Source organism: Methylophilus sp. UBA6697, from assembly GCF_002454655.1.
GTDB lineage: Bacteria > Pseudomonadota > Gammaproteobacteria > Burkholderiales > Methylophilaceae > Methylophilus.
Genome location: NZ_DKJH01000041.1, coordinates 1 through 57,671, shown reverse-complemented (window position 1 = coordinate 57,671; position 57,671 = coordinate 1). Strand labels below are relative to the sequence as shown.

Genomic DNA, 57,671 nt, shown 5'->3' with positions numbered 1-57,671 from the left:
TCTTTCTGCCAACTTTGCCAAGTTGGGCCAGGAAATCGAAAACGTGATCAAATCCGGCACTGATATCGTGCACTTTGACGTGATGGATAACCATTACGTGCCTAACCTGACTATTGGCCCTCTGGTATGTGATGCCATTCGTGAGTTGTCTCACAACGCTGGCGCGCTGATCGACGTGCACCTGATGGTAAAACCTGTCGACCGCATCATCCCTGACTTTGCCAAAGCGGGTGCTGATATCATCACTTTTCACCCGGAAGCGTCTGACCACATCGACCGCAGCCTGGCATTGATTCGTGACAGCGGCTGTAAAGCTGGCCTGGTATTCAACCCAGCGACGCCATTGCATTACCTGGACTACGTGATGGACAAAGTCGACATGATTCTGTTGATGTCTGTGAACCCGGGTTTTGGTGGCCAGAAATTCATTCCAGCCACTTTGGACAAACTGAAACAGGCACGTGCACGTATTGACGCTTACACTGAAAAAACCGGCCGTCAAATTTGGCTGGAAGTGGACGGTGGCGTGAACGCGAACAACATCGCTGACATTGCTAAAGCCGGTGCCGATACATTTGTAGCGGGTAGCGCTGTGTTTGGTGCAGGTAAAGACACTGACCCTAACCGTTATGACACGATTGTTAGTCAGTTACGCGCTGCGTTGGCAACGGTCTAAATTTAAAGCGTTGCAAGGGTAATTCATATGCGGTTCCAAGTCAGGGTGGTGATGTTCGATCTGGACGGCACCCTGCTTGATACCGCACCGCAAATTGCCGAAGCCGCCAACCGTATGCTGGTGGCTTTAGGCAAGCCCATGTTACCCCAGGCACAAATTACTACCTATATTGGTGAGGGCGTGCAAAACCTGATCAAGCGTTGCTTGACCAGTAGCATGCATGGCGAGCCTGGCGAGCAAGAGTTTGCCAGTGCGCAAGTGCTTTATCATGGCTTTTATGATGCCAACGCCACTGACAGCCAGGCTTTTGCGGGGGTGTTACCGGCACTGCAACAGTTAAAAAAACAAGGTTATCGCCTGGCGTGTGTGACCAACAAGCCGGAAAAATTCACCCTGCCCTTGTTGCAACATGCCGGATTGGCTGACTTTTTTGAAATTGTGGTATCTGGCGATACCTTATCCAAGAAGAAGCCGGATCCGTTACCACTGTTGCATATTTGCCAAAAACTAGACACCTTGCCAGCTGAAGCGATGCTGGTCGGTGACTCTGAAACCGATATTCAAGCCGCGCATGCAGCCGGGTGCTTTGTCGTGACCGTGCCTTATGGGTATAATCAGGGTCGCGCGATTGATGCCAACACTGTGGATGCCACGGTGCAGCAACTCACCGAAGTGGTGAATTTGCTGGAGTTACCTGCTCTCTTAAGCGGGCATAACAAAAAATTTACCCATATATCATGATGTTTTGTGCTCATCATTCTTCCAGTTGGCCAGTATTAAGCTGGCGTCGTTCGTGGCGAGGCTAGCCCTGCCCCACGCGCAGGTGTACGCCATTTGCACCACGCTGTCGTGACGTTTGCGCGCGACACATTCAACGAATCAAACTGGAAAAAAGCATCATGTTAAGCACTTTGAGCAAGACCGAATTTGACGCGCTGGCGGCGCAAGGCTATAACCGTATTCCGCTAGTGATGGAAACCTTTGCCGATATGGATACGCCTTTGTCGCTGTATCTGAAACTGGCGAATCAACCCTACTCTTACCTGCTCGAAAGCGTACAAGGCGGCGAACGCTTTGGTCGTTATTCGATTATTGGCCTGCCAGCCACCACGCGCATTGTCGTGCGTGATGAGGTCCTGCAAGTCATTCAAGGCGATCAAGTCATTGAATCGCACACCGATCAAAACCCGCTCGATTTTATCAAGTCTTACCAGGCCCGTTTTAAAACACCGCCATACGATGGCTTGCCACGTTTCACCGGCGGCCTGGCGGGCTATTTTGGCTACGAGACCATTCAATACATTGAAAAGCGTTTGGGCAAAAAGAAAAAGCCGGATGCGATTGGTGTGCCTGATATCTTGCTGATGGTGTCAGAAGAAATTGCGGTGGTGGATAACTTATCTGCCAAATTGTATTTTATTGTCTACGCTGACCCGGCTAAAGCCAATGCCTACGAAACCGCCTGCGCACGCATGCATGCCTTGCTGGAGAAGTTGCGTACACAAGTCGAGATTCCCGCAGCCTTGCCAACCAGCAAAACCCCGGCCGTGTCAGAGTTTGGTGAAGAAAACTTCAAAGCGGCGGTTAAAAAGGGCCAGCAATATATCCTCGAAGGCGACATTATGCAGGTGGTGCTCAGCCAGCGCATGGTGCAAGACTTTGATGCATCGCCACTGAGCCTGTATCGTGCCCTGCGCAGCCTCAATCCATCACCTTATATGTTCTATTACGACATGGACGACCACCATGTCGTCGGGGCGTCACCAGAAATCCTGGTGCGTCTGGAAGACACCACGGTGACTTCGCGCCCGATTGCCGGTACGCGCCCACGTGGCAGAAATCGCGATCATGACCTGGCGCTGGAAGCCGAGTTGCTGGCTGACCCCAAAGAACGTGCCGAGCACGTGCAACTGATGGATTTGGGCCGCAATGATGTCGGCCGTGTCGCGCTGACGGGGACGGTGAAAGTCACTGACAATATGACCATTGAGCGTTACTCGCATGTGATGCATATCGTCAGCAATGTCGAAGGCCAGCTCAAGCCAGGCATGGATGCAATTGATGTCCTTAAAGCGACATTTACTGCAGGCACGGTGTCCGGCGCGCCCAAAGTACGCGCCATGGAAATCATTGAAGAGCTGGAGCCTTCCAAGCGTGGTATTTACGCTGGCGCAGTAGGATATTTAGGCTTTAACGGCGATATGGATGTGGCGATTGCCATCCGTACGGCGGTGATTAAAGACAACAAGCTTTATGTGCAGGCGGGTGCTGGTATTGTGGCCGACTCGGTGCCGCAATCTGAGTGGGACGAAACCCAAAATAAAGCCAAAGCAGTGATTCGTGCCGCCGAACTGGTGCAGGCCGGCCTGGATAACCAAGCCGCCAATATTCAAACCCATGCAGGAAAGGGAGCCTGATATGTTGTTGATGATTGATAACTACGACTCTTTTACCTACAACCTCGTGCAATATTTCGGCGAGCTGGGTCAAGATGTACATGTACACCGCAATGATGAGATCACGCTGGAACAGATTAAAGCAATGCAGCCGGAGAAAATCGTGATTTCCCCTGGTCCTTGTACGCCGAATGAAGCAGGTATTTCTGTGCCACTGATTCATGAGTTTGCTGGCAAGATTCCGCTGCTGGGCGTGTGCCTGGGCCACCAGAGCATCGGCCAGGCCTTTGGCGGCAAAATCATCAAGGCCAAAACCCTGATGCATGGTAAAACCTCATTGATCCACCATACTAATACCGGTGTCTTCAGGAACCTGCCTAACCCTTATACCGCGACGCGCTACCACTCGCTGGTGATCGAGCGTGAAACCATCCCGGATTGCCTGGAGATCACTGCCTGGACTGAAGATGGCGAGATCATGGGCGTCAAGCATAAAACACTGGCCGTGGAAGGTGTGCAATTCCACCCCGAATCTATCTTGACCGAGTACGGACATGAGTTGCTGGATAACTTCCTGAAGGGCTATTAATGGTGAGTATGACGCCTAAAATCGCCTTGCAGCGACTGATTGACCATACCGATTTCACGCATGAAGAAATGCTGCAAATCATGCAGCAGATCATGAGTGGTGAGTTTACCCAGATCCAGATTGCGGGCTTTTTGTCTGCTTTGCGCGTCAAAGGCGAAACTGTCACTGAAATTGCCGCTGCCGCGCAGGTGATGCGTGAGCTTTCCAGCAAAGTGGATATCAGCGATACGCGTCATTTGATTGACACTTGTGGCACGGGTGGTGCGCCTAACAAGGTATTTAATGTTTCAACGGCATCAGCCTTTGTTGCCGCCGGCGCGGGTGCAAAAATAGCCAAACATGGTGGCCGTGCAGCGTCTTCAAAAAGCGGCTCTGCCGATGTGCTGGAAGCGCTGGGCGTGAATATCGCGTTGACGCCAGAGCAAGTGGTGCGTTGCGTCAATGAAGCAGGCATTGGTTTTATGTTTGCACCAAATCATCACGCCGCCATGAAGTATGCCGCGCCCGTGCGTCGTGAACTTGGGGTGCGTACCATGTTCAACTTGTTAGGCCCAATGACCAACCCGGCCGGTGCCAAGCGTCAGGTCATGGGTGTATTTCATCGCGATCTTGTGCCCTTGCTGGCTCAGACTTTGCAAAAGCTGGGTAGCGAGCATGTGATGGTGGTACATAGTGCGGATGAAATGGACGAAATCTCTTTCTCTGCCGACACTTATGTGGCAGAACTCAAAGACGGACAAGTCAGTGAATACACTTTGAACCCGGCTCAGTTTGGCATGCCATTACATGACATCAACAGCATCCGGGTGGAAAGTGCACAGCATTCCAGCGAGATTATTCTGGGCTTGCTGTCTGGTGAAAAAGGCCCGGCGCGCGATATTGTATTGCTGAATGCCGGTGCTGCCATTTATGTGTCTGGCCTGGCAAATGATTTGTCATCGGGCATGACGCAAGCGGCGCAATCCATTGACTCAGGCGCGGCCTTGAATAAACTGCAACAACTGAAAGCCTTGAGCCAGGCGGCATGAAACGCTACGCCTTGATTGCACAATTCTGTGCGCTGGTCTGTTTGCTGGCTGCATGTCAGCAATCGTCGCAACAGGGCGCAAGCGGCTATGGTACAAACAATCAGCCGCAGTCAGCCGTTGAAGTTAAATCACCGGCTCAAACGCTTAACCTGCAATCACTGTCTTCTGGCCTGACCGCGGAAGACAATGCAGCCGTTAAGCAGGCCTTTGCCCAAAAGAAAAGCCATGTCTGGCTGGAGGGGAGTGGTGTGGTGAAAAAACTGCTGCCTGACGATAACAAAGGTGCCCGGCACCAGCGTTTTTTGGTCAGTATCTCGCCTGAACAAACCTTGTTATTTGCGCATAATATTGACCTGGCACCACGGGTGGAAGCATTGAGCGTAGGTGATGTGGTGACTTTTAAAGGCGAGTATATTTACAACCCCAAAGGTGGCATCATGCACTGGACGCATCATGATCCGCAGGGTCGCCAAGATGGCTGGATTAAACATCAGGGTCACACTTACGAATAAGCCTTGTCAGCGCTATAGCGCTGACAGTTAAACGATAAAACATGCGAGTACATTATGTCTGATATCTTAAATAAAATTTTAGCGACCAAACGCGAAGAAATCGCTAAGGCACAAGCGATCAAGCCGCTGAATGCGATGCGTGATGAAGCGCTGGATCAGCCTGATTGCCGTGATTTTATCGGCAATATTGTTGATAAGGTCGATGCAGATAAACCGGCGGTGATTGCTGAAATTAAAAAAGCCAGTCCATCCAAAGGCATTATTCGCGCGGATTTCAATCCGGCCGAAATCGCCAAAAGCTATGAAAAAGGCGGCGCCGCTTGTTTGTCCGTACTGACAGATGAACAATATTTTCAAGGCTCCGCAGCTTATTTAAAACAAGCTCGCGCCGCTTGTAAGCTGCCGGTACTGCGCAAAGACTTCATGATCGACCCTTATCAGGTGTATGAAGCGCGCGCCATGGGCGCTGACTGCATTTTGCTGATTGTTGCCGCGCTGGAGTTGGCACAAATGCGTGAGCTGGAGCTCACTGCCCACAACCTCGGCATGGCGGTGCTGGTAGAAGTGCATGATGCTGATGAACTGGAATTGGCCCTGCAACTGGAAACGCCTTTGTTGGGTATCAATAACCGTAACCTGCGCACTTTTGATGTCAGCTTGCAAACCACGCTCGATTTGCTCGAAAACACCCCTGAGGACCGCTTTGTGGTCACAGAATCTGGCATTTTTACGCCTGAAGATGTCGCATTGATGCGTAGTCATGACGTGAATGGTTTTCTGGTGGGTGAAGCGTTTATGCGTCAGGACGATCCCGGCGCTGAACTGGCCAGGGTATTTGGATAAAGAAAAGGACGCTCATGAGTAATCAATTTCTCGCTATCCGCCCACGCCGTATGCGTAAAGATGATTTCTCGCGCCGTTTAATGCGCGAGAATGTCCTCACGGTGAATGACCTGATTTATCCGGTATTTGTGCTGGAGGGCGAAGGTAAGATTGAAGAAGTAAAATCCATGCCTGGCGTACAACGTCAAAGCATCGATGTGTTACTTAAAACGGCTGAAGAATGCGTCAAACTGGGTATTCCGGCGCTGGCCTTGTTCCCGGTGGTGCCACAGCAATACAAAAGCCTGGATGCCAAAGAAGCCTACAACCCGGATGGCTTGGTGCCGCGTACGGTCAAAGCCCTAAAGCAAGCCTTCCCTGAACTGGGCGTGATTACTGACGTCGCCCTGGATCCTTACACGACGCATGGCCAGGATGGCCTGATTGATGACACGGGTTATGTGCTCAATGATGAAACTGTTGAGGTCCTGGTCAAACAAGCCTTATGCCACGCAGAAGCAGGCGCCGATGTGGTCGCACCTTCTGACATGATGGATGGCCGTATCGGTGCCATCCGCGATGCGCTGGAAGAGCACGGGTATATCTATACCCGCATACTGGCCTACTCCGCCAAATATGCCTCTGCTTTCTACGGCCCGTTCCGTGACGCGGTTGGCTCCGCTGGCAACCTCGGTAAAAGCAACAAATACAATTACCAGATGGACCCGGCCAACTCTGACGAAGCGCTGAAAGAAGTTGCGCTGGACCTGGAAGAAGGCGCTGATATGGTGATGGTGAAACCAGGTATGCCGTATCTGGATATTGTACGCCGTGTCAAAGACGAGTTTGGTGTGCCAACCTATGCTTATCATGTCAGTGGTGAATACGCCATGCTCAAGGCCGCCGCACAGAATGGCTGGCTGGATGAGAAGGCGTGTGTGCTTGAAGCAATGCTTGGGTTTAAGCGCGCCGGGGCGGATGGCGTGTTGACTTATTATGCGATGGATATTGCGCGATGGTTGAAGGATTAGTTGTTTAACCCGCTCTTTTCGTCGGTGGTCACGTTATTTTAAAGTAAATTTTTGACCGATTTTTTTCGCCTCTAGGCGACCTTCTTTCTTATGCTTGTCCATAAGAAAGAAGGCAAAGAACANNTGACTCGCCGAGAGGCGAAACAAATAGTCACATAAAATCTAAATCAGTACAGTTAGCTGTAGCCGTGTTTTTAACACATGAAAGAAGCAAGCTTATTTCGGCGCAAACGTAAACGCATCACTATAAAACTCTTCCTCCGGCAGTCCTTGCTCCACAAACGTCTGCTTGGCAATATCCACCATACCAGGTGCGCCACACACATACACTTCAAACCCGCTCAAATCCGCATGATCATCCAGCACTGCCTGATGCACCAGCCCGCGACGACCATCCCAATCATCCCCATGATTGCCGTCTGAAATCACCGGGATATATTGAATATTCGGCATAAACTGCGCCCAGCGCTGGCAAAGCTCGTCCATATACAAGTCGCTGACCTGGCGCGCACCACGGTAGAGATACACAGGACGCTGGATTTGATTAAAAATCATGTGCTCTATCATGCCTTTAACCGGCGCAAACCCAGTGCCGCCCGCGACCATGATGATAGGCTTGTCATTTTGTTCGCGCAGGAAAAAGCTGCCTAGTGGGGCTTCTATACGCAGAATGGTTTTCACCGGCATTTCATTAAACACTTGCTCGGTGAAATGCCCACCGGCAATTTTGCGGATATGCAGTTCGATAAAGCCTTGTTCATGCGGCGCATTGGCGATGGAGAAGGCGCGACGGCGGCCGTCTTTGAGCAGGAATTCGACATATTGCCCGGCCATAAAGGTGAGTTGTTCGGTGCCTGGTAACTGTAAATGCAGCACCATGACGTCCTCACCCAGTTGTTCTTTGTGTTGTACACGCACCGGTAAAATGCATGGCTTGATCCCTTGTACCGCGTCGATCTGGCGGCATTCTATGACCAGGTCTTCTAGTGGGCGCGCACAGCAAAATAATGCCAGGCCTGCGGCTAGTTCTGCATAGGTCAGCGCATTGCCTTGAAAGTCGTCATGCATGACTTTGCCGGTCAACACTTTGCCTTTGCAGGCGCCGCAGGCGCCATTGCGGCAGCCGTATGGCAGGTTGATGCCTGCTTCAATGGCGGCTTCGAGCACGGTTTGGCTGGGGCGTACGTCAAAAGTATGACCACTGTTTTCAATCAAGACACGATTCATAAGGCGTTGTTTTCTGTCGGGTTAATCTTTGCGAGGTAAGTGCACCACGTTGTCTGCTGGCTTGCTGTCATCTACTTCGGTAAATTCGCCTTCAATCACTTCGTCGTTGGCGCTGGCACGATACTGCGCGCTGTTTTGATTGCCTGTTGCGCCTACGCCCGCATTGTTGCCGGGAATCAGCAGCAATATGACGGCGAGCACATCGCTGATGACGCCAGGGATCAATAGCAGTACACCGGCAAACATATTCCTGGCCGTTGAAAACATGGCGGCTACCGGATTGCTACCGGCCCCCATTTGCTGGAACATGCGTGCCGCAATCTGGTCTTTTTCATTGCGTATCAATTTCAAGCCCAGGTAACCGATAATGACTAGGTAGACCAATACCCACCAGCCATAGCGTTGGCTGAGTTCAATCAGGACGGCTATCTCCAGGAACGGAAAAGCCAGTAGAATAGCAAAGATGATAAAACGCATGTCAGAATCCTGTCTGTGAGTCAGCGCCCGTGACGCCAAAAGAGGAAATTATAATCGTGTTTACGCATGTGCCGAACAGGGCATGTGCTGAGCATATCGCGCAGACGCTGGTTACAGAGAAGTTGGCGGCATGCGTCAATATTTCAAGTCCTGTCACCTCGATCTATCATTGGCAAGGGCAGGTCGAGCAAGCGGAAGAGATTGGATTGACCATCAAAACGACTTGTCAGGGCTATGCTGCTTGTGCGACTAAGTTAAGGATGCTGCATCCTTATGAACTTCCGGAGATTGTAGGCATCCATGTGAACGAGGGTTTGCCAGAATATCTGGCATGGGTGGCGGCAGAAACAAGGGTGCAGGAGTAAATCGTTGATGACAATGTGGTTAAGAAGCTGGATCGTGCTGGTGGCGCTATTGCTCGTCATGCCACCCGTGCATGCGGCGTCGCAGTTTTCAAAACTGTTTACTGAAGATAGCAGCGAAGATTTCTTGCCCGTCGATGAGGCGTTTAAAGTCGAGGCCGGCTTGGTAGATGCCAGCCATGCACAGCTCAAGTTCACCGTGGCACCGGGACATTATTTATACCGTGAGCGTATTCAATTGGTGTTGCCTGCCGGAGACACTGCCAAAATCACATTGCCTGCGGGCGAAACTAAAAATGACCCTAATTTTGGTGAGCAGCAGGTATTTCACCATGACAGCTTAGCCGAGGTCACGTTTACGGGCGCCGCGCCTGACACATTGCAGGTGCGCTATCAGGGCTGTAGTGAAAAAGGCTTGTGCTATCCACCGCAAACCAAATCACTACCTTTGTCCAAGTCAGCCTCCTTTGGATCTGCGGTTTCTTCTGGCAGCACCACATCTGTTGCGTCAGGCGTTGCGCCTGTTGAAGAGGAGTTCTCCGGAAAACTATTATCTTCTGGCCGCTGGTGGCAGATTGTTGCGGGCTTTTTCGGGGCGGGCTTGTTGTTGGCATTGACGCCTTGTGTGTTCCCCATGATTCCAATTCTGTCCGGCATTATTGTTGGTAAAAATGCGCATGTTTCGCGCGGTAAAGCCTTCACGCTGTCATTGGCTTATACCTTGGGCATGTGCCTGACTTATACGCTGGCAGGGGTTGCGGCAGGTTTGTCGGGGCAGTTATTGAGCAACGCTTTGCAAACGCCCGCTGCTCTGATCACGGGCGCGTTGATTTTTGTGGTGCTGTCCTTTTCGATGTTTGGCTTTTATGAGTTGAAGTTGCCAAGCGCGGTTGAGAATTACTTTTTTAACTGGAGCCACCGCTTTAAAGGCGGTCATTTGCTTAGCGACTTTCTGATGGGCGCTATTTCTGCACTGATTATTAGCCCGTGCGTGGCCGCGCCGTTGGCGGGTGCCCTGCTTTATATCAGCCAAACCCATGATGTCACGCTGGGCGCAGTGGCTTTGTTTTCACTTTCTTTAGGTATGGGCGTGCCATTGTTGTTGATCGGCGCCTCTGCGGGCACATTATTGCCCAAAGCCGGTGAGTGGATGAATACGATTCGACGTTTGTTTGGTGTGCTAATGCTCGGTGTGGCGATCTGGGTCATCAGCCCGATTTTGCCGGTGGCAGCACAATTGGTGTTATGGGCGGCACTTTGCATTGTGCCTGCGATTTATTTGCGGGCAATTGATCCATTACCTGCCACGGCGGGCACGGTACAGCGCTTATTTAAAGGGTTTGCGGTCATCTTGCTGCTATATGGCATCGCCTTGCTCGTTGGTGCCTGGTCAGGGGCGCGCTCGCCGCTACAACCATTACAAGCCCTGATGGCAAGCTCGCCTGCCAGTGTGCAGCCATTGGCGTTTGAGCGCGTGCATAGCGTGCAAGCACTTGAGCAACGCTTGAAGGCTGCCCATGGCCAGCCGGTGATGCTGGATTTTTATGCTGACTGGTGTGTGTCCTGCAAGGAGTACGAGCAGTTTGTCTTCAGCGACCCCACCGTGCGGGCCGAATTGCAAGGCGTATTACTGTTGCAGGCCGATGTCACAGACAATCGTGCCGAAGATGCGGCGTTATTGAAACAGTTTGCCTTATTCGGGCCGCCCGGCATCGTGTTTTTCAATGCCCAGGGTCAGGCCGTGCAGCCGGTCATTAAAGGCTATCAGGATGCTGAGCGCTTTGTGCGTACCGTCCGCGCGCTAAAGTTAAAGCCAGTGGAGGCGTCACCACATGCGTAATGTTGCCCGCGTGGTCATGACGGTTTTATTGATGGTGGTGCTTGGCAGCGGTTTTCGCTGGTTATATCTTAACCGCCACCAGTTTATGGCAACAGAATCCGCATTGCCGAGCGCGGCTGACATTGCGCCAGTATGGGCCATCACCCTGTTCGATCATGGCGGTAAAGCATATCCACTGGCGCAATATAAAGGCAAGCCGCTTATTTTGAACTTCTGGGCGACCTGGTGTGAGCCTTGCCGCGAAGAAATGCCGGAGATTTCTGCTTTGGCCAGTGCACATCCTCAGATTGCTGTATTGGGCCTGGCGATTGATGAAGCGGCCGCCGTGCATGAGTTTATAGAAAGCACGCCCGTGAGCTATCCCCTGCTGATAGCCGAGAATGAAGGCATGCCATTGGCTGAAACATTGGGTAACCATAAAGGTGTGTTGCCTTATACGGTGGTGATCTCCGCGCAAGGCGAAGTGACGCAGATTTTCTTTGGCCGCGTCAATCGCCAAATGCTGCAAAATGCACTCAAGTTGTAGCGTTTTTCTTGCTTTTTTCTAGTGCGAACAGGCGGTCAAATACCGCCTGTTCGCTGCAAAACTCCTTCAATTGTCGGCTAAATTGGCGACTTTCAATTTTCTCTAAACTGCGAATTTCTCTGGACAAAATGCAATAACTTCGGCAAACTTCGACGCCATGAAGGTTGTACTTTTCTCCATGAGAGGCGTGTGAAATGGGCACCAAATCCATCCTGGTGATTCACGGACCCAATTTAAATATGCTGGGCACCCGTGAGCCGCAGCATTATGGCAGTCAAACACTGGCAGACATTAATCAGCGTTTGCAAGATTTGGCGCGCGCTGATCAGGTGCGTCTGGATACTTTTCAAAGTAATTCTGAAACCGAGATCATTGAGAAAATACACGCACTTTCCGTGAACCGCGTTGATTATGTCATTATCAATCCAGCGGCATTCACACATACCTCCGTTGCCATTCGTGATGCCCTTTCTGCGGTCAATGTGCCGTTTATTGAAGTGCATTTGTCGAATGTGCATGCACGCGAGTCATTCCGTCATCATTCTTATTTCAGCGATATCGCAACCGCAGTGATTTGCGGTTTGGGCGCAGAGGGATACTTCGCCGCATATCGTTACATCCAACAACTCTAATAACATTAAAACATTTACATTCGAGGCTTTTATGGATTTACGCAAACTCAAAAAACTGATTGATCTGGTAGAGGAATCGGGGATTTCCGAACTGGAACTGACCGAGGGTGAGGAAAAAGTACGTATTAGTCGCGCCATGGCGCCTGGCGTTGCGCCGGTCGCACAATATGTGGCTGCCCCGGCCCCGGTTGCGGCACCTGCCGCCGCGCCAGCTGCTGCGCTTGCCGCTGCCCCGGCTGAAGTGCTGGATGGCAAAGTGGTTAAATCACCGATGGTCGGTACTTTTTACCGCGCTTCATCCCCTGATGCCAAATCCTTTGTTGATGTTGGCAGCAGTGTAAGCACTGGCGATACTTTGTGCATTATTGAGGCGATGAAGCTGCTCAATGAAATTGAGAGCGAGTTCTCCGGCACGATTAAAAAGATTTTTGTTGAAAACGGCCAGCCAGTGGAATACGGCGAACCATTGTTCCTGATTGGTTAATCCGCTATGTTTGAAAAAAATCTGATTGCCAATCGTGGTGACCAGCTGCCTGCAGGCAGCGCAACAACGAAGTTAAATTGCGTTGTGGCTGCAAGCCACGCGGCTATTGAGACGCGGAGTTAATAATGTTTGAGAAGATACTGATTGCCAACCGCGGCGAAATAGCCTTGCGTGTGCAACGCGCCTGCCGTGAGCTGGGGATTAAAACGGTGGCGGTGCACTCTGAGGCCGACCGCGATGCTAAATATGTCAAATTGGCCGATGAGTCTGTGTGTATTGGCCCTGCGCCGTCAGCTAAAAGTTACCTGAATATCCCTGCGGTGATCAGTGCTGCAGAAGTGACTGATGCGCAAGCGATTCACCCTGGTTATGGCTTCCTGTCTGAAAACGCAGACTTTGCCGAGCGTGTTGAACAAAGTGGTTTTGTGTTTATCGGCCCGCGTGCCGAAACCATCCGTTTGATGGGGGACAAGGTTTCCGCTAAAGATGCCATGAAAAAAGCGGGCGTGCCTTGTGTGCCAGGCTCTGATGGCGCCTTGAACGACGATCCGGCCGAAATCATGAAAACGGCCAAACGCATTGGCTATCCTGTCATTATTAAAGCCGCTGGTGGCGGTGGCGGTCGTGGCATGCGCGTGGTGCATACCGAAGCGGCGTTGCTGAATGCGGTGAATATGACTAAAGCCGAAGCACAAACGGCTTTTGGTAACCCCATGGTTTACATGGAAAAATTCCTCGAGAATCCGCGCCATATTGAAATCCAGATATTGGCTGACCAGCATGGTAACGCGGTGTACCTGGGTGACCGTGACTGCTCCATGCAGCGCCGCCACCAGAAAATCATCGAAGAAGCGCCTTCGCCACTGTTAACGGAAAGAATCCGTGACAAGATTGGTGAGCGTTGTGCAGAGGCGTGCCGCAAGATTAAATACCGTGGTGCAGGCACGTTTGAGTTCCTATACGAAAATGGTGAGTTCTATTTCATTGAAATGAACACACGTTTGCAGGTGGAGCATACCGTGACCGAAATGATCACGGGTATCGATCTGGTGCAACAACAGATATTTATTGCTGCGGGCGAAAAATTACCGTTCCGTCAGCGCGATATCGTCTTGAATGGTCACGCCATTGAGTGCCGTATTAACGCTGAAGACCCGTACACTTTTGTGCCTTCCCCAGGCTTTATCAACCGCTTCCATATGCCTGGCGGCCCTGGCGTACGCATGGATACCCATGTCTATGGCGGTTATACCGTGCCACCACATTATGACTCCATGATCGGCAAGCTGATCACGCATGGTGCGACCCGCGAACAGGCGATTGCCAGAATGCGCGTGGCTTTGTCTGAGATGTATGTTGAAGGCATCAAAACCAATACTGCGCTGCATTCTGACCTGATGGCCGATTTGGCCTTCCAGCAAGGCGGTACCAGCATTCACTATCTGGAGCAGAAGCTGGGTATCAGCTCGAAATAATGTTGCATTGGCTGTTACTTAAAATTCAATCGACCGAGCCGCAGGCCGAGTCGCTCAGTGACGTGCTCATGGAGCATGGTGCATTGTCTGTCAGCATAGAAGATGCGCACGCCGACACGATGGCCGAGCAGGCCATTTTCGGCGAACCTGGCGATCCGCCGCCCGGTATCTGGGAACAGAATATCGTCACTGCCATGCTGGATGCCGAGGCAGATGTGCAGGCGCTACTGGCGAATGTGCAGTCTGACTTGCAACTGGATGGCTTGAAGTACCAGGTGGAACAGATTGAAGAGCAGGACTGGGTGCGTGCGACACAGGCCCAGTTTGATCCGATCCGCGTGACCGATCAGTTGTGGATTGTGCCTTCATGGCATCAGGCGCCAAATGCCGATGCCATCAATATCGTGCTGGATCCAGGCCTGGCCTTTGGTACCGGTAGTCATCCAACCACGCATTTATGCCTGAGCTGGCTGGCGCAATTGCCCAAGTCTTTATTGGCCAAGGCCAATGTGCTGGATTACGGCTGTGGCTCTGGGATTTTGGCCATTGCAGCTAAAAAGTTAGGTGCGCAGAGTGCCATCGGTGTTGATATTGACGGGCAAGCCGTGATTGCCAGCCGCGATAATGCGGCTAATAATCAGGTGGATGCCGTATTTTATGATTCTGCAGACTACCTGCATGAGCCATTTGATATTGTGGTGGCCAATATTCTCTCCAGTGCGCTGATGGTATTGGCGCCAGTGATTGCCAAATCTTGCAAAAGTGGCGGCAAAGTTGCATTATCCGGCATATTGGATAGCCAGCAAGACATCTTGCTGGCACGTTACTCAGAGTGGTTTGAAATGGATGCCCCCGTCCAGCAAGATGGATGGGTCTTGCTGACGGGAAGCAGAAAATGTCCTTGATTACGGCCTGCCCGGCCTGCCAAACACAATTCGAAGTCACTGACGAACAATTGCAAGCCTATGCAGGCAAGGTGCGCTGTGGCGAATGCGACCATGTGTTTGATGCTGGCTCGCATTTGCTATCGTCAATTACGCCACCCTTGCCGGCCGCCGATACGACTGAAGTGGCCAGCGATGCCGCCGTGTATTTTAAAGTGAGTGCCGAAGCGGCACAAAGCGACAATACCTCCGTAGTGCCAGATTTTTCGCTGCGACCAGACCTGCCATTAGACGATGTTTTTTCCACGCCATTGCATGCAGAAGGCGCGGATTCAGAACCTGTTATCCCGGCATTTTTACGTGATATCTCCCTTGCCGATGAGCGGCCAGTGCCCGTGGAAAGCGCTGCCAGCCAACGTGTGTTTATCGCGCTAGTAGGCGCCCTGCTGTTACTGCTTGGCTTGCAATTAACTTATTTCTCGCGCACCAGTCTGGCGGCCACTTACCCGCAAACCAAATCGCTCTTGCTGGCATTGTGCAAGCCGCTGCATTGTGACATCGGTGTGCCGCGCGAGATTGCCCAGTTGACCATTGATGACGCTGATATTCAGGAGCATAAAGAGCGTCAGGGCGTGCTCATTTTTTCCAGTGTGCTGATGAATCATGGCAGCGTTGCGCAGGCTTACCCTACAGTAGAACTGACGCTGACCAATACCGCTGATGAGCCGGTGCTGCGTAAAACTCTCGCACCATCGGAGTATTTGCCTGCCGCGGTCAAGGTTGCCGATGGACTGGCCCCGCAGCAAGAGCAAGCAGTGAAAACCTTGCTCGGCGTCGATGAAAAACTGGTCACCGGTTTCCGCGTCGCCATCGCTTACTAAGTACTCCCGTATTTAGCGGCGAGCAAGTTACGCCTGCGTTGCACCCACTTCCATCATTACTTTTCCCAGCACCTCAATAGCGGCGGTGCGTACAAAGCTTTTACGCCAGGCCAAGGCAATGCGTCGGCTAGGCGCCGGTTTGCTAAACGGGATGACCCGGATCAGCGGATTTTGATAGCGTGATACGGTTGCCATGGCCGGTAATACCGTGATGCCCAGGTTGGAAGCCACCATATTACGTATCGTCTCCAGTGAATTCCCTTGTAATACCTCCCCTTTACGGCTCAACTCCGGGCAGGCCTGCGTCACCTGGTTACTAAAACAATGACCAGTATTCAACAACAACACTTTCTCGTTACTTAACTCATCGGCGTGAATGGTCTTGCGCGCCGCCCATGGGTGGCTCACCGGCACGACGACATTAAAATCTTCATCGTAAAGCGGGATGGTTTCAATGCCAGGCACATCAAACGGCAAAGCAATGACGGCGGCATCAATGACACCATTTTTGAGTTGCTGCTCCAGGGTCGCGGTAATGTTTTCTTCCACCTCCAGCGGCATATGCGGTGCCGTTTTTATCAATGGCGGAATGATTTCCGGCAGCAAGTAAGGCCCTACCGAGTGAATCATGCCCAGTTTAAACAGGCCGTTGAGCGGGTCATTGCCATGTTTGGCCATGTCTTTGATTTTGGCCGCCTGCTCCAGCACGATATTCGCCTGCGCAATAATCTGCTCGCCGATCACGGTGGGTGTGACCTCATTGCGGTTGCGTTCAAACAATGACACGCCTAGTTCTTCTTCCAGCTTTTTAATACCCAGGCTCAGCGCGGGTTGGGTGACAAAACATTTTTCGGCTGCGCGGCGAAAATTACGTTCTTGTGCCACGGCTAACACAAACTTCAATTCAATCAGGGTCATGGCGGTGCTCTAATAAGGTGATGGCTGCTAGTGTAATTCTATTAATTTTATTAATCAATAATATCAAAACATACAATTATACAAATTAATATCGGTTGCCTAGAATGCAAGTCATGTACTCACTCGTACTTCATTCATAAGGAGAAAACATGTTGGCCTGGCTGTATACCGAACCGCCTGATTTGCAGGAAACATTGGCGGCTTACGCTGCCTGCTTTTAATCAGCAACAAGATTGCTTTGATCAATTGGACGATGAACTATTATCGCAATAATGAAGAAGTAGTATATTGATCATCTGGTCATCTCTGGAGCCTGGGTGATCATAATCAAAAAAGGAGCTTAAAAATGGAGAATAAACAACACGCGACCGGCAAGTGTCCTTTTAGCCATGGGGCAATTACCGCCAGCGGCCAATCCAATACCAATTGGTGGCCCAATGCTTTAAATCTGGATATCCTGCATCAGCAAGATCGCAAGACTAATCCGCTGGGGGAGGCTTTTGATTATCGCCAGGCTGTCGCTACCCTCGATGTGGCGGCCGTGAAAAAAGACCTGCATGCTTTAATGACCGACAGCCAGGCATGGTGGCCAGCTGATTGGGGGCATTATGGCGGCTTAATGATTCGCCTGACCTGGCATGCGGCCGGGACTTATCGTGTAGCGGATGGCCGTGGCGGCGCTGGTACCGGTAACCAGCGTTTTGCGCCACTCAATAGCTGGCCGGATAACGTGAACCTCGACAAGGCGCGTCGCCTGCTGTGGCCAGTGAAGAAGAAATATGGCAATAAACTGTCCTGGGCGGATTTGATTGCGCTGGCAGGCACTATTGCTTATGAGTCCATGGGCCTGAAAACGTTTGGTTTCGCTTTTGGCCGTGCCGATATCTGGCATCCGGAAAAAGATATTTACTGGGGTAACGAAAAAGAGTGGCTGGCCAAAACCGGTAGCGAAGGTAATCGTTATTCCGGCCAGCGCGATCTCGAAAACCCGCTTGCAGCGGTGATGATGGGTCTGATCTATGTCAATCCAGAAGGTGTGGATGGCAATCCTGACCCATTAAAAACAGCGCACGATATCCGTGAAACTTTTGCCCGCATGGCCATGAATGATGAAGAAACTGTGGCATTGACGGCAGGTGGTCACACAGTGGGCAAGGCACACGGCAACGGCCAGGCCAGCAATCTGGGTGCCGACCCTGAAGCCGCCGATGTGCATGAGCAAGGCCTGGGCTGGAACAACCACTCGACACGTGGCGTTGGCCGTGACTCAGTCACCAGCGGCATTGAAGGCGCCTGGACCACACACCCGACGCGTTGGGATAACGGCTATTTTGCCATGCTGTTTAACCACGAATGGGCGCTTAGCAAGAGCCCGGCTGGTGCATGGCAGTGGACGCCTGTGAGCATCAAGGAAGAAGACAAACCGGTCGATGTTGAAGATCCTAGCATTCGCTATAACCCGATTATGACCGATGCTGACATGGCCATGATTAAAGACCCGGCTTATCGTCAGATTTCGGAGCGTTTCCGTGATGACCAGGCATACTTTTCCGAGGTATTTGCCCGTGCCTGGTTCAAGCTGACACACCGCGATCTGGGGCCAAAAGCCCGTTATATTGGTCCAGATGTGCCGCAGGAAGACCTGATCTGGCAAGACCCGGTGCCTGCCGGCAATGCACTGAGCGAGGCGGATGTTGCTGCTTTGAAAACACAAATTCTCGGCAGCGGCCTGACCACGGCTGAGCTGGTTGCTACCGCCTGGGACAGCGCCCGTACTTTCCGTGCGTCGGATTATCGTGGCGGTGCCAATGGGGCGCGTATTCGTCTGGCGCCGCAAAAAGACTGGGTAGGCAATGAGCCAGTCCGGTTACAGAAGGTGCTGGCTGTGCTGCAAGGGATTCAGCAAGCGTTTGGCAAACCAGTCAGTCTGGCCGACCTGATTGTGCTGGCAGGCACTGCCGCAGTTGAGCAAGCAGCCAAGGTGGCAGGTGTTGAGGTGAAAGTACCATTTACTGCAGGCCGTGGCGATGCTACTGCCGAGCAGACCGATGCGGAGTCTTTTGATGTGCTGGAGCCAGTGCATGATGGTTACCGCAACTGGCTGAAAGCGGATTATGTGCCCAGCCCGGAAGATATGTTGCTTGATCGTACACAACTGATGGGATTGACGGCGCCAGAAATGACGGTGCTGATAGGTGGCCTGCGGGTGCTGGATACCAACCATGCCGGAAGCAAGCATGGCGTGTTTACCGATAGGCCGGGCGTGCTCAGTAACGACTTCTTTGTTAACCTGACGGACATGCGTTATACATGGGTGCCAACAGGGCAAAACCTGTATGAAGTGCGTGACCGCAGCACGGGAGCAGTGAAGTGGACTGCGACACGTGTGGATCTGGTGTTCGGCTCCAACTCGATACTGCGTGCTTATGCTGAGCTGTATGCGCAAGACGATGCCAAGCAGAAATTTGTGCAGGATTTTGTGGCTGCCTGGACGAAAGTCATGAATGCAGATCGGTTTGATTTGAAGTAATCGCAGTTTATAAAAGCGAAAGCGCCTTGAGAAATCTAGGCGCTTTTTTATTTGTGGATCGGATCTCGTAGAGAAGGTAATTCTTAGGTTTGTGTATTTATGTGGTGTTGCTTTTCGCCTTTTTGGCNNCAGAAAGTGACTCGCCAACAAGGCGAAAGAGAGTAAATCAATGAAGAACAACCTTTTGTTCAAATCTGGTATCACATGGATTCCAGTCACGTCGGAATGGCACAGATAACCGTATACATTCCGCTAAGTCACCAAACGCTAAATTTATGACTAAATATTTCAGGGTATGACTGATCCTGCTAATTTTCCCAACACCCCGCAAGTCCTTTGCAGTGTCTGCTAGAATACAGCCATGGATATTTATTTGATGCTGAAGGCCGTGATCATGGGCCTGGTCGAAGGCGCGACCGAGTTTATTCCTGTCAGTAGTACTGGACATCTGATCATTACCGGGGAGTGGCTGGATTTTCTCTCTAAAGATAAACGCGATGTGTTTGAAATTATTATCCAGCTGGGCGCGATCCTGGCGGTCTGCGTGGAGTATCGCCAGCGTCTCTGGAATACGGTGCAGCGCATTCAAACCGACACCAACGCTCAACATTTTGTACGCAACCTGATCATCGCCTTTTTACCTGCTGCGCTGATCGGCCTGGCATTTCATCATCAAATTAAAGAACATTTGTTTTCCTCATTCACGGTGGGAATTGCGCTGGTCGTTGGCGGCATACTGATTTTACTGATTGAAAGATTTGCGCCTGAAGGTCAGACACGGGAAATTGACCAGATCACGGCCAAGCAAGCATTACAGATTGGTTTTGCTCAGTCGCTGGCCTTGTTCCCCGGCATGTCACGCTCAGGGGCTACCATCTTGGGTGGCATGTGTTTTGGCCTGAGCCGCCAGACTGCGACTGAGTTTTCATTCTTTCTGGCGTTGCCGATTATGTTTGCGGCGACCGGGCTGGATTTATACCAGGCGCGTGATTTGTTGTCTGCTGATGATGCGCTGATCTTTTTAATCGGCTTTGTGGTCTCATTTTTGTCTGCGCTGGTGGTGATTCGTGCGTTGATCCGTTTCGTGGCCCAGCATTCATTTGCGGTGTTTGCCTGGTATCGCATCGTATTTGGTATTCTGATATTGGCCTTTTTTGCACATTAATCTGTTTAAGGTGTGAGTCATGAATCGTGCGCTGTTAAAAAAAATTGTGTTAGGCATCGTTGCGCTGCTGGCGGTGCTGCTATTGGTGGTGGTTTACCTAGCGGTGACCTTTAATCCTAATGATTACAAGCCAACCGTGATTCAGTTGGTAAAAGACAAAAAACAGCGCACGCTGGATATCAAGGGTGACATTAAACTCAGTTTCTGGCCAAAAATCGGAGCTGATTTAGGTGAAATCACTTTGTCCGAGCACCAGTCCGATAAACAATTTGCTGCCATTAAAAGCGCCAAAGTGGCGCTGGCGGTATTGCCCCTGCTCAAAAAAGAAATCGTGGTGGATACCGTTTACCTGGATGGTGCGCAGGTCAATGTGATCCAGCATGCCGATGGCAGCTTCAACTTTGATGATTTGCTGAGCAAGGAAGAGGAAGAGTCACAGCAGATTAATTTTGATGTGCAAGGCGTCAAAATCACTAACACCCAAGCCAGTTTTAGCAATGAAGGCACCGGGGCTAAATATAGTGTAGACCAGTTTAACCTGACCACCGGTCAGGTGGCGTTGAAAAAGCCGTTTGATGTGGCGACAGATTTTCACCTGGCGGCTAACCAGCCTGCCATCGATGCGAAAGCGGCGATCAAGGTCAATATCATGGCTGACCCGGAAGGTAAGCATTTTGTTGTTAAAGGCTTAGACGCACAATTAAAGGGTGCGCTGCTGGATGGGCAGGACGTCACAGTCACTGCGCAAGGCTCAGTGGATGTTGATGCGGCGAAAACAGCATTGGATGTATCTGGCCTGAAACTGGCCATGCAAGGCAACTTTAAAGGCGCTCAGCGCGATGTCGGCGTACAGGCGCCTGCCTTGACAGTAAATCCAACGCTCATCAGTAGCGACAAAGTATTGCTGTCACTCAAGCAGAAAGATGCCAGCGGCGATGTGGACTTGGCCGTGGTACTGGCTGAATTAAAGGGTAATCAACAGGCAGTGGAAAGCAAAGGCATTACAGCGGATATTAATGTCAATGCGGGTGCGCGCAAAGTGGAAGGTCACTTCGCATCCCCGGTGAAAGCTAATCTGACCGACCTGATTTTTGAAGTACCTGCGTTGGCTGGCAAATTTGATATTAAAGACCCGGCTTTGCCTAATGGTGCCATGCAGGGCCAGTTCAAGCTGGCAGCCAATGCCAATGTGAAGCAGGAGCAGGTTAAAACCACGTTTGACTTAGCGCTGGCGGAAACCAAACTGAATGGCGATGTGAGTGTCGCCGGTTTCAGTACGCCGCATATTGGTTTCAAGCTGCATGCTGATACTTTGAACTTGAACGCGCTGCTCGGTAATGCAGGTGGTAAAAAAGACGTTGCAGCGAGCAGCACTAAAGCCAGCACCAAAGCAGATAAACCTGCCGACCTGAGCGCGTTAAAAACCTTGTTCCTTGATGGCAGCATCAATATCGGCAAGATTTTATACAGTCCCTATACCTTGAGTGGTCTCAATGTTGGCATCAAAGCCGATGGACAAAAGCTCGCCTTGCAAGGTCTGGATGTCAAACTGGATGACACGCGTATTCAAGGTAATGTCGGGGTTAGCCAGTTCAGCAAGCCTTTATATACGTTTGACCTCAATATAGACAAGCTGGATTTGAATCGCTACTTGCCGCAATCGACGGCCAGCGCCAGTGAAAGCAAACCTGCTGACAAAGCGGCCGATAAGACTGAGCAACCGATTGATTTGTCTGCCTTGAAAGCACTGAATGCGCAAGGCAGTATCCGTGTGGGCTGGTTGAAATATGGCAAAACAGAAGCTAAAAACCTGAATATCGGTTTGAAAGCACAAGATGGGCTGGCGAGTCTGGATCCGCTGAATGTGGATGTTTATCAGGGCACGGTGCGCGGCGCAGTCAAGCTGGATGCGCGCGCGACCCCTGCGCTGGCGATTCAGCAAAGCCTGCAAAATATCGCCGTCGGCCCGTTGCTGGTCGACACTATTAATAATGACATGCTGTCTGGCAACGGTAACTTGAATTTAAATGTGACAGCGCAAGGTAATACGGTGACGGCGCTAAAAAAGTCACTGGGCGGCTCGGTTGATTTGCGTATGGCTGAAGGCGCCGTGAAAGGCTTTGATCTGGCTGGCGCGATCCGGGACGCCAAAGGCAAGCTGAATGTGCTCAAAGGCCAGTCGAATGCCGATGCAGATAAAGGCAAAAAAACAGACTTTAGTGAGCTGACGGCAACGTTTAATATCAAAAACGGTGTTGCGCATAATGACGACCTGGCTATGAAGGCGCCGGTTTTTCGGTTGACCAAGGGCGAAAGCAAGGGCGATATCGATATTGGCAAAGAGCAGATTAACTATCTTGCCAAGCCAACGCTGGTCAATTCGCTCAAAGGTCAGGGGGGTAAAGATGCCGAACAGCTTGGTAGCGTGGGTGTGCCGGTTAAAATAACGGGCACTTTTGCCGCGCCTAAATTTGGTATCGATATGGCCGCGCTGGGGCAAGCATTGGCGAAATCCGTGGCACTGGATGCGCTCTCCGAAAAACTTGGTGGCACGAAGGCAGATGCTTTAAAAGGATTGCTCAATAGTAAGTCATCCAGCGATAGTACGGGTGGTGATGCAGCCAAATCCGAGAGCGGGACGACAACGGAGCCTGCCAAGCCTGCCGACCAGCTCAAACAAAAGGCTTTGAAAAAGCTGTTGAACTTCTAGCTGTGAGTGTGTTTGCTGAAAAATTAATCGCCTGGCAACAGGCGTATGGCCGCCATGATTTGCCGTGGCAGCAAACGCGTGACCCTTACGCCGTGTGGGTGTCTGAAATCATGCTGCAACAAACGCAGGTTTCGGCCGTCATTGGCTACTATGACCGCTTTATGCAGCGTTTTCCCACCATCGCCAGTCTGGCCGAGGCTGAGCAGGACGAGGTGATGCGTCATTGGAGTGGTTTGGGCTATTACTCCCGCGCACGTAATCTGCATCATGCTGCGCAGACTATCATGCGTGAGCATAGTGGTATTTTTCCAACAGATTTCGATACCATCCAGACACTTAAAGGCATAGGCCGCTCAACGGCTGCCGCGATTAGTGTATTCGCTTTTAATCAGCGCCAGACCATTTTAGATGGCAATGTTAAGCGTGTGCTGGCCAGGTTGTATGCGGTAGATGGCTGGCCAGGCTTGCCCGAAGTTGAAAAAAAACTGTGGCAAATTGCTGAAGCGTTATTGCCTGATGATGGTTTGCCAGCGTATGTGCAAGGCTTAATGGACTTTGGTGCGACCTTCTGCACGCGCAGCAAACCGCGGTGCGATGATTGCCCTATGCAGGATCAGTGTCAGGCATATCAACAACAGCGTGTGGCTCAGCTGCCCGCCTCTAAACCGCGCAAAGCATTGCCAGAAAAGCAGGTCACCATGCTGATGATTGTGGATGCGGGTGAGATTTTGCTGGAGCGTCGGCCCAATCAGGGGATATGGGGAGGGTTATGGAGCCTGCCTGAATTATCTTCTACGCAAATAGCCGTGCCGCATGTGCAGGATAGCCTGGGATTGGAAACCGAGACACTCGAAGTGTTGCCAGTGTTGTGGCATACCTTTACACATTTCAAACTTGAAATTACGCCGCAACCATTACAGCTGACCGGGCGACGGCCTGCCCTCCCCCCTCATATGCAGTGGCTGACCTTCTCTGACGCGATTTCAGCGGCACTGCCAACGCCTGTGCGCACTTTAATTAAAGCGTTCAAACAGCCTTAGGCGGGTGCCTAGAGGTTTGCGAGTCGAAATACATGGGTGGCCAACTCGGCCTGATTGTTCTTGAGATGTTTTAATAAAGAAGGCGCGCTATCAGGTTTCACCAGCGCTTTTGTGTAAATCACAGGCAACTCAAAAATAGCGATTTCGCGCTCAACAATATTCAAGTTCGCGTGCGCAGAACCTTGAATCACATCCATAAGCTTGTCGTAGACATTATCCGTGACGCGGGTGTAAGGGAATAAAATCCAGAAGTCAGTGCCTTCCCTGCCGACCAGATCTGAACGTCTAAACGAACGCTGCAAATCGTGTGTCAAAGAAGAGAGCTGGCGCAATGCCTCAGGCGCGCCATAAGCCTCGCCCAGGCTGTTGTCATCCCCATAGGCAATTCTCACCAGGGCGACATTGAAGTCATCAGAGTGTCTGATCAGCACTTGGCAAATCCAGTCTAATGTATCTATAAAACGACTACATAACTGAATGTCAGAAATCATGAGAAGCCCCGGTTAGAATCATATATAAAGGTATGGACAGCAAAAGACACTGTTAAACATTGCTATCCTAGCAGAAACTTTTAGATAAATTCAGTTTGAACAGCCTAGTAAAACCGCTCCTTTTCATAACCTTGCAATTTCCAGAACTAGTCAGACTGTTGCAATTCTGCAACAAATCAAACTTGCGCTAAGCAATTTGACGTATTCACTTGCGCCCAAAGCCCTGCATTTGCAAAAATTGCTCTGACCTTGTTGGAAATGCTTTAAGTGATTCCGCAGGAGTTCTCGAGTATGAGCGTTTTTGCGCTCATCTTAAAAAGCAATATCCTTACACAAGTTGTGAAAACAACATTTTTGGAGATTCGTATGAATACAAAATTGAACGTTGCAGTTGCAGCAGCTCTGTTCGCTGCCGCTACTGGCGCACAAGCTGGCATCACTATCCCAGCTGGTGACTGGACTCTGGACATCGGTGGCGTTGTAAACGCTTACTACACTCACACTAGCTTCAGCGGTGATGACTCTGCTGCTGGCGAGTACAAAAATGGTGACAGCGTAGCTAACATCACTACAGGTTTGCTGCCAAACTACCTGAGCGTTTCTGGTAAAACACGTCAGAACGACCTGGATGTTGGTTTCACAATCAGCATCAACCCAGGTGCTTCTACAACACAAGCTGGTAAGCAATCTTCACAACAAGAAAACCGTCAAGCATTCTTGACTTTCGGTGATGCTTCATGGGGTTCTATCAAGCTGGGTAAAGATCTGGGCATTTACGCTTCAGACGCTATCTTGAACGACCAAACTCTGTTGGGCGTTGGTTCTGCTGCTGGCTCTTTGGCTGGCAACACAACAACTTTGGGTCGTATCGGCCGTGGTTTCATGTATGCTGACTGGAAAGCACAAGTTGCTTACACCTCACCAAACTGGAACGGTTTCCAATTCACAGCTGGTTTGACACAAGGCTGGAACGCAATCGCTGCTAACGGCGGTGTTGGTTCTACTGACCGTGCTGGTTCACAAACTGCGTACGAAGGTAAAGCTTCTTACGAGTGGACAGGTGATGTAGCTGGTAAAGTTTGGGCATCTGCTATCAGCCAAAAGGTTGAAGGTTTAGCTGGTGCTTCAACAACTGCATCAGTTGCAGATCTGGGTACTGGTGTAGTGACAACTACAACAACTGCAGGTACTAACTTCGGTAGCGAGCGTGCTTACGCATGGGATATCGGTACTAGCCTGAAATTTGCTGACTTCGGTCTGGTTGGTTACTACGGCCAAGGTAAAGGTATCGGCCAAACAGTTCAGTTTGCTGGTGGTTTCGATGCTAACGGCAAACGTCGTGACTCTGACCAATGGTACGTACAAGGTTCTTACACTGTTCCAGGCGTAGGTACTAAGTTGGCTGCTTCTTACGGTGAATCTACATTGGACGGTAACGGTGCTGACACATTCAGCGACGTTAAAGCTAACATGTGGACAGTTGGTGCTTACCACCCTCTGACAAAACACCTGAACTTGGTTGCTGAATACTCTGTTGCTAAAGACGAAACAAACAATCGTACTGTTGCAGATACAGATGTTAAAGCAAAAACCATCTCTCTGGGTGCGATCCTGTTCTTCTAGTTTAATTGCAGTTTAACTGCTTAAATTAAAAGTCAGAAAAACGGCAACTTCGGTTGCCGTTTTTTTATCTCAATAAAAGCTTATCTGCTGATAGTGGTTAATAAATTATGAATTTGTATCCTGTTACGATCGTTGAAAATTTTTATGAAGACCCAGACGCAGTAAGGACTTTTGCGCTGAATCAGAAATACCAATATCGCCATCAATTGAAAGATGTACCTTACGTATTTCCAGGGGCTCGCACAAAAGATTTATCCGTCATTAATAAGCCTTTATTTGAGAAGCTGAGCACAAAAATCATCTCGTTATTTCATAACTCAGAATATGAGCATATGCGCTGGGCAATTTCGACCAACTTTCAGAGTGTGAGTGAAGATTATGGTAGAGGTGTAATTCACACTGATGGTAATGCGGTGTTTGCAGCCGTATTGTATTTAAGTCCAGATGCGCCACTCGATTCAGGCACCTCACTGTTCAGGCCAAATAAGAGTTTTGATCAAGATGCCTATGAGAAAGCGTTAAAGGTAAACGATAAGCGCTTTGCAGACGGGACAGTGAAGATGGATACCGCTTATCACAGCATGTTCGATGAAATCGTACGCATCAATAATGTGTATAACACTTTGATTTTGTATGAAGGCCGTCACTTTCATGCCGCAAATAACTTCTTTGGCAAAACCTTAAAAGACTCACGCTTGGCGCAAGTCTTTTTTGTCAGCAGTATTGATGCGCAGAAACACAGCTCATTCCCACTATGGCGTAGCCAGCAGGTGCATATCTAATTTAATCGTCTATCCCTAATTCCTGGATTTTGCGCGTCAGCGTATTGCGTCCCATGCCTAGCTGATTGGCCGCTTCAATGCGACGGCCATCGGTATGGGCCAAGGCTCGCGTGATAAGGATGCGTTCAAACTCCTTGGTTTTTGCATCCAGGATATTGGTTTCGCCTCGATTGAGCGCATCTGTAACTTCTTGCGCTAATGCTTCTTGCCAGGAGCCGCCCGTGTTGTGCTTGCCGGTATCTTCTTTCAGTTCTGGTGGCAGGTCATTCACGTCTACGTTCTGGCCGGGTGCCATGACAGTGAGCCAGTGACAGACGTTTTCCAGTTGGCGGACGTTACCGCTCCAATTCACTGACATCAGGTATTTGATGGCCGCTTGGGATAATTGTTTAGGCTCTACACCCAGCTGTTGAGCGCTGTGGGCGAGAAAATGCTTGGTCAGCAAGGGGATGTCTTCCCTGCGCTCGCGCAAAGGCGGCAGGCGCAGGCGGATGACGTTTAAGCGGTGAAACAAGTCTTCACGGAACAGGCCTTGTTTAACGCGCTCTTCCAGATCCTGGTGCGTGGCCGCAATGACGCGTACATTGACCTTGATTGGCTGGTGGCCGCCGACCCGATAGAACTGGCCATCGGATAGCACGCGCAATAAGCGTGTTTGCAAGTCTGCAGGCATGTCGCCGATTTCATCCAGAAATAAGGTGCCGTTGTCTGCCTGCTCAAAGCGCCCTCTTCTGGCCGCTGCGGCGCCGGTAAACGCGCCGCGTTCGTGGCCAAACAATTCGGATTCCAGCAAATCTTTAGGGATTGCTGCGGTGTTAATCGCGATAAATGGTTTGTCTGCACGTGGGCTATGTCTGTGCAGCGCGCTGGCGACCAACTCTTTACCGCTGCCAGACTCACCATTGATGAGTACCGTTGAATGTGAGCGGCTCAAGCGACCAATGGCGCGGAACACCTCTTGCATGGCTGGTGCCTGACCGATAATTTCTGGCGATGGGCCGGTGTCTTCGACGGCTTCAACCGATTGGCGCATGCTCTCTTCAACCGCACGTTTGATAATTTCAATGGCTTGGTCGACATCAAAAGGCTTGGCCAGATATTCAAAGGCGCCACCCTGAAATGCCGCCACTGCACTTTCCAGGTCGGAGTAAGCAGTCATGATAATGACGGGGATATCCGGAAAGCGCTGTTTTACCTCTGACAGAAAGTCCAGCCCGGAGCCGTTAGGCATGCGAATGTCGCTGACAATCACTTGTGGTTGCTCGCGGTTTAAGGCATTCAGTGCTTCTGCAGGGGACGAGAAGGTTTTGAAATCAAAGTCTGTGCGTGCCAGTGCTTTTTCAAACACCCAGCGGATGGATTTGTCGTCGTCTAAGATCCAGATTGGTTTCATAGCTATTTCTCGTCAATTATTATGCTGATGATTTTAATTGCGTACTTTCAATCGGTAGCAATATATGAAAGGTTGTTTTGCCTGGCTGTGAATCGCAATCTATCATGCCATGGTGCTGCGTAATAAATGTTTGCGCCAACGCTAGCCCCAGGCCTGTGCCGCCTTCGCGACCAGAAACCAGAGGGTAAAAAATACGTTCTTTAATGCCTGCCGGGATGCCAGGGCCGTTATCAATAATTTCAAGATGGATACCAACGCGGTAGCGTTTCCTGGCCAGCGTAATCTGGCGTTCTGCACGCGTGCGGAAGGTAATGCTTGCGCTTTCCGTCTGGCTTTGTTGCATGGCTTGCGCGGCGTTGCGGGCGATGTTCAGCACCGCCTGAATCAACTTTTCGCGGTCGCCTATTAGCTCGGGCAGGCTGGTATCATAATCGCGAATGACGCGGATATGATTGGGGGATTCCGCCAGCAATAAACTGCGTACGCGTTCCAATACTTCATGAATGTTGGTCGGCTCGTATTTGGGTACGCGATGGGGCGCCAGCAGCCTATCCATCAAGCTGTGCAGGCGATCCGCCTCTTTAATAATGACTTGCGTGTATTCTTTCAGGCTGGCTTGTGGCAGCTCGAATTCAAGCAATTGCGCTGCGCCGCGCAAACCACCCAAGGGGTTGCGGATTTCGTGTGCCAGATTGCGCAACAACTCTGAGTTGGCTTGCTGTTGAATCAGCATGCGCTCTTCGCGCGCAATGCGCAATTGCTGGTCCATTTGCACAAACTCCAGGATCAGCATGTCCTCTGGCGTTTGGTTGAACGTGGTTGAAATGGGTGTGACGGTACAAGTGACCGCCGTGGTGTGCCCGCGTTGTGTGGTCAGCGTGAACTCGTGTTCCCGAAAGGGACCTTGAGTTTGTATGGCATTGGTGACTGCCATTTGCAGAATCTCGCAATTCACGAATACATCGTGAATGTGCAGGCCGTGAATTTGGTTGGCGCTAAACGCGAACAGTATCTCTGCACTCGAGTTTGCATAGGTTACTTCCAGCTGGTTATTGAGCAGAATCACTGCTGTTGCAATGTGCTCTAAACCGCTAAACCCGTGGGGAGATTTTTGAACCATATCCTAAGCTTGTTAAAAAGAGTGAATCACGCCCTGTTTTAAAGCAAAAGCCAAGCCAATTCTAACTCAGGTGTCAAAAATGGTTTAAAGAATTCCCAAAATGGTGCGTTTACAGATTAAGTTCTTTGTTGAGTAGCTCGATGTTACGCTCATGGGCCTGAATTTCGGCTTCAATCACATGTAGTTTTTCATCGTATTTTGCGACGTTTCTAAAGGTTTTTCCATTGGCGCCTTTATAGACTTCGGGCGTATTTTGCGCCTCTTCGTAGAGCTGTTTTGCATGTTCAAGTGCTTGTTTTTCTTGCTCTAATTCACTCATGAGCAATTCGCGGCGTTTTTGGTCGCGCTGGTTTTGCGTCTGGTTATCCACTTTGGGGAAATTAGCCGGAGAGGGGGCTTTTGCGCTAGGTTTTTTTTCACGCGCAACGGGTGGTGGCTCCGCCGTTTTTGGGCCGCTAATGACCAATTCTGCTTTGCTGTGACCTTCTGGCTTGATATTGGTGTAAGTGGTCACACCATTGCTGTCCGTATACTTGTAGATATCCGCCAGGCAGCTGCTTGATGCCAGTACAAAAGCGAGAACGTAAAAAAGTCTTTTCATGGCAATAGTTTAGAGTAGATTGTTGAGGTTATCAACGTGTGTTTACTGCAAAAGGTTGACGATGCTGAGTGTGCATAAAAAAACAGGGCAGCCTAAGCTGCCCTGTTTTGGTGCGTCTCTTGCGATTAGCAGGAGTAGTACAAACCAAACTCAACAGGGTGTGGTGTTTGACGCAATTTGGTAACTTCTTCCATTTTTAATGCAATGTAAGAGTCAATCCAGTCATCAGTGAACACACCACCGCGTGTCAGGAACTCGCGGTCTTTGTCCAGGTACTCAAGCGCTTGCTCCAATGAAGAACACACGGTTGGAATCAATGCATCTTCTTCTGGTGGCAGATGGTACAAGTCTTTTGTCGCTGGTTCACCTGGGTGAATTTTGTTCTGAACGCCGTCCAGGCCAGCCATCAGCAAAGCTGAGAAAGCCAGGTATGGGTTGGCAATCGGGTCTGGGAAGCGAGCTTCAACACGACGTGCTTTGTCTGAATGTACGAATGGGATACGGATCGCAGCAGAACGGTTTTTAGCAGAGTAAGCCAGTTTTACCGGTGCTTCGTAATGTGGCACCAGGCGCTTGTATGAGTTAGTGCCTGGGTTAGTGATCGCGTTCAATGCGCGCGCGTGTTTGATGATGCCGCCGATGTAGTACAGGGCGAAATCGCTCAAACCAGCATAGCCGTTACCTGCAAACAGGTTTTTGCCATCTTTCCATACGGATTGATGCACGTGCATACCAGAACCGTTATCGCCAAACATTGGTTTAGGCATAAAGGTTGCAGTTTTACCGTAAGCGTGCGCGGTGTTGGTCACTACGTATTTCAGGATTTGTGTCCAGTCAGCACGTTGTACCAATGTTGCAAATTTAGTACCGATTTCACATTGACCAGCAGTCGCCACTTCGTGGTGATGCACTTCAACAGGCACGCCCAACTCTTCCAGTGTCATCACCATCGCAGAGCGGATGTCGTGCAATGAGTCGACTGGAGGCACTGGGAAGTAGCCGCCTTTAACGCCTGGACGGTGGCCTGTGTTGCCGCCTTCGAATTTTTCACCTGATGACCAGGCTGCTTCTTCGGAGTTGATCTTAACGAAGCTACCACCCATGGTGGCATCCCATTGTACGCTGTCAAAAATGAAGAACTCTGGCTCAGGACCGAAGTAGGCTGTGTCGCCCAGGCCGCTGGATTTCAGGTAGGCTTCAGCGCGTTTCGCCAAGCTACGTGGGTCGCGGTCGTAACCTTTACCATCTGTAGGGTCAACAACATCACAGGTTAAAACCAATGTTGGCTCGTCAAAAAACGGGTCAATGTATGCGGTGCTTGCATCAGGCATCAGTTGCATGTCAGAGGCTTGAATGCCTTTCCATCCAGCGATGGAAGAGCCGTCAAATGCATGGCCTTCAGTAAATTTATCTTCGTCGAAGTGAGAAACTGGCACAGTCACGTGCTGCTCTTTACCTCTGGTATCGGTAAAACGGAAATCAACAAATTTGATGTCGTTTTCTGCAACCAATTTCATTACGTTTGCAACGGACATTACATTCTCCTCAATGATCAAGGTCTAAATTTTAAGTTGCACACGCAAAAAGCGGGGCATGTTGCGGATGTCCCGTAACGTGAGCAAGTGTCAAACAATGGATAGTTGGAATTCAGCCGGATGACCGAATCCCAGGAAATCTCAATGTGTAATATTAGCAGGAAGCATGCCACGCCAAAATAACCATTTTGCATGGTTAAGGGGTATCTTACATAAAATTATAAAAACATCATGCACTATTTGTGTGCAATGCAACAAATTGAGCACCAAAATTGTGCATTGTGATTTTGACTTGCTTTCGCGGGTATACTCGCCGTTTTAGTCCTTGTGTGAATGAATGAAGGTGTGATTTGGAAAGCGTAGAAAATATCTTAACTCAGGCCCATGCCCGCGCCTCACAAACTGGCTTGTCATATGCGGGTGCGGTGACGCCGCAAGAAGCCTACGCATTGATTAGCCAGAATAGCGAAGCGGTGTTGGTCGATGTACGCTCACGCGCGGAGTTGGAGTTGGTCGGGCGTGTGCCTGTTGCGACCCATGTAGAGTGGGCGTTTTACCCTGGCATGGTGGCAAATGCCGAGTTTGCTGCACAATTGCAAGCGCAAGTGGATAAATCATGCACCGTGATTTTTATGTGTCGTACAGGCGGACGCAGTCATAATGCGGCGTTGTTGGCGCAGCAACTGGGCTATAGCAATGCTTATAATATGATTGAAGGCTTTGAAGGCGAGGCCAATGCGCTGAAGCAAAGAACCTTGATTAACGGCTGGAAGCATGCTGGCCTGCCGTGGACTAATTAACGCTGTATCAATCACTTTAGACAAATGAAGCTTTGCCGCGTATGACCGTTGAAAAGTATGCAGTGATTGGTCATCCAATCGAACATAGCAAATCGCCATTGATCCACCAGGCCTTTGCACAGCAATTCAATAAATCCATCGTTTACGAGAAGGTGCTGGCGCCTTTGGATGGCTTTGCTGCAACGATTGCGCGCTTGCAAGCCGACGGTTATGTGGGCGCCAATGTGACGGTGCCATTTAAGTTTGAGGCTTTTGATGCCTGCCAGGACTTATCTGCGCGGGCGCAGGCAGCAGGCGCGGTGAATACTTTAAGCTTCAAAGCTTCGCAGTTACTTGGTGACAATACTGACGGCTGCGGCCTGGTTAACGACATCCTCAAACATCAGCAAACACGCTTGGCTGGCAAAACCATATTGTTGCTTGGTGCAGGTGGTGCTGCGCAAGGCGTGATATTGCCGCTGCTTGAGCAGCAGCCATTACAACTGACGGTCGCCAATCGCAGCCTGGATAAAGCGCAAGCCATGGCAGGCCGATTTGCCGAAGACGCGACACGTACGCAAGTCTCGTTGCAGGTGCAGACATTTGCCGACTTATCGCAAGGCTATGACGTGGTGATTAATGCTACCTCAGCCGGCTTAACCGATAGTGTGTTGCAAATTCCAGCAATGGTATTCCAACAAGATACGCTGGCCTACGACATGATGTATGGCAGAGACACACCATTTATGCAGCAGGCGCGCGCAGCAGGCGCGCGCGTGGCAGATGGCTTGGGCATGCTGGTAGAACAGGCGGCCGAAGCGTTTTATCTCTGGCATGGTTTGCGTCCAGACACAGCTTCTGTGATCCAGTCTTTGCGTCAGTCCTAGGTTTCTCACGATGAAACAAGCCATTAAACTGTTTTTTGGCCTCTTGCTGCTGTGGATTTGCCTGTACCAGGTGTGGGCGCTATTGCATATTGTATGGTGGATTGAGCATAACCCGACCTCCACCGCATTTATGGAAGCACGCCTCGAAGTCATGCAGGAAAGTCACCCTGATGCAAAGTTGCAGCAGCAATGGGTGCCCTATGCAAAAATCAGCAACCACTTAAAGCGCGCTGTGATTGCAGCCGAAGATAGCAAGTTTGTCGACCACGAAGGATTTGACTGGGTGGGCATAGAAACTGCGTTCGAGAAAAACCTGAAAAAAGGCAAAATTGTGGCTGGCGGCTCGACCATCAGCCAGCAATTGGCCAAAAACTTGTTTTTATCCGGCCACCGGACGCCGTGGCGCAAAGCGCAAGAGGCGGTCATCACCTTTATGCTAGAAAAGTTATTGACCAAGCGCCGTATTCTGGAAATTTATCTTAATGTGATTGAGTGGGGCGATGGTGTGTTTGGTGCCGAAGCGGCCTCGCGTCATTACTTTCATGGGAATGCCAGATCACTTGGACCAGCAGAGGCTGCCAGGTTGGCGGCCATGATCCCGAATCCACGCTTTTATGATGTACATCGCAGCACACGTTACCTGAGTCGTCACGCTGGCACCATACAGGCGCGCATGCGATTGGTGAAATTACCCTGATTTTAAGGGCTTGTTTAAGCTATTAAACCCTCATACCGCCACATACAATGTTTTATATAAATATATGTATGTGGCTTTACCACATCCGTATTGGATGCACTGTCAAATGACAGCGCATCTCGGGGACCGGTTGCATGTTGACCTAGCCCTTGACAGCGAGATGTTTTAATAAGGGTATGAGGTAACGGCCAGTATAACTGGCCGTATTTTTTGCCAGTTCCTCAGGCGCACCTACGCCAACTACCACACCGCCACCATCACCGCCCTCAGGCCCCATGTCAATCAGCCAGTCAGCCGTTTTAATCACATCCAGGTTGTGCTCAATAATCACCACTGTATTGCCGGAGTCGCGCAGTCTGTGAATCACATCCAGCAATAATTGGATATCGGCAAAATGCAAACCAGTGGTTGGTTCGTCCAGAATATACAGTGTACGGCCAGTATCGCGCTTGCTCAGCTCCAGTGACAACTTGACCCGTTGCGCCTCACCACCTGATAGTGTGGTGGCCGATTGCCCCAGCGTAATATAGCCCAGGCCCACATCCAGCAGGGTTTTCAGTTTGCGTTCTATGACCGGTTGCGCATTAAAGAACTGGTGCGCCTGCTCCACGGTCATGGCCAACACCTGGTGGATATTTTTGCCTTTAAACTGAATTTCCAGTGTTTCACGGTTATAGCGCTGGCCTTTGCACACATCGCACGGCACATACACGTCCGGCAAAAAATGCATTTCAACGCGCAGTACACCATCGCCCTGGCACGCCTCGCAGCGACCACCTTTGACGTTGAATGAATAGCGGCCAGGGCCATAACCACGCGCACGGCTTTCAGGCACGCTGGCAAACAAATCGCGAATAGGGGTGAACAGGCCGGTATACGTGGCCGGATTGGAACGCGGGGTACGGCCGATCGGGCTTTGGTCAACATCAACCACCTTGTCAAAGAACTCCAGGCCGTCAATGCTTTCATGCGGCGCAGCTTCGGTGGTGCTGCCATACAAATGTGTTGCCACCACGCGATAGAGCGTGTCGTTGATCAGCGTGGATTTGCCACTACCGGAGACGCCGGTGACGCACGTGAGCAGTCCCACCGGGATTTCGACGCTGACATTTTTCAGGTTATTGCCGGTGGCATTGTTCAGTTTGATCCAACGCGCAGGGTCAGGTTGGGTGCGCGGCAATTTAAAGGTGATCTGTTTTTTACCGCTGATATATTGCCCGGTCAGCGAATTGGGATCCGCTTCAATTTCCGCTGGCGTGCCAAAAGAAACAATATTGCCGCCATGCTCACCAGCCCCAGGGCCAATGTCGACAACAAAATCAGCCAGTTGAATCGCATCTTGATCATGTTCGACCACAATGACGCTATTGCCGATGTCGCGCAGGCGCTTCAGGGTTTCCAGTAAGCGGTCGTTATCACGCTGGTGCAAGCCAATCGAAGGCTCGTCTAGCACATACATCACGCCGGTGAGGCCGCTACCGATTTGTGAGGCCAGGCGGATACGCTGCGCTTCGCCACCAGACAAGGTTTCTGCCGAGCGCGACAATGACAAATAATCCAGGCCGACATTGGTCAGGAATTTCAGACGGTTTTCAATCTCTTTGACAATTTTGTCGGCAATGGCCAGCTTTTGGCCGCTGAGTTGCAGTGTTTCAAAAAAGTGCAGCGCCTGTTTTAGCGGCACTTCACAAATCTGGTGGATGTTGCGGTCGCCGACTTTGACGTGACGCGCTTCACGGCGCAAACGTGTGCCTGCACAATCCGGGCAGCTGGTCGCGTTGATGTATTTGGCCAGCTCATCGCGTACTGCCGTTGAATCACTTTCGCGGTAGCGCCGTTGCAGGTTGTTGATAATGCCCTCAAAGGTGTGCGACTTGCTGAAAAACGTACCGCGTTCATTGAGGTATTTAAAGGTGATTTGTTCGCGGCCAGAGCCAAACAGCAGAATTTGCTGGGTGTCTTCCGGCAGATTCTCAAACGGCGCTTCCAGGTCAAAGCTGTAATGCTGGCTCAGGCTGGCCAGCATCTGGAAGTAAAACTGATTGCGTTTGTCCCAGCCTTTAATGGCGCCGCTGGCGAGTGACAAATGCGGAAAAGCTACCACGCGCTTGGGGTCAAAAAACGTGACCTGGCCGAGGCCGTCACATTTGGGGCAGGCACCCATGGGGTTGTTAAAGCTGAATAAGCGCGGCTCTAGCTCGACCAGTGAGTAATCACATACAGGGCAGGAAAACTTGGCCGAAAACAGGTGTTCTTTTTCATTATCCATTTCCAGAGCAATCGCTTTGCCATCGGCCAGACGCAGTGCCGTTTCAAATGACTCAGCAATACGCTGTTTCATATCTTCGCGCACTTTGAGGCGGTCCACTACCACGTCCACACTGTGTTTGGTTGTTTTGGCCAGTTGCGGCAGGCTGTCCATTTCGTAGACCTTGCCATCAATACGCAAGCGCACAAAGCCTTGTGCTTTAAGAGTGTCAAACAGGTCAAGCTGCTCGCCTTTGCGGTTAGAGACCACCGGCGCCAAAATCATCAGTTTGGTGTCTTCTGGCAGCTTGAGGATGCTGTCCACCATCTGGCTGACAGTTTGCGCTTCGAGTTTGATGCCATGATCCGGACATTCCGGGTCACCTGCGCGTGCATAGAGCAAACGCAGGTAGTCATGAATTTCAGTCACGGTGCCCACGGTAGAGCGCGGGTTGTGCGAGGTGGATTTTTGCTCGATGGAAATCGCCGGCGATAAGCCTTCGATCAGGTCGACATCGGGTTTGTCCATGCGAGCCAGAAACTGGCGGGCATAGGCCGATAAACTTTCGACATAGCGGCGCTGCCCTTCTGCGTAGAGCGTATCAAAGGCCAGTGAAGATTTTCCGGAGCCGGAGAGGCCGGTCACCACCACCAGTTGGTTGCGCGGAATATCCAGATTGATGTTCTTCAGATTATGGGTGCGCGCCCCGCGAATTTTGATAAATTCCATGATACTTTCACGAACAGACAGCCAACCTGATAATATACGCAATTATTCAAAATTAAGCCAAGTTTTCTTACAGATTCATGCAGTTCTCCGAAAAAATGACCCGAATAGAAACGCGTGCCACTGCGGCCTTGGCGTCTATCTACGGGCTGCGTATGTTGGGCATGTTTTTGATCCTGCCTATTTTTGCGATTTATGCTGAAACTTTGCAGGGCGGGGATAACCACGCACTCATCGGCCTGGCACTTGGCGCCTATGGCTTTATGCAGGTGATTTTTCAGTTGCCATTTGGCATGGCATCTGACCGTTTTGGCCGCAAAAAGCTGATTTACCTGGGCTTGATCATGTTTGCGGTGGGCAGTGTGTTTGCCGCCACCGCGCAAGATATTTACATGGTGATTGTGGGCCGTGCGATTCAGGGTGCGGGCGCGATTTCTGCCGTGGTCACCGCGCTGGTGGCAGACTCCACACGTGAAGAACACCGTACACAAGCCATGGCCATGATAGGCGCCACCATCGGCGTCACATTTGCTGTGTCGTTGGTGGCAGGGCCGATTTTAAATCAATGGATAGGGGTGTCAGGCATTTTCTGGTTAACCGCCGTGTTATCTATTTTAGCCATTGGCGTGGTGAAGTTTGCTGTGCCAGAGCCCTTGCATGCGCACTTTCACTCCGATGCGCAAGCCGCACCTGCCAAGATTCGTGAAGTGCTGCGTGACACCCAATTATTGCGCCTGAACTTTGGCACTTTTTGTCTGCATGGCGCACAAATGGCCATGTTTATGGTGGTGCCGTTTGCCATTAAGCACAGCACGGGCATGAATGAAAATACGCACTGGAAAATCTACCTGCCGGTGTTGGTGCTGTCATTTATCCTGATGGTGCCTGCCATTATTTATGCCGAGAAAAAAGCCAAACTGAAACCGGTGTTTATCAGTGCAGTCGGCCTCATGTTGCTGACACAGATTGCATTTATGTTCAGCCTGAATAGCTTATGGGGCATTGTGGCGACGCTGTTCTCATACTTTGTTGCATTTAATGTGCTCGAAGCCTCTTTGCCGTCGCTGATCTCAAAAATGGCCCCCGTAGCTTCTAAAGGTACGGCGATGGGTATCCACAATACCGCGCAATCGTTTGGCATGTTTTTGGGTGCAGCCCTGGGCGGCTGGTTATCACACAGCTATGGCAGCCCCACCGTATTTGTCTTCTGTGCCGCCTTGATGGTGATCTGGTTTGGTCTGGCGCTTGGCATGCAGGCACCGCCTAGTGTCAAAACAAAAATGTTCCATATACAAGAAGGGTATAATGACGAGCAAGCCGCCATCCTGGTGCAGGATATCCGTGCCATGGAAGGCGTGTATGAAGTGGTCGCCATTCCTTCAGAAACCATGCTCATGGTAAAATTGGAAAATCAGCGCAGCAAAGAATTTCAGGCGGCATTGTCGCAAGCAATCATGAATAGAATAGGGGAGTAGTGACACCATGGCATCAGTCAATAAAGTGATTTTGATGGGTAATCTGGGGCGTGACCCGGAAGTGCGCTATATGCCAAACGGCGAGGCCGTGGCTAACTTCAGCATCGCCACCACCGAAAACTGGAAAGACAAATCCGGCGTACGCCAGGAAAAAACCGAATGGCACAACATTGTCATGTATCGCCGTTTGGCCGAAATCGCCGGTGAATACCTGAAAAAAGGCCGTCCGGTGTATGTTGAAGGCCGTTTGCAAACCCGTAAATGGGAAAAAGATGGCGTCACCCGTTACAGTACCGAAATCGTGGCTGACCAGATGCAAATGCTGGGTACTGGCCGCGAAGGTGGCAGCGCGCCTTATGAAGGCGGCGATATGGAACAGGGCGGTGGCGGCATGGACGATTACAACCAGGCACCTGCGCGTCAGCCAGCCATGGGCGGCGGTAATAATGCGGGCGGTGGTAACCGTAATGCATTCCAGCCTGCCCCAGCGAGCAAGCCAGCCGGTAATTTTGACGATTTTGACGACGATATTCCATTCTAGAGTCGAACGTTATATATCAAAAAGCCCCATTAATTTAATGGGGCTTTTTAGTTTAGGCGTTTTTCTTTGTCACATTCAAACACTTGGCGATGACCAGAGCATTAGAGTGACAGCATGATGATTTAGTATAAGAATAATGCTGAGGTCCAGATTCTGGATTGATCGCGTTGTCTAGCGGTAATAAAAAGCGGGTGTTCACGATGGGTTGCCAAGTGCAGCGATGGCAAATCAATCTTTCCAGAGACCTCGCGTGGTAACGCCTGATCAGTGATACGTTCAATCGATACTTTTAATTCTGCGCCGGGTAACTCCTTTGCGATGGTTTGATTGTTGAGCAAGGTATCTCCATCCAGCTCCAAAACGACGGTTGGCGCGTGGACATAAGGCTGAGGTTCTAATGGGTCGCCAACCTTGATATAACTATCAATGCGTGACTTCAGCGTAATCTTGCAACCCCTTAAGGTTGAAACCTGCAGCTCTATGCTGTCGCTGTCGCCGTTGGTATCCGTATGAAATCCAAGCGTGGTTGCATTTTCGCGCCAGCAAACTTGCTCTGGATGATCGAGCCCAAATGCGGTGAAGTCATTGATCAACGCGCCGGTGATTTGAATCTCTCCAGTCCAATAGGCACCGCGGTAACGATCCTTGATTCTGGCACCGCCCAGTCTGATCCGGATACGATTGTTTGCAAGGCCCAACTCTTCATGCAAATTGCGCATCCAGATAACTTGGTCGCCGTCATACAGGCTAATTTCCTCCCACCCTTGGTCACCAAGTAATTGATATTGGAGTGGGATAGTCTCATCCAATGGGTAAGCATCTCCCATGAGGTGTGCACCCTGGCTCAAGCTGGCAAAACTACGTTCGCCAGTCGTGGCAAAGGTATGTCTTGCACGCAAGGCTTTGGCTACGCCTTCCCGGTCAAATTGCTTGGCTAGTACGCCTGTGAGGCCGCCTCGTGAACCAAAAACCGCCGTTGCAGGCACCCCTCCACCGCAACGTCCCTGGTGTTCATCGCTGTTGGCGGCAGCACCTACACGGTAGCCGCGTTGAAGTGCTTCTGCGTAAACCCAGTGAAACTGCCCCCAGGCCGAACTTACTTCTATCAGTCGCTCCAGTTCAGGATGGTGCCAGTCGAGGTTGCATCGCCGACCACCTACATGGGGCATCATCAGATGGCCTTCGGGGTCATGCGCATAAGCGGCATACAAATCATCTACTGGCCAGGCACCTGGTTTGAGTGTGCCATGTGTAAACTCATTCCATTCGAATGAGCGCACCAGGCGGCCATGATGATCAAAAGGGAAGAGTGGTTTGCTATCGCGTAAGAATACGATATTGCGGTCTCCACCGGCGCAGGAGTTACCGCACCATTCAGTGCCAGGATAGCATACGAATTTACCGGGTTCATTGAGACTATGGATGAGTTCAACGGCCTTGTCCCAGCGCTGTTCAGTGATATTGAAATCATTGGCGGTGTAACCCAATACATCTAACCCAGCCACGTCGCGACCATAGCTAAGGTTGTACAAGGTGTCATTGGTGCCTACTGTATCATCCGAGTGTACGTGTAAGTCTGCATACAATGGGCGCAAGGTGCCTGCTTCAGCTGAAATATTGACATAGGCTTTGGCTGGTGTTGCTGGTGAGTCTTGCACTTGTGCGACTATTGTCCATTCACCTGGCTGATTCAGTTTGATATTGCTGTGACGCACAATTGCCCACCCTTGCTCTGCCAAGGTAAATGGAAGGTCCTGTACTGCATCATTTGGCCCATGAAGCTTCAAAAGGCCTGTGAGCGGTAAGTTGCGGCAAGTATTGCCCCAGGCATCATCAGCACGTACGATAATATCGAAAGGTTCTTCGCGGTTCACCAGGCGTGGCGTTACAACCTGCAGCGTGGATGGCTCGCCGGGGACAATGTCGAGTAATACATCTCCTGGTACTTCGGCAAATTTTGAGCTGCCTAGCGGGTCAATAAAGAGCCTGAATTGGAAGTCTTTTTCAACAAAGCTTTGAACACGTGTGCCAGGCCCCCCCTGGCGACGATCACCCAATCGAATGATGATGCGGTCGCCGGGATTTAAATAGCCATCGACAATATCGACGATGACCGTTTTCTGGAAGGGTCTTTCATGTCCCTTCTGGTCAAACCTCACCTTCAGGCTTTGCACGGTGGCAGGGCTTTGTCCCGCTACTAATTCTCCCGCATGATATTCAGCTGAAATGTAATTTGCACCCGCTGGGTCACTGGTTTGAAACAATGCCCAATCTGAGTAAAACTTGAAAGCGAGTTTAAGCCAGGCACCATCTGCCAAGCCAGAGGCGCCGACCTCATAAGTCAGTATCAATTCGGTCCATTCACCTGCAATAATTTCACGGCGGTTAGCCGTGATGCTACCCAGGAATGGTTTACTTTTATTGCGCTCATAGAGTCCTTGTGGCGCAATATAATGCCCTGCTTCATTTTTAGGATCAAAAGTTTTCATACCCTGTCTCTTTAGTTAACACGCCAGGTTTGGTAGTGTTTTTCCAAGCGTTTGAATACAAACGTTTCCATCAGCCACGCAATCAGCCCAATGATGACAATGCCTAGTAAAACCTGGCTGCTATTGCCAATCTGGCCGCCCATGGAAACCATCCAGCCTATGCCTTTGGACGCCCCTATCATTTCAGCCGCAACCAAGGCACGCCATGCCTGGCTGAAGCCGATGCGGAGTGCTGCCGTGACGAAAGGCAAAGAGGCGGGCACATATACATGCAAGATGATTTGTGTGGTGCTGGCTCCCAACGTGCGCGCAGCGCGTACTTCGCCACCACGTATGCTTTGTATGCCTTCCTGTATGGTGATGGCCATGGGGAAGACTGCAGCGATGAAAATCACCATCACGATGGACCAGTACCCCAAACCAAAAATGATCATGGTTAATGGCGCCCAGGCCACAGGTGGAATGGCCATAAACAGGCTATTCAGCGGCGATATAAAATCACGGAACCGGTTGGATAGCCCTGCTAATGCGCCAAGCAGGATTGCTATGACGGTTGCCAGGGCAAAGCCGCCGAGCTCTTCATACACACTGGCTTCTAAATGCCGCCAAAGACTGCCATCATTGATCCAGCGTACAGCTTCTCTGGCCACATCCCATGGTTGCGGCAAGATGTACGAAGGATAAAAGCTGGCGATGATGGTCCAGGCGATGAGCAGGAAAGGTAATGACAGCCAGCCCCAATTAAAATCTGATTTAAGTGACATTGTGAATTACTTCAATGACTGCTCAGCTTTTTGCAGAAACGTGGTGTCTACGACCTGCTCCACTTTCAGCGGTTTATTAATGAAGCCTAGTGATAATGAGTAATCCATTAAGCGTTGAATAAACAGCAAGTCTTTTGTATCCAGGCGGGCTGACCAACCCATGCGTTTACGGGCCTCTTGCACAATATCTTCTGGCTTGACGGTCTTGCCGTTTACACCTGACGTGTTTTCAAGTTTGAATTCCTGAGCAATGATTTGATTCGACTCTTCTGGATGCGACTGCAAAAATGCGATTGCTTTTAAGTGTGCCCGCAGTAACTTAGTCACGTCTTCGGGGCGGTTTTTCAGCGTGCTGGGTAAAGAAATCACCACATACCAGGGATATTGCGGCAATTCTTTATTCACATCCAACACCAGCTTGCTTGAGCCGCGCAATAATGACTGGCTCACAAACGGTTCCCATGAGAAGGCTGCGTCTACTTCATTATGCTCAAGTGCAGCGTTCATATTGGCGGCTGGCATGTTGATAATGGACACATCCTGTTCAGGATCCAGCTTGGCTTTTTCTTTCAAGACGTAGCCACGCAGAAGTACATCCATGCCGCTGCCCTTGGCAACACCAGCCAGTTTTTTTCCACGTAGGTCACTCACCGTATTGATGGGGCTTCTCGCGTTGGCAATGATTGCCGCTTGCCCATAATTAACTTGTGCCAGAATTTTGCTTTCCAGCCCGCGTGAAAACCAGTGGTAGACAGGGGGTGAGCCCACATAAGCGATATCCAAGTCGCCAGCAGCCACGGCCTGTTGCAGCAAGGGGCCATCATTAAAAGATTTGATATCTACATTGAGCCCTTCGGCAGCATAAAATCCCTTCTTATCCGCAATGACGGCTGGTGCGTTTGCCATGGCATACACCCAGCCGATACGCAGTGGTTTATCTTCTGCGAACGCAGCAACAGTCGATGCGCCCAGAACGGCGAGCATGATGAAAGATGTAGTGATGAGTTTTTGGATCATTTTTGATACTTTCTGGTTATGCGTTGATATTGGAAACACTTAAATTTGTATGGATGACATCCGCTATCGTGCCCATCAATGTCGTCCGGTGCTCTATAAAGCTTGGCAGTTTGCGTGTGTGGATGCTGGTTCTTGGGCGGGGAATATCAATCGCCTGTTCGCTATGGATTCCTTGCGGCGCAATGCCGAGTACCACCACGCGATCCGCCAGAAAGATGGCTTCATCAATATCATGGGTGATGAATAGTACGGTTTGCCCTAGCTCAGACCACAAGCGCAAGGTCTCTTCATTGAGGTGGCTGCGTGTGATGGCATCCAGTGCGGCGAAAGGCTCATCCATCAATAGCAACGCTGGTTCCAGAGCCAGTGCACGTGCCAGAGAAACCCGTTGCTGCATCCCGCCTGAAAGCTGGTAAGGCAGTTTGCCTGCTGACTTGTCTAATCCAACCAGTGAGAGGTAGTGCATCGCCTTCTCGGTCTGCTCTTTCTGGCCAAGTTGATTTTGCATTCTAAGCCCGAAGCGTACGTTCTCAAGTGCCGTCAACCAGGGGAACAGCTGTGGAGATTGAAAAACATAGCCGAGTTCTGGCATTTCTGGGCGAACAGGTTGATAGTTGATGCTGATGGTGCCTGATGTCGGTTGCTGGAAGCCTGAAAGCAGGTTTAGAAGCGTGGTTTTACCGCAACCGGAGGGGCCAAGCAATGAGACAAACTCACCGGGTTGAGCATGTAGCGAAAATGCATTAAATACGGCATGCCCGTTTGGATAGGAAAAACTGATATTATCAATTGATAATGATGCGGCGCGCCTTTGCGGTGGTGCTGGTTGCATAGCCGATAAATTATTTTGAGTTGCCATGAGCGATCAACTATGTAAAATTTGCACGAATAATACAAGTTAATACAAGTTGGCACAAAGAATAAAAAAATATATTCTTATAACTTATTTATCTATCGCTTTTATCTACCGTTGCGATCACCCAATAGCAGGCATGCGTTTGATAAGCGTCATTCATGCACACTGAGATGGACTTAACCTTGAAACAGACACCCTTCACTCTTGTTCGTGAAAATCCAACCTCTTTGTATTTGCAGATTTCATCATTGCTACGCGAAGAAATCAGCAGTGGTTTGTATGAACCTTCTGGAAAGTTACCCTCTGAAGCAGAGTTAGTCAGGCGATTTGAGGTCAGTCGAATTACGGTCAGGCTTGCTTTGGATCAACTGGTTGAAGAGAAAATCGTTGAACGCAAGCAAGGCAAAGGCACTTATGTTTCTAACAAGCAATTACGTCATGGGTTGGATACACTGCGTAGCTTTTATGAGTCGCTGGTGATTCAGGGCCTTAAACCTGAAATGCGGCTGCTTTCACGTCAGCTTGCCGATATCCCAGAAGCCATCAGCAATGTGTTTGGCGCAGGCATGAATAAAGGCCTGCGGATTGAACGCTTGCATCTTGTTGATGGTCAGCCGATCGCTTTGGGAACCAGCTATTTGCTTGCAGAGGTGAGTGCTATCAGTTGGGAGTCGATTGAGCAGCAACCGAGCTATAAGGCCATTGAGGCGATTACCGGTCTGCAAGTTGCCAGAGCTGATTTAGCGATTACAGCGCAATTGGCGGACGAAAAATATGCCCGGCTCTTAGAGATAAGCATAGGCATGCCATTGTTAGTGATGAAAAGAGTGTCTTATTTATCTAATGGCATCTGCTGTGATCATTCACTGTTTCATATACGCCCGGAACATTATGAGTTTGTGTTGAGTAGTTATTTCAAACAGATCGGGTCCGGGCAGTAATATTCTGCATGCTTGTTTAAGTGCTGGCGCCCGTCCCGGAAACCAAGGCGAGTTGGTGGCCGAGCTTATGCTTCTTGGTCGCTAGGTACTCTGCATTATGGGGATGGCTAGGGATTTCCAGTGGGACGATTGTTTCCACAATGATGCCATCGGCAGCGAGCGACTGTGATTTGTCCGGGTTATTGCTCAGTAAGCGTATGGATGCCACCTGCAAATGCTGCAACATGGCCGCTGCTATATCGTATTCGCGCTGGTCTACTGGTAAATTCAAGGCAAGATTGGCTTCCACGGTGTCCAACCCTTGTTCTTGCAGTGCATACGCGCGGATTTTATTGGCGAGCCCGATGCCGCGCCCTTCATGCCCGCGTAAATACAAAATCACCCCTCGTCCTTGCTGCTGTATCAGGCGCTGTGCCTGCTTGAATTGCTCGCCACAATCACAACGTTGTGAGCCGAATACGTCGCCGGTCAGGCACTCGGAGTGCAAGCGTGTGAGTACGCTGGTGTGGCCTGCCACATCACCGAGCACCAGCGCAATATGCTCAATGCCAGTTCTGTTATCCTCAAAGGCATGCAAGCGGTATGTGCCGTATTCAGTGGGCAGGTTGGCGCTGGCTTTGGGCGTGATCAACGCCTGCAAAGAAGTGACAGCAGGTTTGAGCGCAAGGTTACTTGAGGGCATTGATAGCTCCCATTTTAATCAACTTGGCGCGCAACACATTGCGGCTTAAGCCCAGCAGTTTGGCGGTTTGCACCTGGTTATGATGGCAGTGGTGGTAGGCGGCGCGCACCAGGGCATCTTCAAAATAATCGTAAAGCTGGGGTTTGCCAGATTCAAACAGTTGCTGCAAGGCTTCTTCCAGTAAGTCGGGTGCATGACTGCCGGCCTGCGGCGTGTGCTCTTGCTTGGGTCTATGCAGCGAGATGGAGGATAAATGTAAGTCTTCACTACGCACCAGGTTGTTGCGGCAAATCAGCAGCGAGTGGTGAATCACGTTCTCCAGTTCGCGGATATTACCAGGCCAGCTGTGTTGCACCAGTTTCTGTTTGGCCGAGTCATCCAGGCGGATCTCTGCGTAACCCAGGCGGCGTGTATATTCGCTGACAAAATACTCGGCCAGCGGCAAGATATCGCCTGGCCGGTTTCTTAAGGTAGGCAATTCCAGGTGGGCGACACGCAGGCGGTAAAACAGGTCTTCGCGGAAATTACCGGCCTGTACGGCTTCTTCCAGGCGGACATTGGTGGCGGCGACCAGGCGGACGTCAATTGGCGTTGATTTTCTGGCGCCCAGGCGCACCACTTCGCGCTCTTGTAACACGCGCAGCAGTTTGACCTGGATGCTCAGCGGCAAGTCGCCGATTTCATCTAAAAACAGCGTACCGCCGTTGGCGGCTTCAAACCAGCCGGCCTTGGCGACAAATGCACCGGTAAAAGCGCCTTTTTCATGCCCAAATAATTCGCTTTCGACCAGGGTGTCAGAAAAGGCGCCGCAGTTGACGGCGACAAAGGGTTTGCCTTTGCGCTTGCTTAAGGCATGCACATGGCGTGCAATGAGTTCTTTGCCGGTGCCGGTTTCGCCGATGATGAGTACATTCGCATCGCTGGGCGCAATTTGCTGGATGCGACTGAGCAAAGCAATGGATTTAGGGTCCTCAAACACTTGTGCGGTGGCACGAATAGACGTGGTGAGCGCGCGGGAGTTGGGCAGCGTGAGTAGTTTCTTCTCATTCTCGCCGTAGTCCAATTCACTCGCCTGATCCAGATTCTCGATAAATTTGTCCATAATATTCATGAGTAAAATGTAGGGTTAGGGAAGCTACCAGTCAGCGCCCATTCACCCAGCTCCTTAATTTTGTAATCTAGTGGATCGTGCAGCGTATGCGTTCTCAAATTGCGCCAGTGCCGGTCCAGCCGCAGTCCGGCATGCGTCGCGCGGGAGCCTGCCACTTCAAACATCCGGCTGGTGATATCCAGCCCGGTGCGGGTTGCCAGGACCTTGGCGGCACTGATACTGGTCGCCAGCAAGCCACGATCTTCCTCGGTGAGTGCCAGGCCCTTGGCCCAGGCGATATCGAGTTTTTCTGCCGCCTGGTTAGTCAGTGCACGCGTTGCTTCCAGGCCGACCCAAAATTCGCCGTAATGGGCGAGGATGTACGGGTCCTGGCTGGTGATATCAACATTGGCATTTTTCCACGGCCGGGCTTCGCGCAAGGTGTAGTGTTGCGCGTCGTTAAAAGCGCCTTCGGCAATACCGAGGTAGATATTGGTCAATATGAGTTGCGCGATCAGCGGCCGCAAGCAGGCAAACGGGTTGCTGAGTGGCCCGGGCTCGGTGAGTAGCTCGTTTTCTTCCACCCTGACTTTTTCAAAGTTCACGCTGCCGCTGTCGGTTTGGCGTTGGCCAATATTGTCCCAGTCATCGAGGATGGTCACGCCGGTACGCAGGGTTGGGATGGCGGCAATCACCAACTGGCCATCCGTCTTTTTAATGGCAGAAGCAATCAGCATCTCGGAGTCCATCGCGCCCGAGCAAAAGCTTTTTTTGCCTGAGAATTCATGCCAATGGTCATAACTTTTGCACAGCGTACGTTCATCCAGCGGATTGAGCGCATTGCCCCAAAACCAGTTGGATTGCGCGGTTTGCTCGTACCAGCGCTCCCATTGGTCGGGCCGGGAGAAGAGTCGTACGGTTGCCAGCATCAGATGTTGAAAGCCATAGACATGCGCAATCGAGCTGTCTACTTTGGCAAACTCTCTGACCACTTGCAGCGTCTCCTGCCAGTTGGCGCCGTAGCCGCCGTACTGGCGTGGGATGATCAATGACAGCAGACCGCTGTTGCGGATCGCATCCCGTTCCAGTTTTGGCGTACCGCCCTGATGATCCCGTTCCACGGCTGTCAGCGAAAACGATTCAGCCAGTTGCTTGGCCACTGCCAATGCATGCTGGCCTTCATTGAGGCGTGCCGTTGGCGGAATTGCAAAAGTATTTATATTCAAAAGTAATATCCATCTGGTTGCATATGCTTAATAGTTCAGCATGATTTGTGCCAACTCCGGCAGGGGCCGTGAATCACTACTGCTATGGCATCAATTGCCGGATAAGTATAAAAATAATTCTTATAAATCATATGGTTGAGGAAATGTTGAATGGTTTTCCGGCCGCATCGTTTTTTGCCGGACAGCGATCTCCGTCACCCTGTTGCTGAATAATCAGCACACATGCTGCTGATACAGCAGCACCCGCAGAAAATATGCTGATTATTCAGCAACAGCGTTCGGTGTCTTTGTAAGTGACTGAATTTAATGATTTTTATTTGTGGCATGCTCTTTGCACTAGGCTTTCCATGTATGCAGCATGAATAGAAGGAAACACACAACATGGAAATATTCTGGTTTTTACCCACGCACGGTGACCAGCGTTATCTTGGCACCAGCACAGGTGCCAGACCGGCAACACTCTCTTATTTAAAGCAGATTGCACAGGCGGCAGACCGCCTGGGTTACGGCGGGGTGCTGGTGCCCTCCGGGCGCTCTTGCGAGGATGCCTGGGTGATTTCCTCGGCTTTGATCAATGAAACCAAACAGCTCAAATTTTTGGTCGCAACGCGGCCCGGGTTTATTTCACCGGTGGTGTCTGCGCGCATGGCATCGACGCTGGATCGCATTTCCGGCGGGCGTTTGCTGATTAATGTGGTGGCGGGCGGTGACCCGGTAGAGCAGCAGGCGGAAGGCAGCTTCCTGGATCATGATGCCCGCTATGCCGAGGCAGAAGAGTTCCTGTCTATCTGGCGTTCGGTATTGACCGAAGAAGCCGTCAATTATGAAGGTGAATATTTACGCGTCAAAGATGCGAGTTTACCGACCGGCAGCCTGCAAAAGCCTTATCCGCCGCTGTTTATTGGCGGGGCCTCTGAGGCGGCGATCCAGCTCAGTAGCAAGCATATTGATGTGCATTTGACCTGGGGCGAGCCGCCAGCAGCTGTGGCCGAAAAAATCAGGGTCATTCGTGCGGCAGCTGCAGCACAAGGCCGTAGCATCCGTTTCGGCATCCGCTTGCATGTGATTGTGCGCGAGACCAGCGAACAAGCTTGGCAAGCGGCCGACGAACTGATTTCACACGTGACCGATGACACCATTGCTGCGGCACAGGCCGCTGTCGCTAATTTTGATTCGGTAGCGCAAAAACGGATGACCGAATTACACCATGGCCGGCGTGACAAACTCGAGGTCTCACCCAACTTGTGGGCCGGAGTGGGGCTGGTGCGCGGCGGGGCGGGCACTGCGCTGGTGGGTAATCCACAAGAGGTGGCTGACAGGATTAAAGAATATCAGGCACTGGGCATTGATTATTTTATTTTCTCTGGCTATCCGCACCTGGAGGAGTCTTATCGCGTGGCTGAATTGCTGTTTCCCTTATTGCCTGTTCACCAGCAGGCCAGCGCCGAAGTCAGTATCAATACCAATATGACGGGGCCGTTTGGTGCGGCCAAACCGGTCAAGCATGCGGCATAGGAGGGATGATGACTCTGGCACTGAATTCACGCCTGGACGACGTTGAGGCATCACATGGCATTGTGTTTGGCGGCACGCCACGCGAGCGGGCCAAACAGCTTTGCGACTATCTGGCAGAAACCGCGATTGAGCGCGATGCCGCAGGCGGTACACCGTATGAACAGCGTCAGGCGGTACGGGATAGCGGGCTGTTGAAGTTGCTGATACCGAAAACCTATGGCGGCCTAGGCGGCAGCTGGCAGGAAATCTACAGCATTATTCGCCAGATTGCGCGTGTGGACAGCTCGATCGCCCAGGTATTCGCTTTCCAGTTTTTGATGCTGACTTCGATCCGCTTATATGGCAGTGAGGTGCAATGGCAGCACTATTTCAAGCTGACTGCCGCGCAAAACCTGTGGTGGGGCAATGCCTTGAACCCTTTGGATAACCGCACTGTGGCACGTAAAACGGCGGCTGGCTATGTGTTTACCGGGCAAAAGAGTTTTTGCTCCGGCTCCATGGATTCTGACTACCTGATTGTGTCTGCCATTGAAGAAGGCACAGGCAAGTTTCTGGTGGCTGCGGTGCCGACTGATCGTAGCGGTATCCAGCTCAATGGCGATTGGGACAATATCGGCCAACGGCAGACAGACAGTGGCAGCGCTGAATTTAACCAGCTGCGGGTGGAAGACAGCGAATTGCTGATGAACCCTGGCCCGTTGAGCTCGCCATTTGCCAGCCTGCGTTCATTGGTAGCGCAACTGATTTTTACCAATATTTATCTCGGCATTGCCGAAGGCGCGCTGGCAGAAGGTGCGAAATATACGCGTAGCAGCAGCCGGGTCTGGTCCGGCTCTCTGGCGCAGAACATACACGAAGACCCGTTTACCTTGCTGCATTACGGCGAGTTCTGGGCCAGCTTGCATGCGTCGGCCGTGCTGGCAGATCATGCGGCAGGCTTACTCGATCACGCCTGGCAGCAAACCTTGGGCCTGGATGAGCTGACCCGTGGCGAACTGGCGCTGGCAGTGTTCTCGGCCAAGGTCAACGCGACGCGTGCCGGGCTGGATGTCACTACCCGCGTGTTTGAAGTGGCTGGCGCCCGCGCTACCACCGCCAAGCTGCGCATGGACCGCTTCTGGCGCAATTTGCGCGTGTATACCCTGCATGACCCGGTGGATTACAAACTCAAGGATTTGGGCGATTGGGCACTTAACGGTCAGTACCCCACCCCGAGTTTCTACGCCTAACGCATACTAAAGAAAGTTTATGAAACAAAAAATTATCGATCTACGCAACCGTCCTGCATTTCTGCATGACTTTTTTGGCGCTACGCCCAACACCCCTGCTTATGACACTGCCAAATGGCTCAACCAGCGTGTGGGTTCGCTTGAACCCGAGCATTTTCGCCGCTCATATACGGTAGAGGGCTATTTGCAGGAGATCGACCAGGCCGGGATTGATATTGCCGTGGTGGTGGGGCGTGAGACGCCGGACCTGACCATAGACGACCAGCAGATTGCCGACCTGGTCAAACACAGTCCCAAACTGGTGGGCCTGGGTTCGGTGGATATTGAAAGCCGTGGCGTAGACAGTGCCTTGGCCGCGATTGAAAAAGCCGTTCATCATTACGGCTTCAAGGCCATTAATATCGAACCCGGCTTTGGCAAACCGGCACGCCAGGTCGATGACCCCATTTTTGACCCGGTCTACGAGGCTTGCCAGCAGCATGGCGTACCCGTGTGCGTGATGTCCGGCCCCACCACGCCAGACCTGGACTACGCGCACCCGAACGCGGTGGCCAGGCTGGCCAGGAAATATCCCCAGCTCAACATCATTTGTTTCCACGGTTATTACCCGTATGTGAATGAAATTGTCGGTGCGGCGTTCCGTTATCCAAACCTGTACCTGGTGCCCGATATGTATATTTTCCAGCCTGGCGCCGAATTATATGTACAGGCGGCGAACCAGTTTCTGGGAGATCAGTTACTGTTCGGCACCTCTTATCCTTTCAGGCCGATGAAGCAAACCATAGACGACTTTGCCGCCTTGGGTTTTAAAGATGCGGTGCTGGAAAAAGTGTTTTATCAGAATGCTGCGCGCTTGTTAAAGCTCAGCGTATAAGAATGCAGGCAGGAATAACTATGCAATCTCCGTTACCACCATTTGATGCCGTCGCCGATGCGGTAGAAGCCATTGCCAATGGTGAATTTGTCATCGTCGTCGATGATACCGATCGTGAAAATGAAGGTGATCTGATTATTGCCGCTGAAAAAATTACCACCGAAAAAATGGCGTTTCTGGTCAGGCATAGTAGCGGCCTGGTCTGCGTGGGCATGTCCGCGCCACGTTTACAGGCGCTGGATTTACCACAAATGGTGACGCATAACGCTGACCCTTTCCGCACCGCGTTTACAGTAAGTGTGGATTACAAGTACGGCACCACCAGCGGCATTTCGGCGGCGGATCGTGCGCTCACGCTACGCAAGCTGGCCGACCCAGCCAGTGTGGCCAGTGATTTTCACCGCCCTGGCCATATTTTCCCGTTACGTGCGCGCCGTGGCGGTGTGCTGGAGCGGCCAGGCCATACCGAGGCGGCGCATGACCTAGCGGCACTGGCAGGCTTGCAACCGGTGGGCGTGCTATGCGAAATCGTCAATGATGATGGCAGCATGGCCAGGCGGCCAGACTTGCTGCGCTTTGCCAAACAGCACGGTTTAAAGGTGATTACGATTGCCGATATGATTGCTTACCGCGAGCGACAGTTGCAGGTGACCTATCCACGCCAGCCTGTGCGCCCTGTTCGGCAACAAAGCACATTGCTCGATGCAGCCATGGTGTATAGCGGTTAAATCAACGATTGATCAACACAACAAAGCCCTCCATGTGAGGGCTTTGTTTTTACTGCAGCTAGTTTAAGTCTATGCTTAAATCCACGGATGACGCGGCGGTTTCACGTTATTCAGGCTGTAATTGCCCACGGCATGATACTTCCAGCGTACCGGGTCATGCAGGGTATGGGTACGGGCATTGCGCCAGTGGCGGTCCAGGTTGTACTCACCCAGCGTAGAACGTGTACCGGCCAGTTCAAACAGTTTGCTACCTGCCAGCAGCGCGGTTTCGGTACTCAATACCTTGGCTTCGGCCACGGCAATGGAGGCTTCTGCCACGGTGTCTTCGTTCGGGTTGCGTTGCGCTTCGTCTATGTATTCCCCGGCGCGCGCCAACAAAGCTTCAGTCGCGTGTAAACGAATCTGCAAATCGCCAATGTCTTTAATGGTATGTGGATCTTCGTAACCATGCTCCAGGTCAGTATCAATCCACGGGCGGGTATGGTTGCGGACAAAATGCAGCGTATCCTTGAACGCGGCGCGCGCAATGCCGGTATCTACCGCGGCCTGGATAATTTGTGCTACCGGACCCATGGCCGTCGGGCGGTCGAACGCCAAATGGTGTGGCAACACATACTCGCTGGGCACAAAGATATTTTCCAGCAGGGTGGTACCGCTGGCCGTCGTGCGTTGACCAAAACTGGACCAGTCATCAATGATGGTCAGGCCTTCTGCCCCGGCCGGTACAAAAGCCACCACGGTATTGTCGTGCTCATCCTTGGCCACTACCGGTACCCAGTCAGCCAGCAAAGCGCCAGAAGAATAGAATTTTTTGCCGTTTAAGAAGTAGCCGCTGTTGGTAGGTGTCAGTTTGGTTTTGACATCATTGACACTGCGGGTGCCGATTTCAGAAAACGCATTGCCAAAGCGTACGCCTTGCAGCACCAGCTCATAAAAAAACTTTTTCTGGAAGTCCGTGCCGTCCAGGCGCAGGCCTTCCACCATATACAAGTGGTTTTGCGGAATCTGCCCGATGCTGGGATCGGCTTCTGCCACCGTAGCAATGACTTCGGCCAGGGTTTTGTTCGACACAAACGCGCCGCCATATTCTTTCGGCACAGTAATGCCCCACAAGCCGCTGCTGGAGAATAAATCCAGTTCCTTGCGCGGCAGGCGTCTTTCTTTGTCACGCGTAGCGGCTTCTTTGGCGATTTCACTCGCGACTTGTTTGGCCACGGCAATCGCTTCGGCGTCACTGGTGATCACGTGCGCCGGTTGGCGCGGCGGGTGCTCGGGCAAATGCGCAATCTTGCTTGCATGTGCAGTCATATTGAATCCTTGTCAAAGTAAAGGTTGGGAATAAAGGCGCAGTGTTTCCATTAAAAAGCGGCTGCGCGTTGCCTTACTGCATTGCATTTAATATGCCAATTGTTAAGTGATTGAATTTAAACGATAAGGTTTGGTTGTGGGTTTTTGCACGCCTCTACAGAAACAGTTTTCTGCTGAATGCCTGCTGATTAATCAGCAATCGCACGTTGCCACAAGGTCATTTGAGATCGACCTGCCTGCTGCATTTTTAGAAAAGTTGCTGATATATCAGCAGTTCATCAGCAAAACTAGCCTGAATTCAACACGTTGAAAATCATAAAAAACATCATAAGTAATTGATATTTATGATTAATTTAATCTGGCATGGATGCTGCTAATAGTATTGGTGAGCTGGCCTGCCTGCGATTGAACACACAAAGCGGCAGCAGCAACCTTAATTAGGAGTCATGATGAGCCGTCCGTTAAAAGTCACTGCCGTTTCCGGCAGCTATAAGTTGCCTTCCAGAACCGCTGCGCTGGTGGAAGCAATCACCCAAACACTGGGGCAGCAATTGCCTATTGATCTGCATGTGATCGAGTTAAGTGAAATAGGCAGCAGCCTGGTTGCTTCTTATGATCCCAAAGCGCTGCCAGTGAAAGTGCAAAAAGATATCCAGGCCATTGAAACGGCTGACCTGCTGGTTGTGGCGACGCCGGTTTACCGCGCGTCTTATACCGGCTTATTCAAACACTTGTTTGACCTGGTCGATTATGAGGCCTTGGTCGATGTGCCGGTATTGCTGGCGGCGACCGGTGGCAGCGAGCGCCATGCCTTGATCATTGATCATGAACTGCGCCCATTGTTCAGCTTCTTTCAGGCGCTGACCTTGCCGATTGGTGTCTATGCCACCGAAGCAGATTTTGAAAACTATCAGGTGAAAAGCGAGGCGGTCACTGCCCGTATTGCATTGGCGGTGGAGCGTGCCTTGCCATTGCTCAAGCATAGAGAGCTTGTGAATAAAGACCGTTTGCTGGCGGTATAAGCCACGCGATGATTTGCCGAACATTATTTGGAGAGCGATGATGAGTACAGAAAATATTAAATTTGCCTACTGGGTGCCTAACGTTAGCGGTGGCCTGGTGGTTAGCAATATCGAACAGCGCACCAGCTGGGATATCGACTACAACCGCAAGCTGGCACAAATTGCCGAGAATGCCGGGTTTGAATATGCCTTGAGCCAGATCCGTTTTACCGCCGGTTATGGCGCCGAGTTCCAGCATGAGTCGGTGTCTTTTTCGCATGCCTTGCTGGCAGCGACCACCAAATTGAAAGTGATTGCGGCTATTTTGCCTGGTCCGTGGAATCCGGTGCTGGCAGCCAAGCAACTGGCGACGATTGATATCCTGACCGAAGGCCGGGTGGCGGTCAATATCGTCTCTGGCTGGTTCCGTGGCGAATTTACTGCCATTGGCGAGCATTGGCTGGATCATGACGAGCGCTATCGCCGCTCCAAAGAGTTTATCGAGGCGCTCAAAGGTATCTGGACGCAAGATAACTTCACTTACCGTGGCGACTTTTACCGTTTCAGCAACTACAGCCTGAAACCAAAACCATTGCAACAACCCCATCCTGAAATCTTCCAGGGCGGCAGCTCACGTGCGGCGCGCGATATGGCGGCCAGTGTCTCTGACTGGTATTTCACTAATGGTAATACGGTCGAAGGCATCAAGGCGCAGGTAGATGATATCCGTGCCAAAGCCGCGGCCAACAATCACCAGGTCAAAATCGGCGTCAATGCCTTTGTGATTGCGCGTGATACCGAAGAAGAAGCCAAAGCAGTACTGGCAGAGATCATCGCCAAGGCCAACCCTGACGCGGTCAATGCGTTTGGCCATGAGGTCAAGAATGCCGGTGCCTCCAGTCCGGAGAAAGAGGGTAACTGGGCGAAGTCGACCTTTGACGACCTGGTGCAATACAACGATGGCTTTAAAACCAACCTGATCGGCACGCCGCAGCAAATTGCAGAACGCATTGTCGCCCTGAAAGCCGTGGGTGTAGACCTGATCCTGTCTGGCTTTTTGCATTTTCAGGAAGAGGTGGCTTACTTCGGCGAGAAAGTGTTGCCGCTGGTGCGTGAGCTCGAAGCCAAAAAACTGGCCAAAGCTGCTTGATCAATCTCGAAAAGAAATCGTCATATGGCCGCTGATACATTACCGAACTGGCTAGCATCGCAGGCAGCGCAGCGGCCTGCCGGCGTGGCGATTCGCCATAAACAACTGGGGATCTGGCAGGAAAGTAGCTGGCAGTCGGTGCACCGCGCGGTATTGCTCGCCGCCCGCTTTTTGCAGCACAAGGGATTCGGCAAGGGCGATACGCTGGTGTTGCTCAGTGAGCCGCGGCCAGAAGCCTTGTTGTTGTCTTTAGCTGCGCATTATCTGGGCGGTGTCTCTGCGCCGCTAGATGCTGCTTATCCACAACCACAGTTGCTGGATTTGTTGCATACGCTGCGGCCGAAGTTTGTGTTTGCCGAAGGGCAAGCGCAGGTGGATCAGGTGTTTGAGGCCAAACCGGATGTGCAACTGGTGATTTATGCCGATGCCCGTGGCCTGGCGGCTTACCAGCATCCGGCACTCTCGGCCTATGCCCAGGTTGTGGCAACGGGGGCAGAGGCAGCACCCGATTTAACCATTGGTGCAGCGGCTAATGATATTGCCTTTCGCTTTTATCGCTTAAGTGCGCAGTATCAACTGGAGTATCGCGAATTAAGCCATGCCGAGCTATTGAACAATGGCCGTCAACTGGTGGCGGATGAGGCGTTGACTGATCAGGAGCAAGCGCTGGCAGCCCGTGCATTTGCGGCCAGCGGCCATGCCAGGTATTTACTATCCCCCTGGTTGCTGGCCGGGTTTACGTTGAATTTTCCGGAAAACCTGGCGACCAGGGATACCGACAGGCGCGAATTGGGGCCGACGTTGGTGGCGGGGACTGCGGCGACCTATCAGCGACTGTATACGCTGACACAGTCACGCTGGCCGCTGCCAAACAGCTGGCAATTTTCCTTCGTGGCGTGGGCATTACGGCTATCGCAACAACGCGTGCCAGTGCTCGCCACGCTGGCGCAGTGGCTGGTGATCTTGCCTTTGCAGGATGTGCTTGGGTTGCGGCGTACACGGGTGCCCTTATTGGTGGGTGAGCCTTTGTCGGCCGAGGCCGAGCAGTTCTTCCGCGCCATTGGCATCCAGGTGCGTGATTGGCCGGAAGAGTTGCCATGGCAGATCAGCCAGATTCAAGTGATTCCGCGTCAGCAGCATGCGCTTGAAGACTATTTTGGTTTAAAAGCACTGAGAGCCGCGCTATGACAGCCGCATCACCATTACTTGCCCTGGACCGTATTTCACTGTCGTTCAAGGGCGTGAAAGCCATCACCAACATCAGTTTCGCCGTGAAGAAGGGCGAAATCTGCGCCCTGATCGGGCCCAATGGCGCCGGTAAAAGCTCATTGCTGAATGTGATTAACGGCGTTTACAAAGCCGATGAGGGACGCATTACTTACCAGGGCGAATCGCGCACCACCATGCATCCGCAGTGGGCAGCCAAGCGTGGCGTCGCGCGTACGTTTCAAAACATTGCCTTGTTCAAGGGCATGTCGGTGCTGGATAACGTATTAACCGGCACCAACCTCAAAGTGAAGAGCAGTTGGCTGGAGCAAGTGTTCAATGTGGGTCGTGCCCCGGCAGACACACTGCGCCAGCGGCAAAAAGCAGAACGCGTGATTGCCTTCCTCAAATTGCAGCCCTGGCGCAATAGCATTGTCGGCGCCTTGCCCTATGGCTTGCAAAAGCGGGTAGAGCTGGCGCAGTGTGTCTGCC

At 51.3% G+C, this 57,671-nt stretch carries 53 protein-coding genes (1 of these 53 running past the window's edge); 36 read left to right on the top strand and 17 right to left on the bottom strand.

What is annotated here, in order from left to right:
* The 8 genes from rpe to hemB all read left to right on the top strand — a co-directional run.
* On the top strand, nucleotides 1-676 hold the 3' portion of the coding sequence (gene rpe, locus B3355_RS10875) for a ribulose-phosphate 3-epimerase (RefSeq protein WP_024930152.1). It extends 32 nt beyond the left edge of the window; the window shows 676 of its 708 coding nt (coding positions 33-708); its start codon lies off the left edge, out of view; it ends in the stop codon at nucleotides 674-676.
* 27 nt (nucleotides 677-703) lie between these two features.
* Nucleotides 704-1,417, top strand: coding sequence for a phosphoglycolate phosphatase (locus B3355_RS10870; protein WP_047515662.1), 714 nt, complete (start codon nucleotides 704-706; stop codon nucleotides 1,415-1,417).
* Between the two features lie 158 nt (nucleotides 1,418-1,575).
* Nucleotides 1,576-3,093, top strand: coding sequence for an anthranilate synthase component I (gene trpE / locus B3355_RS10865; protein ID WP_292783720.1), 1,518 nt, complete (start codon nucleotides 1,576-1,578; stop codon nucleotides 3,091-3,093).
* Nucleotide 3,094: 1 nt separating this feature from the next.
* Entirely contained in the window at nucleotides 3,095-3,661 is a 567-nt protein-coding gene (locus B3355_RS10860; protein ID WP_019880692.1) for an aminodeoxychorismate/anthranilate synthase component II, read from the top strand.
* Nucleotides 3,661-4,689 carry an anthranilate phosphoribosyltransferase gene (gene trpD, locus B3355_RS10855; RefSeq protein ID WP_292783717.1) on the top strand — a complete coding sequence of 343 codons (1,029 nt, stop codon included), beginning with the start codon at nucleotides 3,661-3,663 and terminating at the stop codon, nucleotides 4,687-4,689. Before B3355_RS10860 ends, trpD begins: the two co-directional genes overlap by 1 nt.
* Nucleotides 4,686-5,201: a DUF3465 domain-containing protein gene (locus B3355_RS10850; protein WP_292783714.1), complete on the top strand. Its 516-nt coding sequence runs from the start codon at nucleotides 4,686-4,688 to the stop codon at nucleotides 5,199-5,201. The genes trpD and B3355_RS10850 overlap by 4 nt, the downstream gene beginning before the upstream one ends.
* Nucleotides 5,202-5,255: 54 nt before the next feature.
* On the top strand, nucleotides 5,256-6,044 hold the full coding sequence (trpC, locus tag B3355_RS10845) for an indole-3-glycerol phosphate synthase TrpC (RefSeq protein ID WP_019880689.1): 789 nt from the start codon (nucleotides 5,256-5,258) through the stop codon (nucleotides 6,042-6,044).
* Nucleotides 6,045-6,058: 14 nt separating this feature from the next.
* A complete protein-coding gene (gene hemB / locus B3355_RS10840; RefSeq protein WP_292783710.1) occupies nucleotides 6,059-7,054 on the top strand; it encodes a porphobilinogen synthase in 996 nt (331 codons plus the stop codon).
* Between the two features lie 216 nt (nucleotides 7,055-7,270).
* Here hemB and B3355_RS10835 read toward each other — a convergent pair whose 3' ends face one another.
* Nucleotides 7,271-8,281, bottom strand: a complete 1,011-nt coding sequence (locus B3355_RS10835) for a CDP-6-deoxy-delta-3,4-glucoseen reductase (protein ID WP_292783707.1) — start codon at nucleotides 8,279-8,281, stop codon at nucleotides 7,271-7,273.
* A gap of 21 nt (nucleotides 8,282-8,302) precedes the next feature.
* Nucleotides 8,303-8,758 (bottom strand): FxsA family protein, encoded by a 456-nt coding sequence (locus tag B3355_RS10830; protein ID WP_292783704.1) that lies wholly within the window; start codon nucleotides 8,756-8,758, stop codon nucleotides 8,303-8,305.
* Between the two features lie 29 nt (nucleotides 8,759-8,787).
* Here B3355_RS10830 and cutA point away from each other — a divergent pair, with 29 nt between their 5' ends.
* The 8 genes from cutA to B3355_RS10790 all read left to right on the top strand — a co-directional run bounded on the left by cutA (nucleotide 8,788) and on the right by B3355_RS10790 (nucleotide 15,842).
* Complete coding sequence (gene cutA, locus B3355_RS10825) at nucleotides 8,788-9,123, top strand: divalent-cation tolerance protein CutA (protein WP_292783701.1); 336 nt, start codon at nucleotides 8,788-8,790, stop codon at nucleotides 9,121-9,123.
* 13 nt (nucleotides 9,124-9,136) lie between these two features.
* A complete protein-coding gene (dsbD, locus tag B3355_RS10820) occupies nucleotides 9,137-10,960 on the top strand; it encodes a protein-disulfide reductase DsbD (RefSeq protein ID WP_292783732.1) in 1,824 nt (607 codons plus the stop codon).
* The gene (locus B3355_RS10815; RefSeq protein WP_292783698.1) at nucleotides 10,953-11,486 is read left to right on the top strand and encodes a TlpA family protein disulfide reductase; all 534 of its coding nucleotides are present in this window, start codon (nucleotides 10,953-10,955) and stop codon (nucleotides 11,484-11,486) included. The genes dsbD and B3355_RS10815 overlap by 8 nt, the downstream gene beginning before the upstream one ends.
* A 194-nt stretch (nucleotides 11,487-11,680) precedes the next feature.
* Complete coding sequence (gene aroQ / locus B3355_RS10810) at nucleotides 11,681-12,118, top strand: type II 3-dehydroquinate dehydratase (RefSeq protein WP_292783696.1); 438 nt, start codon at nucleotides 11,681-11,683, stop codon at nucleotides 12,116-12,118.
* A gap of 31 nt (nucleotides 12,119-12,149) precedes the next feature.
* Nucleotides 12,150-12,602 (top strand): acetyl-CoA carboxylase biotin carboxyl carrier protein, encoded by a 453-nt coding sequence (gene accB, locus B3355_RS10805; RefSeq protein ID WP_292783692.1) that lies wholly within the window; start codon nucleotides 12,150-12,152, stop codon nucleotides 12,600-12,602.
* Nucleotides 12,603-12,727: 125 nt separating this feature from the next.
* Nucleotides 12,728-14,077, top strand: a complete 1,350-nt coding sequence (gene accC / locus B3355_RS10800; protein ID WP_019880676.1) for an acetyl-CoA carboxylase biotin carboxylase subunit — start codon at nucleotides 12,728-12,730, stop codon at nucleotides 14,075-14,077.
* Nucleotides 14,078-14,079: 2 nt separating this feature from the next.
* Nucleotides 14,080-14,982: a 50S ribosomal protein L11 methyltransferase gene (prmA, locus tag B3355_RS10795; protein WP_292783729.1), complete on the top strand. Its 903-nt coding sequence runs from the start codon at nucleotides 14,080-14,082 to the stop codon at nucleotides 14,980-14,982.
* On the top strand, nucleotides 14,973-15,842 hold the full coding sequence (locus B3355_RS10790; protein WP_292783687.1) for a DUF3426 domain-containing protein: 870 nt from the start codon (nucleotides 14,973-14,975) through the stop codon (nucleotides 15,840-15,842). The genes prmA and B3355_RS10790 overlap by 10 nt, the downstream gene beginning before the upstream one ends.
* 27 nt (nucleotides 15,843-15,869) lie before the next feature.
* Here B3355_RS10790 and B3355_RS10785 read toward each other — a convergent pair whose 3' ends face one another.
* Nucleotides 15,870-16,760 carry a hydrogen peroxide-inducible genes activator gene (locus B3355_RS10785; RefSeq protein WP_292783685.1) on the bottom strand — a complete coding sequence of 297 codons (891 nt, stop codon included), beginning with the start codon at nucleotides 16,758-16,760 and terminating at the stop codon, nucleotides 15,870-15,872.
* A 346-nt stretch (nucleotides 16,761-17,106) separates the two neighbouring features.
* Here B3355_RS10785 and katG point away from each other — a divergent pair, with 346 nt between their 5' ends.
* From katG to mutY, 4 genes are all read left to right on the top strand, one after another.
* On the top strand, nucleotides 17,107-19,290 hold the full coding sequence (gene katG, locus B3355_RS10780) for a catalase/peroxidase HPI (protein WP_292783682.1): 2,184 nt from the start codon (nucleotides 17,107-17,109) through the stop codon (nucleotides 19,288-19,290).
* Nucleotides 19,291-19,651: 361 nt separating this feature from the next.
* Nucleotides 19,652-20,455 (top strand): undecaprenyl-diphosphate phosphatase, encoded by an 804-nt coding sequence (locus B3355_RS10775; RefSeq protein ID WP_292783679.1) that lies wholly within the window; start codon nucleotides 19,652-19,654, stop codon nucleotides 20,453-20,455.
* Nucleotides 20,456-20,474: 19 nt separating this feature from the next.
* Entirely contained in the window at nucleotides 20,475-23,165 is a 2,691-nt protein-coding gene (locus B3355_RS10770; RefSeq protein WP_292783676.1) for an AsmA family protein, read from the top strand.
* A 2-nt stretch (nucleotides 23,166-23,167) separates the two neighbouring features.
* Complete coding sequence (gene mutY / locus B3355_RS10765) at nucleotides 23,168-24,205, top strand: A/G-specific adenine glycosylase (RefSeq protein WP_292783673.1); 1,038 nt, start codon at nucleotides 23,168-23,170, stop codon at nucleotides 24,203-24,205.
* Between the two features lie 8 nt (nucleotides 24,206-24,213).
* Here the strand turns inward: mutY and B3355_RS10760 are convergent, their stop codons facing one another.
* Nucleotides 24,214-24,696, bottom strand: a complete 483-nt coding sequence (locus B3355_RS10760; RefSeq protein ID WP_024930135.1) for a hypothetical protein — start codon at nucleotides 24,694-24,696, stop codon at nucleotides 24,214-24,216.
* Nucleotides 24,697-25,062: 366 nt separating this feature from the next.
* On the opposite strand from B3355_RS10760, the gene B3355_RS10755 reads away from it, so the two are divergent.
* Complete coding sequence (locus tag B3355_RS10755; protein WP_200884066.1) at nucleotides 25,063-26,319, top strand: porin; 1,257 nt, start codon at nucleotides 25,063-25,065, stop codon at nucleotides 26,317-26,319.
* 107 nt (nucleotides 26,320-26,426) lie between these two features.
* Nucleotides 26,427-27,101, top strand: a complete 675-nt coding sequence (locus B3355_RS10750; RefSeq protein WP_047515693.1) for a DUF6445 family protein — start codon at nucleotides 26,427-26,429, stop codon at nucleotides 27,099-27,101.
* A 1-nt stretch (nucleotide 27,102) separates the two neighbouring features.
* Here the strand turns inward: B3355_RS10750 and ntrC are convergent, their stop codons facing one another.
* From ntrC to glnA, 4 genes are all read right to left on the bottom strand, one after another.
* On the bottom strand, nucleotides 27,103-28,494 hold the full coding sequence (gene ntrC / locus B3355_RS10745; RefSeq protein ID WP_024930132.1) for a nitrogen regulation protein NR(I): 1,392 nt from the start codon (nucleotides 28,492-28,494) through the stop codon (nucleotides 27,103-27,105).
* A gap of 19 nt (nucleotides 28,495-28,513) precedes the next feature.
* Nucleotides 28,514-29,614 (bottom strand): nitrogen regulation protein NR(II), encoded by a 1,101-nt coding sequence (gene glnL, locus B3355_RS10740; protein ID WP_024930131.1) that lies wholly within the window; start codon nucleotides 29,612-29,614, stop codon nucleotides 28,514-28,516.
* Nucleotides 29,615-29,723: 109 nt separating this feature from the next.
* The gene (locus B3355_RS10735) at nucleotides 29,724-30,215 is read right to left on the bottom strand and encodes a DUF4124 domain-containing protein (protein WP_047515695.1); all 492 of its coding nucleotides are present in this window, start codon (nucleotides 30,213-30,215) and stop codon (nucleotides 29,724-29,726) included.
* Nucleotides 30,216-30,340: 125 nt separating this feature from the next.
* Nucleotides 30,341-31,750, bottom strand: coding sequence for a type I glutamate--ammonia ligase (gene glnA / locus B3355_RS10730; protein ID WP_024930129.1), 1,410 nt, complete (start codon nucleotides 31,748-31,750; stop codon nucleotides 30,341-30,343).
* 350 nt (nucleotides 31,751-32,100) lie between these two features.
* Here glnA and B3355_RS10725 point away from each other — a divergent pair, with 350 nt between their 5' ends.
* Genes B3355_RS10725 through mtgA form a run of 3 tightly spaced genes read left to right on the top strand, consistent with a single transcriptional unit; the run spans nucleotide 32,101 to nucleotide 34,113 of the window.
* Entirely contained in the window at nucleotides 32,101-32,550 is a 450-nt protein-coding gene (locus B3355_RS10725; protein WP_019880659.1) for a rhodanese-like domain-containing protein, read from the top strand.
* A 41-nt stretch (nucleotides 32,551-32,591) separates the two neighbouring features.
* Nucleotides 32,592-33,416 (top strand): shikimate dehydrogenase, encoded by an 825-nt coding sequence (gene aroE / locus B3355_RS10720; protein WP_292783661.1) that lies wholly within the window; start codon nucleotides 32,592-32,594, stop codon nucleotides 33,414-33,416.
* 10 nt (nucleotides 33,417-33,426) lie between these two features.
* The gene (gene mtgA / locus B3355_RS10715) at nucleotides 33,427-34,113 is read left to right on the top strand and encodes a monofunctional biosynthetic peptidoglycan transglycosylase (protein ID WP_292783658.1); all 687 of its coding nucleotides are present in this window, start codon (nucleotides 33,427-33,429) and stop codon (nucleotides 34,111-34,113) included.
* 142 nt (nucleotides 34,114-34,255) lie between these two features.
* Here the strand turns inward: mtgA and uvrA are convergent, their stop codons facing one another.
* Complete coding sequence (gene uvrA, locus B3355_RS10710) at nucleotides 34,256-37,090, bottom strand: excinuclease ABC subunit UvrA (RefSeq protein WP_024930125.1); 2,835 nt, start codon at nucleotides 37,088-37,090, stop codon at nucleotides 34,256-34,258.
* 77 nt (nucleotides 37,091-37,167) lie between these two features.
* On the opposite strand from uvrA, the gene B3355_RS10705 reads away from it, so the two are divergent.
* Both B3355_RS10705 and B3355_RS10700 read left to right on the top strand, forming a co-directional pair.
* Complete coding sequence (locus B3355_RS10705; protein WP_047515705.1) at nucleotides 37,168-38,562, top strand: MFS transporter; 1,395 nt, start codon at nucleotides 37,168-37,170, stop codon at nucleotides 38,560-38,562.
* A 7-nt stretch (nucleotides 38,563-38,569) separates the two neighbouring features.
* Nucleotides 38,570-39,103 (top strand): single-stranded DNA-binding protein, encoded by a 534-nt coding sequence (locus tag B3355_RS10700; RefSeq protein WP_024930123.1) that lies wholly within the window; start codon nucleotides 38,570-38,572, stop codon nucleotides 39,101-39,103.
* 122 nt (nucleotides 39,104-39,225) lie between these two features.
* Here the strand turns inward: B3355_RS10700 and B3355_RS10695 are convergent, their stop codons facing one another.
* Genes B3355_RS10695 through B3355_RS10680 form a run of 4 tightly spaced genes read right to left on the bottom strand, consistent with a single transcriptional unit; the run spans nucleotide 39,226 to nucleotide 44,232 of the window.
* Nucleotides 39,226-41,592: a hypothetical protein gene (locus B3355_RS10695; RefSeq protein WP_292783650.1), complete on the bottom strand. Its 2,367-nt coding sequence runs from the start codon at nucleotides 41,590-41,592 to the stop codon at nucleotides 39,226-39,228.
* An 11-nt stretch (nucleotides 41,593-41,603) separates the two neighbouring features.
* Nucleotides 41,604-42,356, bottom strand: coding sequence for an ABC transporter permease (locus tag B3355_RS10690; protein ID WP_292783647.1), 753 nt, complete (start codon nucleotides 42,354-42,356; stop codon nucleotides 41,604-41,606).
* Nucleotides 42,357-42,362: 6 nt separating this feature from the next.
* Nucleotides 42,363-43,373: an ABC transporter substrate-binding protein gene (locus tag B3355_RS10685; protein ID WP_292783645.1), complete on the bottom strand. Its 1,011-nt coding sequence runs from the start codon at nucleotides 43,371-43,373 to the stop codon at nucleotides 42,363-42,365.
* 16 nt (nucleotides 43,374-43,389) lie between these two features.
* The gene (locus B3355_RS10680; protein ID WP_292783642.1) at nucleotides 43,390-44,232 is read right to left on the bottom strand and encodes an ABC transporter ATP-binding protein; all 843 of its coding nucleotides are present in this window, start codon (nucleotides 44,230-44,232) and stop codon (nucleotides 43,390-43,392) included.
* Between the two features lie 179 nt (nucleotides 44,233-44,411).
* Between B3355_RS10680 and B3355_RS10675 the strand changes: the two genes are divergently transcribed.
* A complete protein-coding gene (locus B3355_RS10675; protein ID WP_200884045.1) occupies nucleotides 44,412-45,170 on the top strand; it encodes a GntR family transcriptional regulator in 759 nt (252 codons plus the stop codon).
* A 16-nt stretch (nucleotides 45,171-45,186) separates the two neighbouring features.
* Here B3355_RS10675 and ribA read toward each other — a convergent pair whose 3' ends face one another.
* The 3 genes from ribA to B3355_RS10660 are packed head-to-tail and all read right to left on the bottom strand — an operon-like array spanning nucleotide 45,187 to nucleotide 48,168.
* Entirely contained in the window at nucleotides 45,187-45,852 is a 666-nt protein-coding gene (gene ribA / locus B3355_RS10670) for a GTP cyclohydrolase II (protein ID WP_047515715.1), read from the bottom strand.
* Nucleotides 45,839-46,954, bottom strand: a complete 1,116-nt coding sequence (locus tag B3355_RS10665) for a sigma-54 interaction domain-containing protein (RefSeq protein ID WP_194752449.1) — start codon at nucleotides 46,952-46,954, stop codon at nucleotides 45,839-45,841. Before B3355_RS10665 ends, ribA begins: the two co-directional genes overlap by 14 nt.
* Before the next feature lie 5 nt (nucleotides 46,955-46,959).
* Complete coding sequence (locus tag B3355_RS10660) at nucleotides 46,960-48,168, bottom strand: acyl-CoA dehydrogenase family protein (protein ID WP_019880623.1); 1,209 nt, start codon at nucleotides 48,166-48,168, stop codon at nucleotides 46,960-46,962.
* A 381-nt stretch (nucleotides 48,169-48,549) separates the two neighbouring features.
* Between B3355_RS10660 and ssuD the strand changes: the two genes are divergently transcribed.
* The 4 genes from ssuD to ribB are packed head-to-tail and all read left to right on the top strand — an operon-like array spanning nucleotide 48,550 to nucleotide 52,514.
* Nucleotides 48,550-49,683 carry an FMNH2-dependent alkanesulfonate monooxygenase gene (gene ssuD / locus B3355_RS10655; protein WP_292783630.1) on the top strand — a complete coding sequence of 378 codons (1,134 nt, stop codon included), beginning with the start codon at nucleotides 48,550-48,552 and terminating at the stop codon, nucleotides 49,681-49,683.
* Between the two features lie 8 nt (nucleotides 49,684-49,691).
* Entirely contained in the window at nucleotides 49,692-50,912 is a 1,221-nt protein-coding gene (locus B3355_RS10650; protein WP_349680001.1) for an acyl-CoA dehydrogenase family protein, read from the top strand.
* 19 nt (nucleotides 50,913-50,931) lie between these two features.
* On the top strand, nucleotides 50,932-51,786 hold the full coding sequence (locus B3355_RS10645; RefSeq protein WP_292783624.1) for an amidohydrolase family protein: 855 nt from the start codon (nucleotides 50,932-50,934) through the stop codon (nucleotides 51,784-51,786).
* 20 nt (nucleotides 51,787-51,806) lie between these two features.
* Nucleotides 51,807-52,514 carry a 3,4-dihydroxy-2-butanone-4-phosphate synthase gene (ribB, locus tag B3355_RS10640; RefSeq protein WP_292783622.1) on the top strand — a complete coding sequence of 236 codons (708 nt, stop codon included), beginning with the start codon at nucleotides 51,807-51,809 and terminating at the stop codon, nucleotides 52,512-52,514.
* A gap of 75 nt (nucleotides 52,515-52,589) precedes the next feature.
* Here ribB and B3355_RS10635 read toward each other — a convergent pair whose 3' ends face one another.
* Nucleotides 52,590-53,822: an SfnB family sulfur acquisition oxidoreductase gene (locus B3355_RS10635; RefSeq protein ID WP_047515724.1), complete on the bottom strand. Its 1,233-nt coding sequence runs from the start codon at nucleotides 53,820-53,822 to the stop codon at nucleotides 52,590-52,592.
* 446 nt (nucleotides 53,823-54,268) lie between these two features.
* Between B3355_RS10635 and msuE the strand changes: the two genes are divergently transcribed.
* From msuE to B3355_RS10615, 4 genes are all read left to right on the top strand, one after another.
* Nucleotides 54,269-54,844 carry an FMN reductase gene (gene msuE, locus B3355_RS10630; RefSeq protein WP_232411182.1) on the top strand — a complete coding sequence of 192 codons (576 nt, stop codon included), beginning with the start codon at nucleotides 54,269-54,271 and terminating at the stop codon, nucleotides 54,842-54,844.
* A 40-nt stretch (nucleotides 54,845-54,884) separates the two neighbouring features.
* Nucleotides 54,885-55,973: a dimethylsulfone monooxygenase SfnG gene (gene sfnG, locus B3355_RS10625; RefSeq protein WP_349680000.1), complete on the top strand. Its 1,089-nt coding sequence runs from the start codon at nucleotides 54,885-54,887 to the stop codon at nucleotides 55,971-55,973.
* 24 nt (nucleotides 55,974-55,997) lie between these two features.
* On the top strand, nucleotides 55,998-57,161 hold the full coding sequence (locus tag B3355_RS10620) for an AMP-binding protein (protein WP_292783611.1): 1,164 nt from the start codon (nucleotides 55,998-56,000) through the stop codon (nucleotides 57,159-57,161).
* Nucleotides 57,158-57,671 (top strand): ABC transporter ATP-binding protein (locus B3355_RS10615; RefSeq protein WP_292783608.1); only part of this gene is annotated, 514 nt, incomplete at its 3' end. The genes B3355_RS10620 and B3355_RS10615, both read left to right, overlap by 4 nt.

Excerpts from the sequence above, each read along its gene's own strand:
- B3355_RS10870 (WP_047515662.1), top strand. The coding sequence starts at position 704 with ATGCGGTTCCAAGTCAGGGTGGTGATGTTCGATCTGGACGGCACCCTG.
- trpE (WP_292783720.1), top strand. The coding sequence starts at position 1,576 with ATGTTAAGCACTTTGAGCAAGACCGAATTTGACGCGCTGGCGGCGCAA.
- B3355_RS10860 (WP_019880692.1), top strand. The coding sequence starts at position 3,095 with ATGTTGTTGATGATTGATAACTACGACTCTTTTACCTACAACCTCGTG.
- trpD (WP_292783717.1), top strand. The coding sequence starts at position 3,661 with ATGGTGAGTATGACGCCTAAAATCGCCTTGCAGCGACTGATTGACCAT.
- B3355_RS10850 (WP_292783714.1), top strand. The coding sequence starts at position 4,686 with ATGAAACGCTACGCCTTGATTGCACAATTCTGTGCGCTGGTCTGTTTG.
- trpC (WP_019880689.1), top strand. The coding sequence starts at position 5,256 with ATGTCTGATATCTTAAATAAAATTTTAGCGACCAAACGCGAAGAAATC.
- hemB (WP_292783710.1), top strand. The coding sequence starts at position 6,059 with ATGAGTAATCAATTTCTCGCTATCCGCCCACGCCGTATGCGTAAAGAT.
- B3355_RS10835 (WP_292783707.1), bottom strand. The coding sequence starts at position 8,281 with ATGAATCGTGTCTTGATTGAAAACAGTGGTCATACTTTTGACGTACGC.
- B3355_RS10830 (WP_292783704.1), bottom strand. The coding sequence starts at position 8,758 with ATGCGTTTTATCATCTTTGCTATTCTACTGGCTTTTCCGTTCCTGGAG.
- dsbD (WP_292783732.1), top strand. The coding sequence starts at position 9,137 with ATGTGGTTAAGAAGCTGGATCGTGCTGGTGGCGCTATTGCTCGTCATG.
- B3355_RS10815 (WP_292783698.1), top strand. The coding sequence starts at position 10,953 with ATGCGTAATGTTGCCCGCGTGGTCATGACGGTTTTATTGATGGTGGTG.
- aroQ (WP_292783696.1), top strand. The coding sequence starts at position 11,681 with ATGGGCACCAAATCCATCCTGGTGATTCACGGACCCAATTTAAATATG.
- accB (WP_292783692.1), top strand. The coding sequence starts at position 12,150 with ATGGATTTACGCAAACTCAAAAAACTGATTGATCTGGTAGAGGAATCG.
- accC (WP_019880676.1), top strand. The coding sequence starts at position 12,728 with ATGTTTGAGAAGATACTGATTGCCAACCGCGGCGAAATAGCCTTGCGT.
- B3355_RS10790 (WP_292783687.1), top strand. The coding sequence starts at position 14,973 with ATGTCCTTGATTACGGCCTGCCCGGCCTGCCAAACACAATTCGAAGTC.
- B3355_RS10785 (WP_292783685.1), bottom strand. The coding sequence starts at position 16,760 with ATGACCCTGATTGAATTGAAGTTTGTGTTAGCCGTGGCACAAGAACGT.
- katG (WP_292783682.1), top strand. The coding sequence starts at position 17,107 with ATGGAGAATAAACAACACGCGACCGGCAAGTGTCCTTTTAGCCATGGG.
- B3355_RS10775 (WP_292783679.1), top strand. The coding sequence starts at position 19,652 with ATGGATATTTATTTGATGCTGAAGGCCGTGATCATGGGCCTGGTCGAA.
- B3355_RS10770 (WP_292783676.1), top strand. The coding sequence starts at position 20,475 with ATGAATCGTGCGCTGTTAAAAAAAATTGTGTTAGGCATCGTTGCGCTG.
- B3355_RS10760 (WP_024930135.1), bottom strand. The coding sequence starts at position 24,696 with ATGATTTCTGACATTCAGTTATGTAGTCGTTTTATAGATACATTAGAC.
- B3355_RS10755 (WP_200884066.1), top strand. The coding sequence starts at position 25,063 with ATGAATACAAAATTGAACGTTGCAGTTGCAGCAGCTCTGTTCGCTGCC.
- B3355_RS10750 (WP_047515693.1), top strand. The coding sequence starts at position 26,427 with ATGAATTTGTATCCTGTTACGATCGTTGAAAATTTTTATGAAGACCCA.
- ntrC (WP_024930132.1), bottom strand. The coding sequence starts at position 28,494 with ATGAAACCAATCTGGATCTTAGACGACGACAAATCCATCCGCTGGGTG.
- glnL (WP_024930131.1), bottom strand. The coding sequence starts at position 29,614 with ATGGTTCAAAAATCTCCCCACGGGTTTAGCGGTTTAGAGCACATTGCA.
- B3355_RS10735 (WP_047515695.1), bottom strand. The coding sequence starts at position 30,215 with ATGAAAAGACTTTTTTACGTTCTCGCTTTTGTACTGGCATCAAGCAGC.
- glnA (WP_024930129.1), bottom strand. The coding sequence starts at position 31,750 with ATGTCCGTTGCAAACGTAATGAAATTGGTTGCAGAAAACGACATCAAA.
- aroE (WP_292783661.1), top strand. The coding sequence starts at position 32,592 with ATGACCGTTGAAAAGTATGCAGTGATTGGTCATCCAATCGAACATAGC.
- mtgA (WP_292783658.1), top strand. The coding sequence starts at position 33,427 with ATGAAACAAGCCATTAAACTGTTTTTTGGCCTCTTGCTGCTGTGGATT.
- uvrA (WP_024930125.1), bottom strand. The coding sequence starts at position 37,090 with ATGGAATTTATCAAAATTCGCGGGGCGCGCACCCATAATCTGAAGAAC.
- B3355_RS10705 (WP_047515705.1), top strand. The coding sequence starts at position 37,168 with ATGCAGTTCTCCGAAAAAATGACCCGAATAGAAACGCGTGCCACTGCG.
- B3355_RS10700 (WP_024930123.1), top strand. The coding sequence starts at position 38,570 with ATGGCATCAGTCAATAAAGTGATTTTGATGGGTAATCTGGGGCGTGAC.
- B3355_RS10695 (WP_292783650.1), bottom strand. The coding sequence starts at position 41,592 with ATGAAAACTTTTGATCCTAAAAATGAAGCAGGGCATTATATTGCGCCA.
- B3355_RS10690 (WP_292783647.1), bottom strand. The coding sequence starts at position 42,356 with ATGTCACTTAAATCAGATTTTAATTGGGGCTGGCTGTCATTACCTTTC.
- B3355_RS10685 (WP_292783645.1), bottom strand. The coding sequence starts at position 43,373 with ATGATCCAAAAACTCATCACTACATCTTTCATCATGCTCGCCGTTCTG.
- B3355_RS10680 (WP_292783642.1), bottom strand. The coding sequence starts at position 44,232 with ATGGCAACTCAAAATAATTTATCGGCTATGCAACCAGCACCACCGCAA.
- ribA (WP_047515715.1), bottom strand. The coding sequence starts at position 45,852 with ATGCCCTCAAGTAACCTTGCGCTCAAACCTGCTGTCACTTCTTTGCAG.
- B3355_RS10665 (WP_194752449.1), bottom strand. The coding sequence starts at position 46,954 with ATGGACAAATTTATCGAGAATCTGGATCAGGCGAGTGAATTGGACTAC.
- ssuD (WP_292783630.1), top strand. The coding sequence starts at position 48,550 with ATGGAAATATTCTGGTTTTTACCCACGCACGGTGACCAGCGTTATCTT.
- B3355_RS10650 (WP_349680001.1), top strand. The coding sequence starts at position 49,692 with ATGACTCTGGCACTGAATTCACGCCTGGACGACGTTGAGGCATCACAT.
- B3355_RS10645 (WP_292783624.1), top strand. The coding sequence starts at position 50,932 with ATGAAACAAAAAATTATCGATCTACGCAACCGTCCTGCATTTCTGCAT.
- ribB (WP_292783622.1), top strand. The coding sequence starts at position 51,807 with ATGCAATCTCCGTTACCACCATTTGATGCCGTCGCCGATGCGGTAGAA.
- B3355_RS10635 (WP_047515724.1), bottom strand. The coding sequence starts at position 53,822 with ATGACTGCACATGCAAGCAAGATTGCGCATTTGCCCGAGCACCCGCCG.
- msuE (WP_232411182.1), top strand. The coding sequence starts at position 54,269 with ATGATGAGCCGTCCGTTAAAAGTCACTGCCGTTTCCGGCAGCTATAAG.
- sfnG (WP_349680000.1), top strand. The coding sequence starts at position 54,885 with ATGAGTACAGAAAATATTAAATTTGCCTACTGGGTGCCTAACGTTAGC.
- B3355_RS10620 (WP_292783611.1), top strand. The coding sequence starts at position 55,998 with ATGGCCGCTGATACATTACCGAACTGGCTAGCATCGCAGGCAGCGCAG.